At 46.0% G+C, this 57,671-nt stretch carries 54 protein-coding genes, 1 other RNA gene and 1 pseudogene; 17 read left to right on the forward strand and 39 right to left on the reverse strand.

The window, feature by feature from the left end; genetic code table 11:
- Positions 1-105: 105 nt before the first annotated feature.
- From H7708_RS12495 to H7708_RS12550, 12 genes are all read right to left on the reverse strand, one after another.
- Entirely contained in the window at positions 106-660 is a 555-nt protein-coding gene (locus H7708_RS12495) for a hypothetical protein (protein WP_223671199.1), read from the reverse strand.
- Positions 661-749: 89 nt separating this feature from the next.
- Positions 750-1,127 carry a YciI family protein gene (locus tag H7708_RS12500; RefSeq protein ID WP_223671200.1) on the reverse strand — a complete coding sequence of 126 codons (378 nt, stop codon included), beginning with the start codon at positions 1,125-1,127 and terminating at the stop codon, positions 750-752.
- Positions 1,128-1,224: 97 nt separating this feature from the next.
- A complete protein-coding gene (locus H7708_RS12505) occupies positions 1,225-1,863 on the reverse strand; it encodes a glutathione S-transferase family protein (protein WP_223671201.1) in 639 nt (212 codons plus the stop codon).
- Between the two features lie 34 nt (positions 1,864-1,897).
- Positions 1,898-2,335, reverse strand: a complete 438-nt coding sequence (locus H7708_RS12510) for a hypothetical protein (protein ID WP_223671202.1) — start codon at positions 2,333-2,335, stop codon at positions 1,898-1,900.
- A 79-nt stretch (positions 2,336-2,414) separates the two neighbouring features.
- Entirely contained in the window at positions 2,415-3,119 is a 705-nt protein-coding gene (locus H7708_RS12515) for an SMI1/KNR4 family protein (RefSeq protein WP_223671203.1), read from the reverse strand.
- Position 3,120: 1 nt separating this feature from the next.
- Entirely contained in the window at positions 3,121-3,501 is a 381-nt protein-coding gene (locus H7708_RS12520; protein WP_223671204.1) for a VOC family protein, read from the reverse strand.
- Between the two features lie 99 nt (positions 3,502-3,600).
- Complete coding sequence (locus tag H7708_RS12525; RefSeq protein WP_223671205.1) at positions 3,601-4,032, reverse strand: hotdog fold thioesterase; 432 nt, start codon at positions 4,030-4,032, stop codon at positions 3,601-3,603.
- A 299-nt stretch (positions 4,033-4,331) separates the two neighbouring features.
- Positions 4,332-4,814, reverse strand: coding sequence for a DUF1203 domain-containing protein (locus H7708_RS12530; protein ID WP_223671206.1), 483 nt, complete (start codon positions 4,812-4,814; stop codon positions 4,332-4,334).
- A gap of 109 nt (positions 4,815-4,923) precedes the next feature.
- Complete coding sequence (gene folA / locus H7708_RS12535; protein WP_223671207.1) at positions 4,924-5,442, reverse strand: type 3 dihydrofolate reductase; 519 nt, start codon at positions 5,440-5,442, stop codon at positions 4,924-4,926.
- 1 nt (position 5,443) lies between these two features.
- A complete protein-coding gene (locus H7708_RS12540; RefSeq protein ID WP_223671208.1) occupies positions 5,444-6,238 on the reverse strand; it encodes a thymidylate synthase in 795 nt (264 codons plus the stop codon).
- 12 nt (positions 6,239-6,250) lie between these two features.
- Entirely contained in the window at positions 6,251-7,048 is a 798-nt protein-coding gene (lgt, locus tag H7708_RS12545; protein ID WP_235727617.1) for a prolipoprotein diacylglyceryl transferase, read from the reverse strand.
- Positions 7,049-7,085: 37 nt separating this feature from the next.
- On the reverse strand, positions 7,086-7,892 hold the full coding sequence (locus tag H7708_RS12550; RefSeq protein WP_223671209.1) for a sulfite exporter TauE/SafE family protein: 807 nt from the start codon (positions 7,890-7,892) through the stop codon (positions 7,086-7,088).
- Positions 7,893-8,052: 160 nt separating this feature from the next.
- Between H7708_RS12550 and H7708_RS12555 the strand changes: the two genes are divergently transcribed.
- The 3 genes from H7708_RS12555 (at position 8,053) to H7708_RS12565 (ending at position 9,821) form a co-directional block, all read left to right on the forward strand.
- Complete coding sequence (locus H7708_RS12555; RefSeq protein WP_223671210.1) at positions 8,053-8,652, forward strand: DUF938 domain-containing protein; 600 nt, start codon at positions 8,053-8,055, stop codon at positions 8,650-8,652.
- A gap of 117 nt (positions 8,653-8,769) precedes the next feature.
- The gene (locus tag H7708_RS12560) at positions 8,770-9,408 is read left to right on the forward strand and encodes a peptidoglycan recognition protein family protein (RefSeq protein WP_223671211.1); all 639 of its coding nucleotides are present in this window, start codon (positions 8,770-8,772) and stop codon (positions 9,406-9,408) included.
- Positions 9,405-9,821, forward strand: a complete 417-nt coding sequence (locus H7708_RS12565) for a hypothetical protein (RefSeq protein WP_223671212.1) — start codon at positions 9,405-9,407, stop codon at positions 9,819-9,821. The genes H7708_RS12560 and H7708_RS12565 overlap by 4 nt, the downstream gene beginning before the upstream one ends.
- Positions 9,822-10,436: 615 nt before the next feature.
- On the opposite strand, the pseudogene rppH reads toward H7708_RS12565, so the two are convergent.
- Positions 10,437-10,937 (reverse strand): annotated as a pseudogene (gene rppH / locus H7708_RS12570) (RNA pyrophosphohydrolase); the annotation flags it as partial.
- A 67-nt stretch (positions 10,938-11,004) separates the two neighbouring features.
- Here rppH and mutH point away from each other — a divergent pair.
- A complete protein-coding gene (gene mutH, locus H7708_RS12575; protein WP_223671214.1) occupies positions 11,005-11,664 on the forward strand; it encodes a DNA mismatch repair endonuclease MutH in 660 nt (219 codons plus the stop codon).
- Here mutH and H7708_RS12580 read toward each other — a convergent pair.
- The 7 genes from H7708_RS12580 to gcvT form a co-directional block, all read right to left on the reverse strand.
- Positions 11,657-12,754 carry a tetratricopeptide repeat protein gene (locus H7708_RS12580; RefSeq protein ID WP_223671215.1) on the reverse strand — a complete coding sequence of 366 codons (1,098 nt, stop codon included), beginning with the start codon at positions 12,752-12,754 and terminating at the stop codon, positions 11,657-11,659. The two genes, mutH and H7708_RS12580, sit on opposite strands and share 8 nt — an antisense overlap.
- Positions 12,754-13,818, reverse strand: coding sequence for a hypothetical protein (locus tag H7708_RS12585; protein WP_223671216.1), 1,065 nt, complete (start codon positions 13,816-13,818; stop codon positions 12,754-12,756). Before H7708_RS12585 ends, H7708_RS12580 begins: the two co-directional genes overlap by 1 nt.
- A 91-nt stretch (positions 13,819-13,909) precedes the next feature.
- Entirely contained in the window at positions 13,910-14,689 is a 780-nt protein-coding gene (locus H7708_RS12590) for an SAM-dependent methyltransferase (protein WP_223671217.1), read from the reverse strand.
- A gap of 10 nt (positions 14,690-14,699) precedes the next feature.
- On the reverse strand, positions 14,700-14,912 hold the full coding sequence (locus H7708_RS12595; protein ID WP_223671218.1) for a hypothetical protein: 213 nt from the start codon (positions 14,910-14,912) through the stop codon (positions 14,700-14,702).
- 128 nt (positions 14,913-15,040) lie between these two features.
- Positions 15,041-17,902 carry an aminomethyl-transferring glycine dehydrogenase gene (gene gcvP / locus H7708_RS12600; RefSeq protein ID WP_407929747.1) on the reverse strand — a complete coding sequence of 954 codons (2,862 nt, stop codon included), beginning with the start codon at positions 17,900-17,902 and terminating at the stop codon, positions 15,041-15,043.
- Positions 17,903-18,200: 298 nt separating this feature from the next.
- A complete protein-coding gene (gene gcvH / locus H7708_RS12605) occupies positions 18,201-18,590 on the reverse strand; it encodes a glycine cleavage system protein GcvH (protein WP_223671220.1) in 390 nt (129 codons plus the stop codon).
- 142 nt (positions 18,591-18,732) lie between these two features.
- Positions 18,733-19,821, reverse strand: coding sequence for a glycine cleavage system aminomethyltransferase GcvT (gene gcvT, locus H7708_RS12610; RefSeq protein WP_223671221.1), 1,089 nt, complete (start codon positions 19,819-19,821; stop codon positions 18,733-18,735).
- A gap of 217 nt (positions 19,822-20,038) precedes the next feature.
- Between gcvT and H7708_RS12615 the strand changes: the two genes are divergently transcribed.
- Positions 20,039-20,818, forward strand: a complete 780-nt coding sequence (locus H7708_RS12615) for a hypothetical protein (RefSeq protein WP_223671222.1) — start codon at positions 20,039-20,041, stop codon at positions 20,816-20,818.
- Between the two features lie 301 nt (positions 20,819-21,119).
- Here H7708_RS12615 and H7708_RS12620 read toward each other — a convergent pair whose 3' ends face one another.
- The 7 genes from H7708_RS12620 to H7708_RS12650 form a co-directional block, all read right to left on the reverse strand.
- The gene (locus tag H7708_RS12620) at positions 21,120-22,703 is read right to left on the reverse strand and encodes an ABC transporter permease (protein ID WP_407929748.1); all 1,584 of its coding nucleotides are present in this window, start codon (positions 22,701-22,703) and stop codon (positions 21,120-21,122) included.
- 82 nt (positions 22,704-22,785) lie between these two features.
- The gene (locus tag H7708_RS12625; protein ID WP_235727618.1) at positions 22,786-23,889 is read right to left on the reverse strand and encodes a Fe(3+) ABC transporter substrate-binding protein; all 1,104 of its coding nucleotides are present in this window, start codon (positions 23,887-23,889) and stop codon (positions 22,786-22,788) included.
- 102 nt (positions 23,890-23,991) lie between these two features.
- On the reverse strand, positions 23,992-25,200 hold the full coding sequence (locus H7708_RS12630) for a UbiH/UbiF/VisC/COQ6 family ubiquinone biosynthesis hydroxylase (RefSeq protein WP_223671224.1): 1,209 nt from the start codon (positions 25,198-25,200) through the stop codon (positions 23,992-23,994).
- Positions 25,184-26,128, reverse strand: a complete 945-nt coding sequence (locus H7708_RS12635) for a hypothetical protein (protein WP_223671225.1) — start codon at positions 26,126-26,128, stop codon at positions 25,184-25,186. The genes H7708_RS12630 and H7708_RS12635 overlap by 17 nt, the downstream gene beginning before the upstream one ends.
- Positions 26,118-27,329 (reverse strand): 2-octaprenyl-6-methoxyphenyl hydroxylase, encoded by a 1,212-nt coding sequence (ubiH, locus tag H7708_RS12640; RefSeq protein ID WP_223671226.1) that lies wholly within the window; start codon positions 27,327-27,329, stop codon positions 26,118-26,120. Before ubiH ends, H7708_RS12635 begins: the two co-directional genes overlap by 11 nt.
- A 4-nt stretch (positions 27,330-27,333) precedes the next feature.
- Positions 27,334-28,659 (reverse strand): aminopeptidase P N-terminal domain-containing protein, encoded by a 1,326-nt coding sequence (locus H7708_RS12645; RefSeq protein ID WP_223671227.1) that lies wholly within the window; start codon positions 28,657-28,659, stop codon positions 27,334-27,336.
- A 14-nt stretch (positions 28,660-28,673) separates the two neighbouring features.
- Positions 28,674-29,231, reverse strand: a complete 558-nt coding sequence (locus H7708_RS12650) for a UPF0149 family protein (RefSeq protein ID WP_223671228.1) — start codon at positions 29,229-29,231, stop codon at positions 28,674-28,676.
- Between the two features lie 197 nt (positions 29,232-29,428).
- Between H7708_RS12650 and zapB the strand changes: the two genes are divergently transcribed.
- The 7 genes from zapB (at position 29,429) to H7708_RS12685 (ending at position 32,697) form a co-directional block, all read left to right on the forward strand.
- Entirely contained in the window at positions 29,429-29,626 is a 198-nt protein-coding gene (zapB, locus tag H7708_RS12655) for a cell division protein ZapB (RefSeq protein WP_223671229.1), read from the forward strand.
- An 86-nt stretch (positions 29,627-29,712) separates the two neighbouring features.
- Complete coding sequence (locus tag H7708_RS12660; protein ID WP_223671230.1) at positions 29,713-30,042, forward strand: cell division protein ZapA; 330 nt, start codon at positions 29,713-29,715, stop codon at positions 30,040-30,042.
- A gap of 14 nt (positions 30,043-30,056) precedes the next feature.
- Positions 30,057-30,237: non-coding RNA, 6S RNA (gene ssrS, locus H7708_RS12665), on the forward strand.
- Positions 30,237-30,836: a 5-formyltetrahydrofolate cyclo-ligase gene (locus H7708_RS12670; RefSeq protein WP_223671231.1), complete on the forward strand. Its 600-nt coding sequence runs from the start codon at positions 30,237-30,239 to the stop codon at positions 30,834-30,836. The genes ssrS and H7708_RS12670 overlap by 1 nt, the downstream gene beginning before the upstream one ends.
- An 81-nt stretch (positions 30,837-30,917) precedes the next feature.
- Entirely contained in the window at positions 30,918-31,382 is a 465-nt protein-coding gene (locus tag H7708_RS12675; protein WP_223671232.1) for an EVE domain-containing protein, read from the forward strand.
- On the forward strand, positions 31,382-32,041 hold the full coding sequence (rpiA, locus tag H7708_RS12680; protein ID WP_223671233.1) for a ribose-5-phosphate isomerase RpiA: 660 nt from the start codon (positions 31,382-31,384) through the stop codon (positions 32,039-32,041). The genes H7708_RS12675 and rpiA overlap by 1 nt, the downstream gene beginning before the upstream one ends.
- Before the next feature lie 176 nt (positions 32,042-32,217).
- Positions 32,218-32,697, forward strand: coding sequence for a hypothetical protein (locus H7708_RS12685; protein WP_223671234.1), 480 nt, complete (start codon positions 32,218-32,220; stop codon positions 32,695-32,697).
- A gap of 8 nt (positions 32,698-32,705) precedes the next feature.
- Here H7708_RS12685 and prsR read toward each other — a convergent pair whose 3' ends face one another.
- The 3 genes from prsR to H7708_RS12700 all read right to left on the reverse strand — a co-directional run bounded on the left by prsR (position 32,706) and on the right by H7708_RS12700 (position 36,431).
- The gene (gene prsR, locus H7708_RS12690; RefSeq protein ID WP_223671235.1) at positions 32,706-34,058 is read right to left on the reverse strand and encodes a PEP-CTERM-box response regulator transcription factor; all 1,353 of its coding nucleotides are present in this window, start codon (positions 34,056-34,058) and stop codon (positions 32,706-32,708) included.
- Positions 34,039-36,051, reverse strand: coding sequence for an XrtA/PEP-CTERM system histidine kinase PrsK (prsK, locus tag H7708_RS12695; protein ID WP_223671236.1), 2,013 nt, complete (start codon positions 36,049-36,051; stop codon positions 34,039-34,041). Before prsK ends, prsR begins: the two co-directional genes overlap by 20 nt.
- Before the next feature lie 116 nt (positions 36,052-36,167).
- Complete coding sequence (locus H7708_RS12700; RefSeq protein ID WP_223671237.1) at positions 36,168-36,431, reverse strand: acyl carrier protein; 264 nt, start codon at positions 36,429-36,431, stop codon at positions 36,168-36,170.
- A 216-nt stretch (positions 36,432-36,647) separates the two neighbouring features.
- Between H7708_RS12700 and serA the strand changes: the two genes are divergently transcribed.
- On the forward strand, positions 36,648-37,880 hold the full coding sequence (gene serA / locus H7708_RS12705) for a phosphoglycerate dehydrogenase (RefSeq protein WP_223671238.1): 1,233 nt from the start codon (positions 36,648-36,650) through the stop codon (positions 37,878-37,880).
- Between the two features lie 364 nt (positions 37,881-38,244).
- On the opposite strand, the gene fba is transcribed toward serA, so the two are convergent.
- From fba to H7708_RS12730, 5 genes are all read right to left on the reverse strand, one after another.
- The gene (gene fba, locus H7708_RS12710; protein WP_223671239.1) at positions 38,245-39,309 is read right to left on the reverse strand and encodes a class II fructose-bisphosphate aldolase; all 1,065 of its coding nucleotides are present in this window, start codon (positions 39,307-39,309) and stop codon (positions 38,245-38,247) included.
- Positions 39,310-39,389: 80 nt separating this feature from the next.
- The gene (locus H7708_RS12715; RefSeq protein WP_223671240.1) at positions 39,390-40,565 is read right to left on the reverse strand and encodes a phosphoglycerate kinase; all 1,176 of its coding nucleotides are present in this window, start codon (positions 40,563-40,565) and stop codon (positions 39,390-39,392) included.
- A 314-nt stretch (positions 40,566-40,879) separates the two neighbouring features.
- A complete protein-coding gene (gene gap / locus H7708_RS12720) occupies positions 40,880-41,881 on the reverse strand; it encodes a type I glyceraldehyde-3-phosphate dehydrogenase (RefSeq protein ID WP_223671241.1) in 1,002 nt (333 codons plus the stop codon).
- 103 nt (positions 41,882-41,984) lie between these two features.
- Positions 41,985-44,021, reverse strand: a complete 2,037-nt coding sequence (gene tkt / locus H7708_RS12725; protein WP_223671242.1) for a transketolase — start codon at positions 44,019-44,021, stop codon at positions 41,985-41,987.
- Positions 44,022-44,167: 146 nt separating this feature from the next.
- Positions 44,168-48,727, reverse strand: coding sequence for an EAL domain-containing protein (locus H7708_RS12730; protein ID WP_223671243.1), 4,560 nt, complete (start codon positions 48,725-48,727; stop codon positions 44,168-44,170).
- 146 nt (positions 48,728-48,873) lie between these two features.
- Between H7708_RS12730 and elbB the strand changes: the two genes are divergently transcribed.
- The gene (elbB, locus tag H7708_RS12735) at positions 48,874-49,530 is read left to right on the forward strand and encodes an isoprenoid biosynthesis glyoxalase ElbB (RefSeq protein WP_223671244.1); all 657 of its coding nucleotides are present in this window, start codon (positions 48,874-48,876) and stop codon (positions 49,528-49,530) included.
- On the opposite strand, the gene H7708_RS12740 is transcribed toward elbB, so the two are convergent.
- On the reverse strand, positions 49,531-51,597 hold the full coding sequence (locus tag H7708_RS12740) for a thioredoxin domain-containing protein (RefSeq protein ID WP_223671245.1): 2,067 nt from the start codon (positions 51,595-51,597) through the stop codon (positions 49,531-49,533). It lies immediately after the preceding gene.
- Positions 51,598-51,607: 10 nt separating this feature from the next.
- Between H7708_RS12740 and H7708_RS12745 the strand changes: the two genes are divergently transcribed.
- Positions 51,608-52,426, forward strand: a complete 819-nt coding sequence (locus H7708_RS12745) for a DUF599 domain-containing protein (protein ID WP_223671246.1) — start codon at positions 51,608-51,610, stop codon at positions 52,424-52,426.
- A 4-nt stretch (positions 52,427-52,430) separates the two neighbouring features.
- Here H7708_RS12745 and H7708_RS12750 read toward each other — a convergent pair whose 3' ends face one another.
- The gene (locus tag H7708_RS12750; RefSeq protein WP_223671247.1) at positions 52,431-53,012 is read right to left on the reverse strand and encodes a DsbA family protein; all 582 of its coding nucleotides are present in this window, start codon (positions 53,010-53,012) and stop codon (positions 52,431-52,433) included.
- Positions 53,013-53,127: 115 nt separating this feature from the next.
- Positions 53,128-53,745 carry a c-type cytochrome gene (locus H7708_RS12755; protein WP_223671248.1) on the reverse strand — a complete coding sequence of 206 codons (618 nt, stop codon included), beginning with the start codon at positions 53,743-53,745 and terminating at the stop codon, positions 53,128-53,130.
- A gap of 98 nt (positions 53,746-53,843) precedes the next feature.
- Between H7708_RS12755 and yihA the strand changes: the two genes are divergently transcribed.
- Positions 53,844-54,494 (forward strand): ribosome biogenesis GTP-binding protein YihA/YsxC, encoded by a 651-nt coding sequence (yihA, locus tag H7708_RS12760; RefSeq protein ID WP_407929746.1) that lies wholly within the window; start codon positions 53,844-53,846, stop codon positions 54,492-54,494.
- 5 nt (positions 54,495-54,499) lie between these two features.
- A complete protein-coding gene (locus H7708_RS12765) occupies positions 54,500-55,372 on the forward strand; it encodes a tetratricopeptide repeat protein (RefSeq protein ID WP_223671249.1) in 873 nt (290 codons plus the stop codon).
- A gap of 46 nt (positions 55,373-55,418) precedes the next feature.
- On the opposite strand, the gene H7708_RS12770 is transcribed toward H7708_RS12765, so the two are convergent.
- Positions 55,419-57,641, reverse strand: coding sequence for a PKD domain-containing protein (locus H7708_RS12770; RefSeq protein WP_223671250.1), 2,223 nt, complete (start codon positions 57,639-57,641; stop codon positions 55,419-55,421).
- Between the last annotated feature and the right edge of the window lie 30 nt (positions 57,642-57,671).

Here is a 57,671-nt window from a genome sequence, read left to right on the forward strand (position 1 = left end):
CGCTTTCTGTAATGTGCTTGACGGCCTGAATTTTAAATTCTTCGGTATATCGCTTGGATGACATTTCATTCTCCTCTTTAGCTTCATTGTATAGCTAAAAAGTGTCTAGGAATATCGGGGCGATTCAGAGATTACCTTCGTATCGTCGTCACTATCTACCAGCAACAGTAAAAACTCAATCAGTTTTAGTTCGTGTAATGATGAAGGGCTACTGTGTTTCGTGCGATAGGTATCAAATAATAAATCTATATAACGATTTATTTGCTGATTAGAACGCACCTTGCAAAGTTTGCTTTCTTTTTGATTAACGCCGCTTCCTGGAGTATGAAACACTAGAAACTTTTTTATTAGCTCATCATCGACAAAGCATATAAAGGCTTCAAAGTGGTGCTCTTCAGTAACGAAGTCGGAAACTACGTATATGTCCTTGGGAAGGATAACGATTTCATTCTCTGCAACTGTTAAATTAGCACTGTCATAGTTGTGCACCACTTGTTGCCCTTTCTTCACAAGTAATATTGCGATGGATGAAAGGTACATTTTTTTATTGATCAAACTACTAGTCAAAGTTTTATGGAATAGTGAAGACTCCTTGCTTTGCAGAAGCAGTTCACAACTGGATAAGGAGTGGAGAGAAGCAGGCAGGATTTCTAGTGGCATAAGCTATTTTCGACTCTTAACAGTGTGTGGTGACATTATACTTTCACTTATCCATCAAGCGATATCGACGAAATATTCCGACTCATATGCTAAACGCTATATGACTCGTAAGCCTCACACTCTCGAACCTCTACAGCAAAGCCAAGATGTTCGCCATAGTTCGCGGCGGCATGCTTTGATGCTATGGTTTGTGCCTCTTCGACAGAGTCCGCCTCAATAATAAAAAAGCCGCCCGCTAAATCACTGCTCTTAATATACGGCTCATTGACCAGGTTAGGCTCACCGTTCTCGGGGACAAAATGAGTCCATGAATCTGGAGCAGCCAGAGAGCCCTGCGCCAGCACCTTTCCTGTAGCTTTCAAGGCCGAGTCGTGCGGTACACAGGCTTTGCCGACAGCTTCAAGCTCAGAAGGACTCAGGGTAGAAAATGCATCTGTGTTGTAGTAACAAAGGCAAAGATATTTCATTATATTTCCTCTCGGTTTTGAGTCTATGTACTCAATAGTCGAATGGCACCACGGGAATTCGACAGTACACGACCCATCCTTGTCGTCTTTCTTTTGTTCAGTCTGCGGCAGCGAAATGCGCTATCTGATCGGCATGAGCCTTTTTAAAAGCCGGACGAGCGGTAGCTTTTTCGACGTAAGCTTTACAGGCAGGGTATTCTTTTAGTCCTTCAAACCGGTCTACCAGACGCAGGACATCCACCATCGCGATATCGGCGACAGAAAAGTCACCCGCTAACCATTCACCCTCAGACAGTATCAATTCCATATGTTTCAGTCGGTTTTCGAGGAATTGGTCAATGCTCTTGCGACCCGGCGTTTGCTCCGTATCGTCTGTGAAGATGTACAACGACCAGGGCAGGCTCGCCATCTCCACCGAATTCAGCGCGGCGAACAACCATTGAATCACTTCGTTGCGGCCATGGGGATCAGTTGGCATCAGCTTTTCGCTTAGTTCAGCAAGATGCAACAGGATAGCGCCACTTTCAAAAATCGAGAGGTTACCATCCGTTAGCCAGGGCACCTGGCCGAATGGTTGGCTTTTAAAATGCTTGGTACTGCGCTCACGAAAAGGCACGCTTTTAACCTGATACGGTAATCCAGCTTCCTCCAGCGCCCAACGTACCCGCAGGTCACGTACATAGCCCCGCGGCATATCGGGAACCCAGTCAAAAGTCGTTAGAATTAATTCGTTCATGCAACACCTATTTTGTGTTCTGTTCAAACATAAATTAAATAGATTTCTGTAACTTGTCTATTTCTGAATGATACCTTTTACGATGCTTCTTACAAACAACCTTAAGCCACTCCTCTCTATCTTGAATATGGTCGAACGAAGGCTCCGTTATAAAAGGTATGTGATAAAAACGAGCTTTATCTTTTAGTGCCTCTGGCGATTCATTAAGCACTCTTTCCAGTAATTGCTTATATTGTTTTTCGCTCAACGTAAAAGGCTCCCAAGAAGCTCCCGGGCTCATCCCTGCATCACCACCGCCTGACGAGAACGTTATATTTGCGATATGTAGTGGTGGGAAGACACCACAAGCACCAAGGTAAGGGATATCATAAACCAGCGTCAACAAGTCCCCTTGAACTTTCTCAGGTTCATGATGAAACTCATGTCTTGTGTAACTTATGTTATCAATATCTTTTAATACTGGCGCGTCCATAATATCTCCATTACAAGTCGACATAGTAGAAAACAGCAGGATAATAAAGAATCTCATTAGAGGTCTTTCTCTGCTCGCTTTATGTCCACTCAAAAATTCCCGGGTTATGCTTTCGCCAGATTTCCAGCTCAACCTCTGCCGGGAATAAGCCATCTTTCTTGTAATTCTTATGCTGAACCCACTCGATACAGGTTTCTACCATTTTCTCCAGCGAATAGAAGTAGATATCAATTCCTTCAAGTACCGAAATGACGGGCTTTTCTAGCGCTAAGTTTAGGTTATGCCCTTTGGTTGGTATCACGTACCAACCACCGTTAAAAGAAGCGATTGGAAAGGCGTGTTTAAGCATGTGATGATCCTGCTCGATTGTGCCATACGTCTCCATCATACTTTTATACTCACGTTCTGCTCTTTCTAAGCTACAGAAAGAGTTGTCCCTGAACCAGAAAGGGTATTCAGTTTCCCAGGCATCATTTTTCTGCCCACCCCTCCAGCCATATAAGGCAATTATTTCTTCCGTTAGCTCTCCCGGAAACCATGAGCATTGTTTCCTAAGCGCAGATTCAGAGACTGATGGTAATAGTGTGTCGCTAACCTTCATTCCTTTGGACTCGAAGGCTGACAGCAACCTGTCTAATTTTTCATGCAAGTTGGCTTTTGAAAAAGGTGATAATGTTATGTCCATGTGTTTAACGCTTTTCTGGTGTGAAGAATCGTCGCAACCCACTAAATATGCACCAACAAAGGCTCCTAAAGACAACCCCATAAATTTCCTACGGTCCATATCAGCCCCGTTTCTCCACTCTCCATGGCGGGTTTAATCGATTGTCACCCGCCCAGTAGAGTTTGATTTTGTTGCCCGATGGATCTTTTAAAATCGCTTCTTTCCATAAATAACGTTGCTCGGTTGGAAGCTGTTCGAACGCAACACCTTTTGCTTGCAACTCTTTAACCCATTCCTCTAGCGCTTCATGCTCAAAGTAGATGGTCGCACCGTTAGAAAAGTCATTGTCTTCCAGCGACAAAGAAAACGTCGAGTCTCCTTCCGGACATTCAAAGCGAGCATAATGCGGTGAATCGACAATCTGCGTAAAGCCTAGTTTAAGGTAAAACGCTACGGCTTGCTCCATGTCTTTAACAGGTAGTGTTACTTGGTTGAGGTTCATCAAACATCCCTGATGTTTTTGTTTTGATAAAAGAAGACTATCAGAAACAATTCACTATAGAAACCGTATGAGCTCTGGGGTAACAGTATCGACTTACCGTTAGGCATGCCTATTTTTAACGACAGCTAAAGTTAATCGTGAAATACAACTAAGCTTGTCATTGGAGTCATAAAGTCTGATTTCCCACACCTGAGATTTACTGCCACCATGAACCTGCTGCGCTCTACCTCTGACGGTTCCGGAGCGAACGCCTCTTAAGTGATTACCGTTAACTTCCTGACCAACACAAATATATTTATCCGGATCGATGGTCAGCATGCCACCAATCGAACCCAGCGTTTCCGCCAGTACAATATTGGCACCACCATGAACCAGTTTATAAGGCTGGAAGGTTCGATGGTCCGCAGGCATAGTGCCCTCGATATAGTCCTCACCAATTTCGGTTATTTCAATACCAATGTGCTCTAGAATCGTTCCCTGACTCCAGCTATTTACTTCTTCTAAATTTGGCTCTTTAAACCAGATACTCACTATTTGTCCTCCAGCAGATTCTATTGATGCCTAACAGATGCCTGACATCTTCTGCGTGCATTATACGGATACGCGACAATAAGCCCAATCCAGATAGACAATGCCTGATCTTGAAATGTTTTTTGCACGCCTATGAATTTCTGAAGATCTTTTTTAACAAATTTTGGAATAGAACCGTAACTTCCCCGTTAAGCTAATAGAACAATTACTTTGGGGTTACATTATGAAACGTTTATTGCAGTTACTATTATTGGTCTTGATGTTGGTCGGCATTGTTATTTTGCTGTTACGGTAATAGTTTACTGCTGCCGCCTTTCAACTCGAAAGCCATAACAGCCATAGGCCACAAATCGCACGAGGATAAAACTGACTACTTCACGATTAAACAACTGCGATATATCTCTATCGGCATTTTCCGCCTCTACGACTGAGGCATCGACAATTCGCTCATCTTCGGAATAGGCTCTCAATATAAAGGAGTCGGCCAGGTAGCCTGTGCCTTTACCTGCTGGTAGGGGAAGCTCGGTTAAAGCCGGGCTTTCATTCGACTCATTCGCCATGATAAATATCGGCCCGTACTCTTTGTAAGGCCCCGGTTTAGAAAATGGACAATAACTGGCAAGTAGGATTTCCTCGCCCGGCCTGGCTCGACGCAGCAGATCCCGACAAGGTTCCCCTCCTTCGGCAATCATCTTTTGTACGGGTTGATTTTGATCATCTAACCCAGCCTGTCTGGCTTTCTGCAAAAAATCAGCACGAATAGGAACAATTTTAATATTCACCCGACACCTTTCATCTTATATTTGATCAGCTTGAGTCAATCAGGATACAGATAAAGAGAATATCTACTCGCCAAAATCGGATCTCGCAGTTTTATCCTGACAAAGCAGCCTAGTGCACCCGGTGTAACTCTACAAACTGATAATTGTGAGGATTCTTTTCATCCGCCTGGTGTTTTTCGCGCGAGACTTCTTTCCAGTTATGATGCGCCCAGTCGGGGAAGCGGGCGTCACCGCCAACGTCGAGGTCGATAAAGGTCAGGTAGAGTTTATCGGCCTGGTCGAGCATTTGGGCATAGATATTAGCACCGCCGATAATCATGACTTCGTCTTCATTTTTAGTCAGTTCGAGTGCAGCCTCAAGACTGGTCACAACGTCGCAATGTTCGTTATGAAAATCTGAACGATAATCAGGATTGCGGCTAATGATGATATTCTTGCGGCCAGGCAGCACCATGCCAATGGATTCATGGGTTTTACGCCCCATGATCACCGACTTACCTAAAGTTACCGCTTTAAAGTGCTTTAGATCTGCCGGCAGGTGCCAAGGCATCTGATTGTCTTTACCGATCACGCGATCGTTTGCCATGGCTACAATAAGACTAATGACCGGCTTTTGCTGTTCAGACATTTTACACGGCCACCGGTGCTTTAATATGAGGATGAGACTCGTAACCGACGATTTCAAAATCTTCGAATGTATAGTCGAACAATGAACCGGGCTTACGCTTGATGTTCAGCTTCGGTAGCGGCAAAGGCTCACGCGACAGTTGCTCTCTGGCCTGCTCGAAGTGGTTACTGTAAAGATGGGTATCACCGCCTGACCAGATGAATTCCCCAACGTCCAATCCCGCCTGTTCGGCAATCATGTGCGTTAATAAGGCGTATGAAGCAATATTAAATGGTACACCAAGGAAAATATCGGCACTGCGCTGATAGAGCTGGCACGATAGCTTGCCGTTCGCTACATAAAACTGGAACAGCGAGTGACAGGGTGGCAAGGCCATTTCATCAGCCACACCCGGATTATAAGCTACCACCATCAGTCGACGACTGTTCGGATTGGTTTTAATCTGCTCCAGCACATTGCTGATCTGATCGACTGTCGTGCCGTCTGGTCGTTTCCAGGAACGCCACTGTTCGCCATATACCGGCCCTAAATTACCATGCTCGTCGGCCCATTCGTCCCAGATCGACACACCATTTTCTTTCAAGTACTCAATATTGGTATCGCCATTCAGGAACCACAGCAGTTCATAAATAATCGATCGCAGGTGTAATTTCTTCGTCGTTACCAGCGGAAAGCCTTCCTGCAGGTCGAAACGCATCTGGTAGCCGAATACACTACGGGTTCCAGTACCGGTTCTATCACCTTTATCTTCGCCATTTTCAAGGACATGGCGCATCATGTCTAAGTATTGTTTCATAATTCTCTTCGATTATTTCGTTGCTTGCTGTGGCTTGCTATAAGCGCTGTATAACCAATAAATTCCTAACGCGATCATTGGTACACACAGCACTTGGCCCATGGTTAACCATGAAATCACTTTGCCCAAGTGTGCGTCCGGCTCACGGAAGAATTCGACACCAAAGCGGAAGACACCATAACCAGTCAGGAACAAGCCTGACACGGCCTTACGTGGTCTCGGTTTGGCCGAGTAGAACCACACGATTAAGAATAATAATAACCCTTCAAAAGCCGCTTGGTAAAGTTGTGAGGGGTGACGCAATAAACCTAAGGAATCATCCGGAAAGCGCATCGCTAAAGGGAAGCCCTCAGCAGCCTGACGCCCCCACAGCTCTCCGTTAATAAAGTTACCAAGTCGACCAAACATTAAACCTAAAGGTGCCAGCGGTACAATAAAGTCTCCAACTTCAAAGAAGCCCTTCTTGTTTTTCCGCGCAAAATACCAGCCTGCGGCGGCAACGCCTAAAATCCCACCGTGGAAAGCCATGCCACCTTCCCAGATTTTAAACGGATACCAGGGATCGTCTGCCCAGAATTCGAGCCCATAAAATAATACATAGCCGATGCGGCCACCTAAAATCACGCCGATAAAACCATAAAATAAAAAATCGGAAACCTGCTCAGCGGTCCAGCCTGAGTTTGGCTGCTTGGCGCGATAGGTGCCAAGTCCCCAGGCGGCTAAAAAGCCCAGCAAGTACATAAAGCCATACCAGTGTAAGGCAATGGGTCCGATTTCAAAAATGACCGGACTTATTTCAGGAAATTCCATAATTCGCTCTTTATCGTCTCGTTTTAGTTCTTATCGTCTACAGGTGCTCAATAATAATCTTAACCGCTACCACAATCAGCAATACGGCAAAGATACGTTTAATGACCTTAGTTGGTAATTTATGCGCTAAATAGGCCCCAAACGGCGCGGTTATAACCGAACCTAAAGCAATAGCGATCATCGCTGGCCAATAAACGTAGCCCAAATGGTGCGCAGGAAGCTCATCAATCTGCCAGCCCGTGACAATATAACCGACGGTCGCCATGATAGCCAAGGGCAGGCCACAAGCCGCGGCGGTACCAATCGACGTTACTAGTTTTTCCTTATGATACAGCAAATATGGCACCACGACACTACCGCCGCCGATGCCCACCAGCGAAGAAATAGCCCCCATGACAATACCGGCAGGTATACGCTGATGACTCACCGCTTTATCGCCTTTAGCCTGTGGTGTCAGTCCCGTCAGCATTTTGATCCCGACCAGCATCGCGAACACACTAAATATCCAGGCCAGCCATTCGGTATTCATGACTTTGGCGATAACCGCCCCCAGTAATCCGCCGATAGCGATGCCGGGAATTAGCACTTTGAGTAACGGCACACTTACCGAGCCGCGCTTATAATGAGAGCGTGCCGAAGAAATAGCGATGAAGCATATAGTCGCCATGGAGGTGCCAAGCGCCACATGCATCACATAGTCAGACGGCACCCCAAGCTTTGGCGCTAGCCAGATCATGGCAGGAACGATGACCATACCGCCACCAATTCCTAACAGTCCCGCCAACACACCGTTAAACAGACCCAATGCCACAAAAGCCAGCATCCACAACCAATATGTATCCACTATTCTGTATCGTTGCTGTTCGATAACGGGATTATGGCATAAATCTCATTTTCTGTGCGGCATATTTTGCAGATTAATAAAAACAGCGGCGTTGCCCTTTTTTTTATTATGAAAGCTACGCTATGATGGCCGAAAACCATGGTTTCAAGCGAAGGATATTATGAGACAGTACAGCGACGCGTGTGAACGTAATCAGGGACCGATTCTGGACGTTATAAAACCCTATCTCACTCACTGTAGCGAGGTATTGGAAATTGGCTCAGGGACAGGACAGCACGCCGTCTGGTTTGCAGGAGCCATGCCACACATCACCTGGTATACCAGCGACCTGCGCGAGAACCATGGCTCCATCACTGCCTGGGCCGAGGCCAGTGAGCTGCCGAATATCCAGAAACCACGAACGCTCAACGTCGGGCAACGGGTCTGGCCAATCAATCAAGTGGATGCGGTTTTCACCGCTAACACTGCCCATATCATGTCCTGGGAGCGAGTACGCGACATGTTTCATGGCGTTAACCGTATACTAAAACCCGGTGGTTACTTCCTTATTTACGGCCCCTTCAATGTCAACGGTGAATATACTTCCGAATCCAATAAGGAATTTGATAAGAGTCTTAAAGAAAATGACCCTGAACGAGGCCTGCGTGATTATCTGGACATGAACCGCGCCGCCAAACATAACGGTATGCAGCTGGTTGAGCGGCACCAAATGCCAGCCAATAATATGCTGCTGGCTTACCAAAAAAACTCGAGCTTTTAGCACCACAGCAACTGCAAATAAATGAGCAGCTGTTCACAATCTAATCAGCAACAATTGTAATGGAAAAGTTCAAACTGACAAGGTTAAGATTCATCTCATATATAAGGACATTTGATCATGCTATGTGTTTTCAATGGAGTGATTAGCGATCCGAAGATCAAGACGAATATTATTCCAAATATCGAACACTCTAAGCTTGCCAAAGTTAATGCCATTATTTTGCATCGCACTTCTGCCAGCACCGTAGAATCGACACTTAACGCTTGGAAAACTAAAAATACCGGAGCCCATTTTCTGATAGCCAAAGACGGTACAATTTATCAAACCGCGGCAATTAATAAACGATGTTGGCACGTTGGTCTATTACGTTCCCGGTGTCGAATTGAGGATTCTTGCTCTGAAAAAGATACCGAAATAATCAAAAAAGCCCTGCATAGTTCCGGTAGCTGGAAATCCAAATTTAAAAAAGTGTATCAACACGAAAAAACCAAAGACTATCCGGATAGATACCCATTAAATAGTGACTCCATAGGAGTTGAAATTATCGGTGCTTATCTTGGTAAGTCGGGTGACAAGGGACTATTTGAACAAATTCAGAAAGCTCAATCCAAAAGTTTTTTATGGTTAATGACAGAGTTACTAGAACATTTTAGTTTATCATTTAAAGACGATGTTTACGCCCATGACAGCATTGCGAGAAAGAAAGTCAATGAAGGCGTAAAAGCATCTCAACTTTTGCAGGAATATTGCCAATGAGAATACCACCTATTCGTTTACTCCCACTTTTAACGACAGCAATCGCAAGCATTTCACTTATTGCTTGCGCAACGAATACTGCTAGCGAGCAGAAATACACCAATATTCAAATAGCCAATCAGGGGTTGAGTGTTGATAGAGATCCCCTCGTGCAATCTACATGCGAAGATTTCCAACTAACCGAATCACAAATTCAAAGCTTCTTTAATAGGGCCAAAACCATTTCTGAACAAGAACTTCACCACGGCTATGACTTATTGCCTTGCTACTCAGAAGGAACTCTAACCTATCAAACACAAGAGTTTCACTGGCTTATCCGAGCTGGTGGTACTGGCGAGTTAACAAATAGCAATAAAAAAACTAACGTGGTATGTCCTGAAAAAGAATCTGGTGATATACAGGGGCTACACTAGAAAGCACAATTCACCATTATCCTGCCATAAAAACCTCCTCTTTATCGCTTTAAATATAAGCTTTAAAAAGGAGGTACTATGTTTAACAAACTGATTATTTTTATCTGCCTTTCGCTTGCTAGTTTTAATGTATCAGCCTGCGGAGGCTCCCGTTCGTCTACCCTTGAAGACCTTGTATTGATAATCTCTCTGGGACTACTCTTCTCGTGTTTTTTCGTCTTTCCGCTTAGCGTTGTGTTATTTAATACCACTAGCCGTTGGCGCTATATTGCTTATTTCGCTGGATACTTTTTTGGTGCTACCGCTACTCTCATAACAATGCTTTTTGCCGGTAATCACTCGATGCTTTTCTTAAGCATACCATTCTGTTTATTTTGCGCCTTACCCACATTCCACACCTTGTACCTTGCTTATAATGCTAAGTCTCGGCCATAAAAAAGAGCAGCTAAATTAGCTGCTCTCTGATTCTTTATTGTGTGCTCGGTAAGGATGTCGCGGGCGTCGTTTTCGGTTGCCCTGTCGCTGCTGGTTATCACCGTTTGCCTGCGAACCTTTATCGGGTTGCTTCTGTTTCTGCTGACGATGATTATTTTTCTTTTTATGCTTCTTTTCCGGACGGTGGCTGGACTTGCCTTTCATCTGGAAACGAAACATTGAGCCCATCAGCTCGGACAAAGCCGCTCGGTAAACATCCCGCTTGAAATTAACAACGTTCCTTACCGGGTACCAGTAATTGACCCAGATAAAACCATCAAATTCAGGATGGTTCGTTGCTTCAAAATCAATCTTACTTTCATCACTCACCAGTTGTAACAAAAACCACTTCTGTTTTTGGCCAACACACAGTGGTTGGGAGTTCTGGCGGATCAAACGTTGCGGCAACCGGTACTTATACCAGTGCTGCGTACTCCCTAGAATACGGACATCATCTTTTTCCAGGCCGACTTCTTCGTATAATTCTCGGTACATGGTTTGCTCGGGACTTTCGCCAGGGTGCACTCCCCCTTGTGGGAACTGCCATGAGGTTTGTCCATAACGGCGCGTCCAGAGTAACTGGCCTTGGTTGTTACAAATGATGATGCCGACGTTGGCTCTAAAGCCTTCTGCGTCGATCATCTATCCATCCAAATAATTTCTTTGGTATCATTGTTCCACATACCAATGCTTTCGACAATAATAATTTATGCAATACGACAGCCCTGAAGCACTTTTAAATCAAGCGCAAAGCTTTGCCGGCTATAGCCTCGGCGAGCTGGCCGAGCAATATAAAGAGCAAATTCCGCAACAACTGCTGCATAAAAAGGGCTGGATCGGTCAATTTCTCGAATTAATTCTTGGCGCAGAATCGGGTTCACTGGCTCAACCTGACTTCCCCGAGCTCGGGATCGAGCTGAAAACCCTACCAATTGATGAAAATGGCAACCCGCTGGAGTCGACCTATGTCAGCGTGGTTCCGCTGATTAATATTCAGGGGCTATACTGGGATAATTCCGTAGTCCGCCATAAACTGATGCATGTACTGTGGGTTCCGATTGTTGCCAGTAAACACTTAGCGGTTGAAGAGCGACAAATCGCCATGCCATTTCTATGGCGACCAAGTGCCGAAGAGGAACAAACCTTAAAACAGGATTTTGAAGATGTACTGGATCAGGTATCAATGGGGAATATAGAAAACCTTGATGCACGGTATGGTCAAATTCTACAAGTACGCCCGAAGGCCGCTAATGCAAAAGCTCTGACCGATGCTATCGGACCGGAAGGCAAAACGATCCAAACACTGCCCAGAGGATTTTACCTACGACCACAGTTCACTAAAAAGTGTCTGCAACAACAGTTCAGTTAGCTTCTTCCAGTCTAGCTAACTGCTCTGCTCTTAAACGCTGTCGCGCTTGATCATAGGCTAACTTCCGCTGTCGACTCGAAGTATTAAGCTTTTGCTCTAGCTCCATGTATTTCTGATAGTACTTTATGGCTTCTTCTTTTTTTTCTAATTCTGAATAAAGTTTCGCCAATACTTGTGTAGCATTCTTTGAGCGCTTCACATCACTAATCTCTTCTGCTGTCTTTAGCGCTTTAAGAGCTAGCTCTTCAGACTTTTCATAATCTTGTAGTATAAAAAAGACTTCTGCCAAATGAATTTCAGTACTGGCGTTGAGTATTTTCCAACCATACTCTTTAACCTTTGGGTAGTTAGCTTCGAGTAATTCTTTTGCCTTTGTGAGCTGACCTCTTCCCAGAGCTATCTCCGCTTCCATGTTAGGAAGGTGTAATAGTGGAAGAGTACCTTTAGCCTTATGGCAAATATCATAGGTTTTTTCCAACCGACTATCCGCCAGCTCTACTTTATCAGCAGAAAGTTCTATCACCGCCATTTCAAAATATGCCTGACATTGATCGGCCAAATTTTTATCCTCAACGCCGTGCTTTAACAATCTCCGGGCATATTCCATCGCGTAATCCAGCATACCGGAGTCGTTATAAAAACTTAAAGCATTTTGCAAGATATTAGTTTTATAGACCTTATTTTCCATCTTCGGGATGAGCGCTAACGCTCTATCAAGATTCATGAAGGAGTATACATACTTTCCTTGTATTTGCTGAACAGACGCTAAAATCGAGTAAGCACGCCCTTTGTAATCATGCTTGGCATCACTCTTTATGATCTCCTGCAACAACTTTTCAGCCTCAGCGAAATTACTATGCATTACTTCGGAGTGGGCTTTGAGCAGTGTGTACAGATACTTCTCTTCATCGCTAAACTCAGCTTTCTTCTCAGCAATTTCCTCTAACGCCGTTTTAGTTGAAGCAAGGTCATCCAATCTTTGTTCTTCAATAACTTTTAGCTGCTGATAGTAATCAGCTCTGACAAACCAAGCTGTAAGTAACAGAGGAATAAGAATAATGTATGATATTTTTCTTATTGAAAAGTTCATTACAGCTGACCACGCCTAGCGATATCAAAAGCTAACTTTCTTTGCCTTACTCTAACCTTGTTCTCAGTATTTAACTCTCTAAACTCATTATAATATTTTAAGGCCTCTTCCTTTTTATCACTTTCAGAATAAATCTGCGCCAAAATTCCAGCAGCTTGCTCCTGCCTTCTCTTATCTTGCGCTTCAACTGCGGTTTTATACGCTTCTAATGCAAACTTCTCTGCATTAGCAAAATCATCCATACGGATATAGTTTTCAGCAATGACTTTATTAGTTCCTGCTATCAGTATTTTCCAACCAATAGCTTCAACTTTTTCTAGAACTTTCATTAAGCGAGCATTACTCTTCTCCGGTTCTCCTTCTACTCCCTCAATCTCTGCAAGAAAAGACTCGGTTAAGAGGCTAAAGAGTTTGCTATCTGAGTTTTCGCAATGACTCTTTGCTAATAAGAGTCTTTGCTTTGACATTTTAGTCTCACCCACCATTAGCTCTATTGTTCCTAGCTCATAATTCGCTACACATAAAAATGTTTCGTCATCATGTTTCTGAGCTTCGATTTGTAGCCTACGTCCAACTTCTAGAGCATACTCAAATAATTCTGCTTCTTTGTATATTCCAACTGATGTCTGCAAGATACCAATCCTATACCTCGCTCGACTCACCGCAGGTAACGCATTTATTGCTTTATCTAAAGCAACGAACGCCTCAACATTATTTCCGATGATATGTTCAACTCCAGCCAAAGTTATATTAGCCTTCGCTTTAATGTCACTAGATTGAGCTTCTTTCGAAAGGGAGGTTAGAACATTTCGCGCTTCTTTTAATTCCGAATGCATATAATGTTTTTGCGCTACTAAGAGTTGATAAAGATCGCTTTCTTTTTTATTAAACTCCTTTTCTTTTTGTCCTAATTCGTCAACTTTTTTTTTCACAAAGGCGTTACCGTTGAGCATACTTTTCTCAAGCTCTAATAACTCTTCGTAATAGTTGTTGGCGTACGCCTGATTAACCATAATTACTAAAATTATTGTAACGGAGGCTTTAAAATTCCATCTTAGTTTCATATAAACTCCAAAAACACAGGAACACAATTCCTTCTGTAAATTAATGATACCAAAACAACACTAATAAATACATCGCTTACTTAATAGGCTATCAACCCGTAGTAAACCCTAACTTACTTAGTATCGATTCGTTATACTCTAACTCCCTAACTGGAGGTATCACAAGTGTCGTATGAAGGTTTAGTGCTTGATCTGGTAAGTCTTTTATCAATATTTTATCTTTTCTTACTTTGTCCATAGGCAAGAATTGAGCTTCGTATAATATAACCTCATGCTCTAATGGATACCAGTTTGAAAGGTGCTCTACCAATATCTCAATACTCGCCCTATCAGCAGTGAACACTTTAGCCGTATAGTCACCAGCAATAGCTATCTGCCATAACAGGACATAACCTCTATTGTTAAGCTCATGATTAAACATCATAAACTGGGTCGCCTCAAGGCTTTGAACACCATAATCAGCAGGGTCAAAACCCAAATCTGCGTAAAGACACGACTCCGCAGAGATTCCAGGCTCCATATACGCATTAAAGCCCTCTTCTCTCGCTTTCATAATAGTTTTATGTGGCACACAAGAAAATATTCCTGCATGTCCATAAAAGGCACCGCATACCTGTTTGCCAGCTCTGACATCTTGCATCATAGCCTCAACCATCTCATTATAAGTATCCATCCGATGCTTACCTTCTGAATAAAATGGTTGCAGACTAATTAGTTTCGAAGTGCATTGCTGAAGCCAGCTTTCACAAAGCGCGTGAGGCACTAGGCAATAAGTTACGTCTGAGTTTTTCAAGATGCTTTTGCATCTGGTTGTTATGTGTCCTGCTAGTAACATCCCCGTACTAATAGCAGTAAAGCTTCCTTTTGTCATTTTATAGCGATCACTTTTTACAGAATATAACTACATAACAGTTTTGAGGGTTCCCCAAAATATTCTTAATCTCCTTTTGGTCACCATCAACCATAGCTTTTATTTCTCTCTCCTCTAGTCCAAAGTCCTTCATCACGGCTTCCGGGTTATCAACATAAGATTTATTCAACTGAGGGTCTTCAGACAGTTTAATGACAAACTCTTCAAATTTTTTCTTAGACATAATAGTTCCTTAAATTTCCCCTAAATAAATGCTTTTCAAGCCAAAAACGTCTTATTTATACATTACAAATACTTAAAAAGCCAGCAAAGGCTGGCTCTTTAAGTCAAGTATCCAGTTCTCAGAAATAACTATTCAGCATAAGTTTCTGTCGCTGGACAACTGCACATTAGATTTCGATCGCCAAAGACGTCATCGATACGGTTTGTGGTTGGCCAAAACTTACTTACAATCGTTGCTTCCGATGGATAAATCGCTTCGGCGATTGAATAAGGTTTATCCCAATAGCGAAGATCGGCCTGAGTATGCGGCGCGTTAACTAATGGATTATTATCTTTATCCCACTCGCCACTCGCGACTTTTTCCACTTCTTGCTTAATACGAACCATGGCATCAATAAAACGATCCAGCTCGTATTTCGACTCACTTTCCGTCGGCTCGATCATGAAGGTTCCAGCAACCGGGAAGCTCATGGTCGGCGCATGGAAACCGTAGTCCATCAAACGCTTCGCTAAGTCGACTTCGCTGATACCGGTTTCGTTCTTAATATCGCGCAAATCGATAATACATTCGTGTGCGACCTTATCGTTACGACCGGTATACAGCACTGGGTAATGTGCAGAAAGCTTATTTTTCAGATAATTAGCATTTAGCAATGCCACTTCCGTCGACTTACGCAGACCAACCTGGCCGAGCATTTTAATGTAAGCCCAGGAAATTGGTAGGATCATACCACTACCGTAAGGTGCCGCTGATACGGCGTTATCACGCGCTTCGACACTGTGAACCTTGCGTACTGAGTGGCCAGAAACAAACGGTGCTAGATGTGACTTTACACCGATTGGGCCCATACCCGGACCGCCGCCACCGTGCGGGATAGCGAAGGTTTTATGCAGGTTCAAGTGCGAAACGTCTGAGCCGATATCGCCCGGACGCGAGATGCCCACCTGTGCATTCATGTTAGCGCCGTCCATATAAACCTGACCGCCATTATCATGAATGATGTCACAGATATGCTTGATCTCTTCCTCGTAAACGCCGTGCGTCGATGGGTAAGTCACCATCAATGCCGCCAGATTGTCTTTCATTTCAACGGCTTTCGCTTCCAGATCGGCTACATCAACGTTACCGTTATCGTCACATTTTACGATAACCACTTTCATGCCAGCCATCTGTGCTGAGGCTGGGTTAGTACCGTGGGCCGAACTGGGGATCAGGCAGATATTACGATGGCCTTCGTTGTTGCTCTCGTGATATTTCTTAATAGCAATCAAACCAGCGTATTCGCCCTGGGCACCAGAGTTGGGCTGCATAGACACGAAATCATAGCCGGTAATTTTAACTAAATCCGCTTCCAGCTCTTTGATCATTTTCATGTAACCGTAAGTCTGATCTTCTGGCGCAAACGGATGAATATTGGCAAATTTAGGCCAGGTCACTGGAAGCATTTCACTGGTAGCATTCAATTTCATGGTACAGGAGCCCAGTGGGATCATGCCGTGTACCAATGAAAAGTCTTTGCTTTCCAAGCGCTTAATGTAGCGCAGCATATCCGTTTCAGAGTAATAATCCTTAAACGTCGAATGCGTCAGGAAATCCGACTGACGAACGAGGTTAGCAGGGATAGACTCGGCAGCTTCATCATCCAACTCCAGCACATTCGCTTCAGTGCCAGTAATCACTTCGATGAGCTGTTCGATGTCTGCCTGATTTTTTGCTTCGTCAATCGAGAAGCTAATCAAGTCACCATCATAATGCAGGTTCACTAAGGCTTCTTTGGCACGATCCTGAATGGCTTCAACGTCTGAAGCGCGGAAAGTCACGGTATCAAACCAGTGCTCATTAACCACTTCCAGACCAGCATTGACTACTGCTGACGCCACAATTGATGCATAACGGTTAATTCGTTTCGCAATCGTGGTCAGGCCTTTCTTACCGTGATAGACCGCGTAGAAGCTGGCAATATTAGCCAGTAATACTTGTGCGGTACAGATATTCGAAGTCGCTTTTTCACGACGAATGTGTTGTTCACGCGTCTGCATCGCCATTCGTAGCGCATTATTACCACGAGTATCTTTCGAGACCCCAATAATACGGCCTGGCAGTGAACGCTTAAACGATTCACGCGTGCCAAAGAAGGCCGCGTGAGGGCCACCGAATCCCATCGGTACACCGAAACGTTGTGCCGAACCAAAGACCACGTCGGCACCCATCTCACCCGGTGATTTCAATAACACCAGACTCATGATGTCAGAAGCCACACAAGCAATCGCTTTCTTCTCATGCAACTGTTCGATAATAGGTTCAAGATCGGCAATGTCACCGTGCATATTGGTGTAAGACAGCAAAGCACCGAACACATCATGATTTACAGCATCTTCAACCGGTCCAATAATCAAGTCCCAGCCATAATGCTCAGCACGAGTTTTCACAACATCAATCGTCTGTGGGAATGTCTTTTCGTCGATAAAGAAGTTATTGCACTTTTTATTCTTCGACGAGCGCTTGGCCAACGCCATCGCTTCAGCAGCCGCTGTCGCTTCATCAAGTAGCGAAGCGCTGCCTAGCTCCATGCCGGTCAAGTCCATGGTCATTTGCTGGAAGTTCAAAATCGCTTCCAAACGACCCTGTGCAATTTCCGGTTGGTAAGGTGTGTAGGCGGTATACCAGGCTGGATTCTCCAAAACGTTTCGCAAGATAATGGTCGGTGTGACCGTATCATAATAGCCCCTGCCAATGTATGACTTAGCGACGATATTTTCATCGGCCAACGACCCCAGGTAACGCAACGTTTCCTGCTCAGAACGAGAAGCATCAACAGCAATTGGTTCTTCAACTTGAATCTTATGTGGAACTGCTTTTTCCACCAAGTCATCCAATGACGTCAAGCCTAATTCTCCGAGCATTTCCTGAATTTCATTCTCGCGCGGACCTAAGTGACGACGGATAAAATCATCCGACTGTTGTAAATCTTGCAACTTTATATTGTGCAAACCTGTTTTCTCAGTCATAACTGTCACGACCTATCATTTCAGTGATGCCAGAACAGCATCATCACAAACCATCTAAACCGAAAAAGCCTCGAATCATTTCGAGGCCAATCATATTTAGCTAATAGCTTCTTATCGCTACTTTCCCAAAACTTGGTTAGCTTTGGTCATTCCTAATAAAATTCAGAAAAATTACTTTAGGCGAGGCGGAGACTTAAATGAAGAAAAGGAGTTTACAATAAGTAAATGACTTTTCTGAATTAAGGCTTCAACAAAGCATAAAGTAATTTTAATAATTTTATTATTCGTCAGCGATTTCTTCAGCGTACGCTTCTGCCGACAGTAACTTTTCTAAATCACCAGCGTCAGCCAATTTCATTTTAAACATCCAGCCATCACCATAAGGATCGCTGTTGATTAGCTCAGGAGAGTCTTCCAGCTCTTCGTTTATTTCAGTAATCGTACCGGCGACTGGGGCATAGATATCAGAAGCAGCTTTAACTGATTCAACTACTGCGATCTCATCTTCTGCGTCAACGTCTTCGTCCACTTCAGGAACTTCAACAAACACAACATCACCAAGTAACTCTTGCGCGTGCTCAGTAATACCCACTGTTACCACACCATCACCCTCATCACGGATCCACTCGTGGCTCGATACATATTTTAATTCTGCTGGAATTTGGCTCATTCTCTCTTCCTCTATAGCAGCCTGAAATTTTCAGATAACTACCCGTTCAAAAATTAATCGTATTGTATATGAAACTTTTCCTCTGCCCAAGCCTTTATAGCTGGGCAGAATGCTGGTTTAGCCTTTCTGACAGGCTAAAACCTTAAATCAATGACTTACCTTTACGTACGAAGCTTGGCTTGACCACTTTTGCTGGTATTTGCTTCTTACGAACCTGGACTAATACTTCTTCAGCATCGACAGAGCGCTGTACACGTGCCATGGCAATACTTTTACTCGTAGTTGGCGACATCGTGCCTGAAGTTACGACACCGACAACGTCATCATTTACCACAACGTCCTGGCCTTCACGCATGATGCCCTTGCCTTCTAGCACCAGACCAATCAATTTTCGTGGAATACCGTTAGCTTTCTGCTCGACTAGCGCTTTACGACCAACAAAGTCACGCTCTTCCGGTTCCCAGGCGATGGTCCACCCCATATTCGCTTCAAGTGGCGAAACCGTTTCATCCATGTCATGGCCGTATAGATTCATCCCTGCTTCAAGGCGTAACGTATCGCGCGCCGCCAGACCACAAGGTTTAACACCGGCTTCAACTAGCTGAGCCCACAGCTCAGCTGCCTTGTTATCCGGTACTAGAATCTCGTAACCGTCTTCGCCGGTATAACCGGTACGAGCGACAAACAGATCGCCAGCGTAAGCTGCAACAAAAGGCTTTAACTCTGCTACCGCTTGTTTTTGCTCGTCACTGAAAACTGACTGAGTTTTTTCAATCGCCAGTGGTCCCTGAACGGCAATAATGGCCAGATCCGAACGTTCTTCAACAGAAACGTCGAATTGTTGCGCCACATTTTCTAACCAGGCCAGATCCTTCTCGCGAGTGGCGGCATTAACCACTACACGATAATGGGCGTCATTAAGGTAATAAACGATAAGATCGTCGATAACACCACCATCTTCGTTTAACATGCCGGTATAAAGCGCCTTACCCTCTGTCGTTAACTTAGCAACGTCATTCGCCAGCAAATACTGCAGATAAGGCTTTGCATCACTACCTTTGATTTCAACAATGGTCATGTGCGACACGTCAAACATACCCGCAGCTTCGCGAACAGCCTTATGTTCATCAATCTGCGAACCATAATTCAACGGCATATCCCAGCCGCCAAAATCGACAATGCGCGCCTCAGCGTCAACATGAGCTTGGTACAATGGTGTTTTATTACCCATAACGACACCGTTCCTTAATTAAATTCAATGGAAATAATGGCGCAAGATTATACAGGGGATCGGGCGACAAAAGAACCCAAAAGGTGAGTGTCTGACCAGTAGAGTCAGCATAGTTATAACCAAATAGTATTTTGGGCAAATTACTAGCAGAACTCTTGACAGATTTATCTTAGATGGTCATTATATACAGCAAATTAATGGAACAATTTTAATAAAGATGCAAGGACTTTCACTTCCCCCATCAGAAAAACAGCAAGTACAACAGTTTCTTGAGAATATTTCTAAATCCGAATCACCCACTATTCAACATACCCTTAATAGTCTCATGGCAGGTCGTGAGTCTGCATGGATGAGATATTTAAAAGGCGCTTATAACCACCCAATCACATGGTGGATTGGGATAATACAGCTACAAATGCAAATGGGTATTTGGGGACATAAGTGGCAAGGAGTTTCTCAAACAAGAGCAAGCTTGCTCTGGCAAATATCAAAACCCATTCGTAACGAAGCCTTTCAGTTCATCAAAGGAAATGATGAACCAGATCTAATTATGGCAATATTTAAATATAACTTAAAATATCGTAAGGCCGATATTATGGGAAGGCTCTCTGGTGGAGTCTTCACTAACTTTGCTAGCGCAGGAGGTTTGGCTGGCAATCGAATTGCTAAGAAATTTAAGTCTGTCAATAGAACAAGAAAAGTTTTGAACTTTATCATCGCTAGTTACGGCGCTGCTATCAAAGCTATTGTTGAAGGTGAAAAAACCGTAGCTCCAATTATACAATCCATCATTACAGGCAGGGCTGAACAATTACCACCTAACTATGGTAGATTTAAGTCTATGGTATTAAGCCATGAAGAAAAAATTGCCTTAGAAACTGTTGAGTACTCCATTGCAGAAATGTTGTCGTTATCACAAATATCCACTGGACTAGTACCAATTAAAGAATTTTGCACTCGTCCAGAAAATATAGACTTAAAAAGTATTTGTCCATGAGAATGAAATCTTTTATTAACGGAATCAGAACCTTTTTGGCTGAACTGACAGAAGAAGGTTCCAACTACATAGCTTTATTTGTTGGGATATTATTGTGGGCAATTACTCAGTCCGTATGGGTTGGGGTGGTTTCAGGAGTAGCATGCGCTTTCATACTTTTCTTTCTGATCGATAAAACTATAAGGCCCAAAGAGGAATCAGCCAATGAACAACCTAGAAAACAGTATCCATCATGGGTTTTGTTATTGTTTCTTCTAGCAACTATAGCTGTGGGCTCCTTAATTGCCTATTTTGTCGCGAACTAAACTTCGCTTTTCTTAATCAGCAAAATCACGGGGAGAATGCCAACGGCAACCAACAGTATGGCGGGTAATGCGGTCAGTTCCCATTCGCCTTCGGAACTGAGTTCGTAAATTCTAATCGCCAGCGTATCCCAGCCAAAGGTCCTTAGGATCAGAGTTGCTGGCATTTCTTTCATCACTTCGACGAAAACCAGCAGCAATGCAGTCAGCACGCCGGGACGTAGTAGCGGGATATAAACTCGGAACAGGCGTTCGCGTTTACCCGCGCCCAGAATACCGGCAGTTTCGATAATACTTGGCTTAATTTGTCCCATGGAGCTGGATAGAGGGCCGAAGCCAATACGCAAAAAGCGAATCACATAAGCTAACAGCAAAGCAAACAATCCCGTCGCCAACCACTGACCTTTTGCATCAAATATATCGGCGATCCAACCGTCGATGATATTCAGCGCCATCATCAACCCGACCGCTAAAACCGTGCCCGGCATGGCATAACCCAGTTGTGAAAATTCGCCCATGAAAGCTCTCGGTTTCGAGGCTTTATGACGCTGCGCCCAGACGACAACTGCGGCAACCATCAAGGTTAACAAGGCCGCTAACACCGCGAGTATGACTGTGTTCATTAGTAAACTCAGCGTTCCTTCGGTATGGCGTTCAAAACTGGCTACTGACCAGACAACCAATTGAATCACCGGCAATACAAACCCTAAAGCAAACACCAGCCACGCCGATATTTGAGCAAAGATACCCCATACGCCACTCAGTCGTTGTCGGTATTGTTTTAGTGCCGTTCCTGTCTGCTCATATCGGCCCTGCCCACGGCCCCACTTTTCAGCCAGCACTGCCAGCGTGACAAACAACAATAATAAACAGGCTAGCTGCGCGGCGGTATTATGGCTGTAAAATCCGTACCAGGATTTATAGACCGCGGTGGTAAACGTGTTGAAATTAAAAATACTGACCGCACCGAAATCAGCCAATGTTTCCATTAACACCAACGCCAATCCCGCGACCCAGGCCGGTCTGGTTAACGGCAATACCAGCTTCCAGAAAGCGGCAATTTTACCATAACCTAATGTTCGCGCACTTTCGTAACTGGAACGTCCTTTACGTTGTAAGGCACTTCGCATCAACAGATACACATAGGGATATAAAGACAGGGTAAAAACCAGCGAAACGCCGAGCGGGCTACGCATATCGGGTAACCACTCAATACCCAAGCCGACAGCACTTAAGGCATGCTGCATGGGACCGCCAAAATCGGTAAAGCCTAACACCACGAAAGCTAAAATATATGGCGGGATCGCCAGCGGAAGCATCAGCCCCCACTGTAAAATACTGCGTCCGGGGAAATCATACATCACGATCAGCCAGGCCAGGCCAACGCCCAGCAGGAAGCTGGCGGTTCCAACCAAAGCAATTAAGAGTAAGGTATTAGAGAATAATTCGGGAAGTTCTGTTTGCCATAAGTGTTGCCACAAGTCGCCCTCAACGTTACTCCACGAGCCGATCAGCGGTAACAGCGGCAGGACACAAATTGCAAAAACGAAAAATAGGAGAATGGCAGGAAACCAATCATTCAAACGCTGACGCCAGCGATGATCGCTGGCGTCTTTTGCAGGAGATGAATTTGATAATTCAGTAGGTTGCAATGCTTTTAATCTTTTACTTATAACCTGCTCGGTCCATCACTTTCACGGCTTGAGGTTGGAGTTCGCCCGCTTTCGATAAGTTCATATCGTCAGCTTTAAAACTTCCCCAGGCTTCAACTTCTGGCACAGGTTTTATTTCCGGATTAGCTGGATATTCCATATTTAAACCAGCATACATTTGTTGCGCTTCAGCGCTCGACAACCATTCTAACAGCTTTGTCGCATTTTCGACATTGGAAGAATGCTTAGTGATCCCAGCACCAGAGACATTGACGTGAACCCCTGTCGTCTGCTGATTCGGCCAGAATAATGCCAATGGGATCTCTGGATTGTCTTTTTCCAGACGGCCGAAATAATAGGTGTTTACAATGCCCACATCACAGGCTCCCGCCTCAATCGCCTTCATGACCTTAGTATCGTTTGAGAAAGGATCCGTTGCCAAGTTCGCCACCCAGCCTTCAACAATCTGCTGTGCTTTCTCTTCGCCATGACGCGCAATTAGCATCGCCACCAGCGACTGGTTGTAAACTTTCTTCGAGGTTCTCAGGCAGAGACGACCTTGCCATTGCTCATCACCCAGAGCTTCATAAGTGGTTAACTCGTCTGGCTGTACACGTTCTTTGCTATAGACAATAGTTCGTGCACGCACGGTCAACCCAAACCACTCGTTATCCGGATCCTGAAGACTCTCAGGAATATTGGCTTCCAGTACCTCTGACTCGAGCGGTTGCAACACACCTTCCTGGGTGGCCTGCCATAAGTTGCCGGCGTCAACTGTCATCAAAATGTCCGCAGGTGAGCGTTCGCCTTCCGCTTTCAGGCGACTGATTAGCGGCGCTGCAGCGTCAGTAATATAGATAACCGGGATTCCAGTTTCTTTCGTAAACTGTTCGAAGAATGGTTTAATCAAATGCTCTTTGCGTGATGAATAAACCACAATTTCTTGCTGGTTTTCCGCTTTTGCTTCTGCTGTTTCTGAGCCTTTCTTGGCAACAACTTTTTCTTGCTTGCCTGCAGCCTTTGTTACAGCGCTTTGCTCTTCTGAATCGCCACAGGCAGTTACCGATAGCGCCGCGCCTACGGCAAGTGCCACCAGCCATTTATTCATTGATATCATTGGTTCATCCTAAGATTTGTCATTACATGGACAGTGGTTTAAATGATAATTATTATCATTTGTTATTTCAAGCTATGTTTCATGATCTGAATCAATTAACGTTTATATTCCCATCGCCTGCCGGATCAACTTTTGCTTCAGTACCGGATGACGGTTGGTCAGCGCCAATCCATAACTCCGTGCCATCTGTATCATCGGTACTTCCTGTTCAAACAATTGCTTGAAGCCCATCATCGCCAGCTGCATGTTTTTTGTATCAGTTTTTCGCGCGCGCTCGAAAGGTCGTAAGCGGTGTTTCGCACCAATATCGGCGTCACGCTGCAAGGAGTTCTCGATGGCTTTGACCAGCTCTACTGCATCAGCAAAACCCAAATTAACCCCCTGTCCGGCTAACGGGTGGATGGTATGCGCCGCATCACCAATCAACGCCAGACGCTCGGCAACCATCTGCTCAGTGGTGCGCTCAAACAGTGGAAATGCTACCACTTCACTAAGCAGTGAAACCTTGCCTAAGCGCTGCTCGAAGCGCTGAGACAACCGCTCGGTAAATTCCTCTGCCGGTAATTGCAGCAATTCATTCGCGCACTCCTCTTTTACCGACCAGACAATAGAACAGGTATGCTCATCGGCTAAGGGCAGAAACGCTAGTGGACCATCGTGATCGAAACGTTGCCAGGCAGTAGACAGGTGTGACTCTTCTGTTTTAATGGTGCAGACGATGGCTTTGTGGCCGTAAGCCTGCTGTTTCAGGCCAATACCGCTGGCTTTACGCAGCCATGAAAAAGCGCCATCTGCCGCAACCAGCAAACGACTCTTTAAGCGCTCGTCTGAGCCTAATGTCAGCTCAGCATATTCTTCATGATATTCGACCGATTGGCATTTCTGTGGGCACAACCACTCAATGTTGCGCTGCGCTTCCACCGACTGGTACAACGCACGGCGCAACACACGGTTTTCGATAATATGACCAAGATTGGGTTCTGCGATCAGTCCCGCATCAAACTCAATTTCACCGCGGGTAGACTCACCATCCCACACTACCATCCGTTCATAGGCTGACTTTTCACTGTCTTTGATATGCTGCCAGGCACCGACCGACTGAAATAATTCCTGACTGGCACCGGTGATGGCACTGACTCGCTGATCGATATCGTTTTCCGGCCACTGCAGCTGTACCGGTTTAGGTTCCACGATGGCAATCGATAAATCCAGCGGTGCGAGTCGAGCCGCCAGAGCCAAACCCACCATGCCGCCACCCACAATCGTAACGTCATAATCAATGGTATTGCGGCGTTTATTCGAAACAGACATTCAGCGCTTCCTCGGATTCAACCTCATTATTCAACACATGAACCAGTAGCTCAGGCATGGGTGGATGCTCCATCGACCCCAATCCTAGCATTTGTCTTTGTCTCATCACATCCTGTATCAACTTTTGGGTTTGTGCCTGTAGGGTTTCTTCATCAAACTCAAATTCCGTATCGCCCAATATATTCGATGACAACTCCTCCCCCAGCTGATCGCCAAATTCGACAGCGACCCTACGCCAGGCCTGAAAGTCCAGTTCCAGTTGACGCAGGCGCTCCTGATCCTTCTTATCATCTTCTTTTTTGCGTTCATCGTAGATTTGTCGCACCAGATGAGACGACTTGCAGATAATTAACGCCGTATAACCGTCAGCAATGGCGCGATCACAATATGGCTGCGCTCGCTGCATACTCTCCTTGTCTCCTTTCAAGTAGAGGCGGTAGGCAAGGCGCACATTGGCCATCGAATCCCCGGCCTGCGCCATATTTTCCAGCGCATCCATGTCGTAATAATCGTAATCCGATTTCTTTTTGATGCCGACCGCGCCCTGTGCATACTCCGTTTCAAAGTAGCCTCTAGCAAATGCCCAGTTTTTGACGTCCTGCATAAATGTATCGGACTCGTAATGATCGCCCTTTCGGTACCAGTCATCATACTGATGTGCTAACTGACACAACTTGAGTTCGTCTTCATCACCATTCTTATTCTGCGGCTCAGCGTCCAAGGTACTCATTGCCGCGCTCTCGTCTTTCTGTACTTCCTCGGGCTGAGTCGCCTCCAGTGACAGTGCTGGCTGCTCTGGCTTAACCGCTGGCTGAGTCAGCTCGGCTCGCTGTGGTTCAGTCTGGCCCTGCTGTTGCCACAGGTTATAAGCGACGACGGCCAGTACCACTACAGCAGCAGCCAATATCCCTATAATCTTATTCGTCATGTGCCGCTAACTCACTGTTATTGAAATTAAAGCCCATCGCCTGTTCGGCGAAGAGCCCCTTCACCACTGGCAGCGTATCCAGTGCTTTTAACAAAACATTACGTGTCAGGCATAAAGGCGTCCAGGTATTAGAAAATAGCCGCGCCAAAGATTCGGTCACACATAAGGTCTGTTCGCGATCACTATTACGACTCTCCTGATAAGCACTGAGAACCTCATAGGCGCCATAATCGCTTGCCTGACTTAACTGTTGTGACAGCACTGCCACATCACGCAAACCCAGATTAAAGCCCTGCCCGGCGATGGGGTGTAATGACTGCGCCGCATTACCAATTAAGACACAACGCCCTCGGAATAGGGTTTCCGCTTTCTGTTGAATCAAAGGAAAAGATTTTCGCTCTCCGACCTTAGTGATGCGCCCGAGACGTGCGCCAAACGTATCCTCCAGCGCTCGAGCAAACTGTTCATCCGACATTGCCAAGTAATCATCAATTTGTTCCCGTGGTTTCGACCAGACCAGGGCTAAACGTTTCTGCGTTAAAGGCAGCAGCGCCAGGGGACCATCGGCTGTAAAGCGTTCATAAGCACAATTATTATGCGGCAGTTGTGTCGCTAAGTTACACACCAGCGCCGACGTTTTAAAGTCACGAATATCACTGTCGATATGCAGCATCTGACGCAAAGGCGAGCGAGCACCATCGGCCAGCACCACCAACTGTGCGCTAACTTCTGCGCTAGATTCTGTGAGCTCAACGGTCAGCTTGGCCTGCTGCGAATCTTGCTGCAACTGGGTTACAGTGGCTGGCGTCACATAGTCGATCCCCGCCACCGCTTCTATCTTCTGGTGGAGCGCATTTCCTAACTGCCAATTTTCGACCACGGCACCCAACCGTTCCACACCAATTTCTTCTGCACTCAAACGTGCAAAACCAAAGTGGCCTTCATCGGATACATGGATATTATCAATTGGTTCAGACACCTGCTGGATGGGCACCTCCAGGTGGCGCAATATATTCAACGAGGCCGCCGAGAGTGCCACCGTGCGGTCATCAAAGCTGGGCTGTGACTGAGTATTGGGTACAAAGGCTTCAAACACGGCACATTCAATACCCTGCCTGGCTAATGCCAAAGCCAGGCTAGCCCCCGCCATGCCACCACCAACGATGACTACGGGGTAATACTGTTTAACCGATACCGTCATGTGATTATGCACCTGCCATTAACTGCTCAATGGCCGCTCGCTCCTTAGGAACATCTTTCGATAAAATATCATAGCCTTTACTGGTTACCAGTACATCGTCTTCGATGCGAATACCAATGCCGCGCCATTTTTTTGCAACCGTATGCCCTTCAACCCGACTCAGATTCTGTGGAATATAAAGTGCCGGTTCAACCGTTAACACCATGCCCGGCTCCAGCACCCGCGGCTCGCCATGCAGATGATAATCACCCACATCATGCACATCCAGCCCCAACCAGTGACCGGTTTTATGCATATAAAACTGCCGGTACACCCCGCGCTTAATGAGATCGTCCAGCTGCCCTTTTAAGATCCCCAGCTCCAGTAAGCCTCTGGTCAGTTCACGTACAGCAGTGTCATGAATATGATCCCAATGATTGCCCGGCTTGACCATTTCAATGGCTGCCAGCTGTGCGTTTAACACCACGTCGTACAAGGCAGCCTGTGCTTCACTGTACTTACCATTGATGGGAATGGTACGACTGATGTCGGAGGCATACTGCTCATACTCACCGCCGGCATCGACCAGCAATAAATCACCATCAACCATAGTATCTGCATTCTCAATATAATGCAGAATATTGGCGTTATCGCCCGCAGCGATGATTGACGGATACGCCGGATAGCGACAACCGCCCTGAGCAAAGTGGTAGTGTAACTCGGTTTCCATCTCGCGTTCGGTTTTGTCTGGCGTACAGGCCGCCATCAAGGCCTTATGCGCTTTCGCCGAAACTTTGGCCGCATGACGAATGCGCTGTATCTCGGCGGTAGATTTTATCAATCGCATATCGTGTAGATGATGACCAATATCAATCAGTTCACCGGGAGAGTCGGTGCGCTTCGCTGGCGAAGTCATCAATTCGCTGCGCCACTCCATGACCTTATGGTCAAACTCAGAATTCGCTCCCAGTGCGAAATATATTCGATCTCGCCCTTCCATCAGCCCTGGCAGAATATCGTCGATATCTTCTATCGGGAAGGCATCGTCAGCACCTAACTGCTCTATCGCTCCCTGCTGGCCCAGGCGCTTACCGTGCCAGCGCTCCTGCGCCGGATCCTTTTCACGATTAAAAAGGATAAACTCCGCCTGCTCACGCCCCGGGATCAGGACCATGACCGCGTCCGGCTCGTTAAACCCGGTGAGGTACCAGAAATTGTTATCCTGCCGGAAAGGGAAGTTCACATCATGACTGCGAACCTTTTCCTCTGCGGCAGGTAAAATAGCAATCGAGTTGGGACCCATCCATTGCATTAACTTCTTACGCCGTGCGGCAAAATTAATCGCTCTCATACTTTATTCTATCGTTAATGGATATTCTGGTTATCCGCTTCAACATTCGGTTTTGGCTGATTTGCCTGAAATAATAGCAACGCCGACATCTTAATATGCTCACACACCGTCATAAATGCTTTTTCCATTTCCTCGTCAGCCTCGTCCATTTCAAATTCAATCTGTGCGATTTCGCCGATATCCTGCAACGCTTCCTTTGCTTCTCCTTCCAGCTTTTCCCCTTCCTTTGCCTGTACCAGGCCATAACCTGATAAATAACCCTGGCACCATTCACCGATGGCTTTGGCTCGTTGCTCCAGGGGAAAATCGTCTTCCGGTTTGACTAAATCAATCGAAAAAGAGTCAGGCTGATAGTCTTTCTGGGTAAATGCCATTAACTCTTCAAGTCCTTCCAAAGCTGGTTCGGGTAGCGCATCACCAGAAGTCAAAAAATTGCTCATTTGCTGTTGCCAGCGGCCCGTTTCAACCACAAAACCGTGACCAAATAACCCATGAATCATGCCGGCCAATTCCGACGGGCTGAGATCCGGAAAGAAATTTTGACATAATTCACTTACTTGCGTGTAATTCATAACCTAACGTGCTGAAAATTGCTGAATTTTGGCGTTAGTGTAACCCCTGTGAGCAATAAAACCCAGTTTATCCCCCACAACTTCCGGTAAAAGGCGAGAAACAGTTAACTTAGGGTCTGATTATTGATTGACCAGCTTGGCTCAGAACCTTATAGTATACTTTAATAAAATTAGGTAACTTGCTATAACGGCTCATTATGACCAACAGTCAATTTGAACAATTAGAAGAAAAAATTGACGCCTTATTGGCGCGTTTTAACGTGATCGATAGTGAAAACAAACAATTACGCCAACAGGTTAACGAGTTACGCGTGGAACGTGATCGCCTGCAAAGTCGCAACGAATCGGCTCGCAAGCAAATTGATCTGATGATTTCACGTTTAAAATCATTATAACAATCATAATCAAGATTTAACGATTACCAGGGACACCGGTAATGTATTATTGGGTATCAACAATAGCAACAGAGAACGGCTGACATATGGCAAAATCAAATGTCGCTCCAGTGAATATCACAATACTGGGGAAAGAGTTTCAGGTAGCGAGTCCCGAGGACGAGCACCAGACACTGCTCCAAGCAGCGAACTTTCTGGATAAGCGTATGCGTGAAATACGTTCGTCTGGTAAGGTCTTAGGCTTGGAACGGATTGCCGTGATGGCAGCACTTAACTTAAGCTATGAACTGTTAAATGGCCCCAATGTTGATTCAGAACAAGCCTCTGAACTCCAACAGCGTATCGAACTCATACAGAATAAAATTGACGATGCGTTAGAACAAAGCGAACAAATAGGGCTGACGGACAATCCCTGACTTTGTTATACTGGCTCTGCCTGGGCTGTTCGTCAGTAGCGACCGTCCTCGAGCCGATAATTAATACTTAGGGATCCCTCAATGTGGGTGTTGTGCAAGTCCGCTTAGACCGGAAAGCCTGATCCTGCACATGGTTTCCCCCCTTGAAACTCCGGGTTTCAGGGCTATTACCTACAACGGCAGTCTGGGTTTCTATGAACGAGTTTGTTGCGCAAAAGAACTACATTCGTGCACGCATAAAACATGAGCGGCAGGCTCTGACTTCGCCGTTTATGCAGCGTTCTGCCATTGCACTTCTTGGCCATGTCTCACAGGCCCAGCTCATCGAAAAACACGATAATATCGCTTTCTACCTTCCTACTGGCGGTGAAATCAGTTGCTTGCCTATTATTGAATACGCTTTATCCCAAGGCAAAAAGTGCTACGTGCCTAAAATCGTTTCTACACAAAAGCGTGAAATGCTGTTTCTGCCCTATACGGGTCGAGAGTCCGTTGAGAAAGGACGTTACGGTATTCTCGAACCAACCGCCGATGCCAAAGAAGCTATCCCCCCTGAGGACTTAACATTAGTGTTTATGCCATTAGTCGCGTTTGATAATGCTGGCAACCGCCTCGGCATGGGCGGTGGCTACTATGATGCGGCATTTGCTCAACAGTCCCAGGACAAGCGGCCACAGCTCGTCGGTCTCGCCTATAACCTGCAAAAGGTGCCTCAGGTGCCCACTGAAACCTGGGATCTGCAAATGGATGCTGTCATAACGCCCAATAATTATCATCGCTTTGTAAAACAATAATCCTTTCCGCTATTACCCTAACAATTTTCATGCCCATGTTTTATACTGGGCCTCATCAATAACCCAACATAATAAAACACTATGGCCTATTGGTTGATGAAGTCTGAGCCAGATGTTTTTGGCATCGAGCATTTAAAAGCACTACCCAATCAAACCGATCACTGGGACGGCGTCCGTAATTATCAGGCCCGTAACATGATGCGAGATGAGATGAAAGTCGGCGATCAGGTTTTCTTTTACCACTCCAACTGCAAACCACCGGCAATTGTCGGCATTATGGAAGTAACCAGAGAGGGTTACCCGGATCACACTGCCTTCGACCCAGATGAAAAGTATTACGACCCTAAAAGCGATCCGGAGAAGCCGCGCTGGTATATGGTAGACGTTAAACACGTTAGAGATCTAAAGCGCGAAATACCACTGGATGAGCTGAAACAATATCCTGAGCTTTCTGATATGCGTCTGGTACAAAAAGGCAATCGCCTTTCTATCATGCCGGTTGATAAGAAAGAGTGGGACTTTATTTTAAGTATTGAGGATGAATAATGACTCAGGATGAATTAAAAGCATTAGTAGGCAAAGCTGCCATCGATTACGTTGAAGACGGCTCCATCGTTGGTGTTGGTACCGGCTCCACCGTTAATTACTTCATTGATGAGCTGGCCACAATCAAACACACCATCAAAGGTGCGGTCTCCAGTTCTGAGGCTTCAACCGAACGACTGAAGCAACATGGTATTGAGGTATTCGAGCTTAACGACGTCGATCGCATCCCGGTGTATGTTGATGGTGCCGACGAGTCTAACCATTTATTGGAACTGATCAAAGGTGGTGGCGGGGCTTTAACCCGCGAAAAGATTATCGCTGCCGTTGCCGAAAAGTTTGTGTGTATCGCCGACGAATCCAAACTGGTACGTCGCCTGGGCGAATTTCCGTTGCCGGTCGAGGTTATTCCGATGGCGCGCAGTTATGTTGCCCGTCAAATCGTCAAACTTGGCGGTAATCCTGTGTACCGTAACGGCTTTGTGACGGATAACGGCAACGTTATTCTGGATGTACATAGCCTGGAAATCAATGAACCGATCAAACTCGAGCGTATTCTGAACAATATCGTTGGTGTCGTTACCAATGGCCTCTTCGCTGAACGCGCTGCTGACGTTCTATTGTTAGGAAAACAGGATAAGGTTGAAACCATCACCCGCTAATTCCGCACCAGCCCTATTCTCTTGCTTCCATTTTTGACAGAAATGGAAGCAAGGCCTCATACCTTTTTAGCTTATGGGTGAAGCGTGAAAGTATGATTCTGTCGGCAGTCCACTTGCCCCAAGTCCGCTATAATTTTGCGCTTAAATAAAAGAATGTCCCATAGCGCAATAATCCCATGTCACAAACAATCGATTCACCACCTAGTCCATTAAGCAAAGGGAAGCTTGCGTTGTATCACCTGGTTCTGTTTTATCTCGCCAGCTTAGGGGTATGCTGGTGGCTTATTGAGTCGAATCATATGGATTGGGGTTTTCTGCTGCAACACAGCACCCTGAATTTAGCCGGAACCATGCATATCATCCTGGCCTGCATGCTATTGGCCTGGCAGGCCCTGCGCCTAAAGGCCGGTTACGCCAAATTACGGGAATGCTCCGAGTACGAAAATTACTTAGATAAACTGTTCGATACACGGGAACGCCATCGCCCTGCCCAAAACGCATCAAGACTCGAGGTAGTCAGGAAGATGCGGCAGCAGAACAGTCAGGCTCGAGGAACCATCGAGCATTACCAGCAAGCCAACTACGGTATTACCCAGTTCGGCGTGCTGATACTATTCTTCGGTAGCCTGTTACAGCTGGGCGGACAGTTCTCTTAACCGCCCATCTAGCTATGAATGCTGTATTTATCCATCAGGCTATAGAGGGTCGGCCGCGTTAACCCCAGCAGTTTCGCCGCCTGGGAAATATTGCCATCGGCCAGCACAATAGCTCGTTGAATGGCCCGGGTTTCGGCGGCCTCACGAACCTGCCTGAGATTCAGCGGCATCTCCCGTAGTTGCGACTCTTCGATCTGCAACTCCTCCGCGCTGATCTGACTATTCTCCGACATCACCACGGCACTTTTAACCTTGTTCTCAAGTTCTCGCACATTACCCGGCCATGAATAGGCTTCCATCGCCTGTACGGCATCTTTGGTAAAGCCTCGAATGTTGCGACCAAATTGCTTATTAAACTTATTCAGCATGGTTCTTGCTATCAACACAACGTCACCATCACGTTCAGCCAATGGTGGGATTTTGATGGTAATTTCATCCAGCTTATAAAACAGGTCTTCTCTGAACTTCCCCTGTTGCACCTGCTGTGCCAGGTCGTCGTGAGCAGAGCAGATCACGCGCAAGTTAACGGTTTTCTCTTCGCGACTACCAACACGAGCAGTCACACCCTCATTCAGTACCCGCATTAATTTTGCCTGTACTGACATCGGCATTTTTCCGATCTCGTCGAGGAATAATACCCCTTGGTTGGCTTCTTCGATCTTGCCGTGGCTGGTCGACTTATTGTCACTGAAGCCGGAAGCGTCATAACCAAACAGTTCAGTCTCTAACAGGTTTTCAGGTATTGCAGCACAGTTGAGGTGGACAAAAGGTTTATCTTGTCGAGAACTCAAGTTATGCACGGCCCGGGCCAAGACTTCTTTACCAGTGCCACTATCCCCTACTAACAACACATTCAATTCTGTCGGCGCAACTTTTTCGATTTTTTGGCACACGCTTAACATCTTTGGGCTGGTGGCGACGATGCCGTGAAAGCGCATATTCTCATTACGATGATAAACGCGACTTTCCTCTTCCAGATTCGCCAACTCCAGTGCCCGCTTAATAATCAGCTTCAACTCTTCCGGCTGTATCGGCTTCTGATAATAGTCGTAAGCACCCAACTCCACGGATCTCATGGCAACTTCACGCTGGTCATTACCGGTCACAACAATAATTTTACTGGATGGTGATAACTTTAAGATATCTTCCAACAGCTCCAGCCCGATCGTTGCATTGGCCGGATCGGGTGGCAGTCCCAGATCCAGCGTGATGACTTTTGGCTGAAATCGTCGTAACTCGACTAATGAAGACTCTTTATCTTCCGCTAGCACTACATGGTACTCATCCAGCGACCACTTAAGCTGCTTTTGCAAACCCTTGTCATCCTCGATGACCAATATTTCAGGTTTGTTCTGTGTCATATTCCTTACTCCTTTCCCCCTCAGGAGACCTTAAAATCGCGATACAGTGCGTACCCTGACCAACCTCACTATGAATAATTAAATCACCACCAAAGCTTTGTAGCAAATAGCGGCATTGATAAACACCAATACCAATACCCGCATTCCCCTTAGTAGTAGCAAACGGCTTGAACAATTGTTTGCGCATAAAGTCACTGTCCATGCCACTGCCTTTATCATGTATATGCCAGTGGACCTGTCCATCATTCAGCTCAATTCGATGGGTCACGACACTGTCATCATCACTCGCTTCCAGCCCATTTTGATGCAAATGTTGAATTATATTCAACAAAGCGTCCTTATCACCACTCACTTTCACCGCCGGTACCTTACCGATCAGTCGAGCTCGCTCCGCATCTTCCATAAAGGTATCGACGATTAACTTCAAATCGCACAATTTTTTCAGCTCGGAGCCCGAACGCCCTCGCTTTAACTGTCCCAGCATTTTATTGAGCCGACGCGTTGCACTACCCACTGTTTCAAAGGCATCATCGACAAACTCCTGATTGTCCCTGAAACGCTCGGCATTGTGTGTAATGAGCTCCAACTGGGCAGTAACGTTCTTAATATCATGCACCACAAAAGCCGATAAGCGGTTAAAGGCATCAAAGTGGCGCTGTTCATAAATCTGCGTCGTGGCCTCAAACATGGCTAAGTAACTTGCCATCTGCAACCCTGCTGCTTTTAATAAGTCATGATCTTCCCAGTTTAAAATGGGTTTACTGTAACTGGCTGCCAGCCCAACAATGCCGATCAGTTCATCATTGCGTCGTAACGGTATAAAAATCCGATGATGACGGAATAATGGTTCACTCAAATCAATATCCAGGCCATGATAGATGCTGCGATCCTTTTGATACTCCTGTGTATCAATCACCCAGTTCGTGTTTTCGATAAACTGAACCAAAGCCTCCGGCAGTTGATAGCTCATGTCATCCGACAGAGGCGACTCCCAGTGATCCACAAACGCAAATTTGTCGTTGCGTAAGCTCCACAACTTGCCCGCCGGGCTATCAATAATGTTAGCAATGGCTTTTATTGATAATTGATAATAATTACCAGTGACATTCGCTTCATCCAGCGCTCGATTAAAGCGAATCCAACTTTCCCGGTAGTCATACTTATAGGCAGAAAACAGCTTCCGGTAGAGAATCTTCAGTTGCCCAAAGAAGCGTTTTTTATAAGCCAGAACCACAAAGCCCACACCCGTCGTCAGTAGAAATGCCAACGCCAACTCCGAGTTCTTAATGGTAATCTCAATCAGAATATAGCCAACGACCGCAATCCAGCAATAAATCGCAAAAATATTCAGACCGCTTTCTGGTCGGTAACGCGGCAGGGCTTCGTTCAGTTGAAGACGATTATGCTCAATACCCTGCAAATGAATAATACTGAATGTTATGGCTAAGGCAGTAACGATTGAGCGAGAAATATCCAAAGCCTCTGGTGTGCGCGACTCATCCAGCATAAAAATCAGCATACACAACAAATCCCATACCAGAATAAAGCCGATGGAGCCTGCCAGGCTGGCAATTTCTTTGCGGTAGGTTTCGGCGAACTGATTCCCTGCAATTTCAACAATGTGCAATAGCAATAATAGCACCAGGCCGGCAAAACCCGGGTTGATCAGGTTTCCAAGCTGTCCTAAGTCATACCATTGCAGTGCCAACCAGGCTGACATTACAGCAGCAACGGCCACATTCAGCCAGATATTTGGCCTGGCGAACTTCCACATAAAAAGGGCCAGAGTGACATAAAAGCCAAACAGCCGAATCCATTCCACTAACCAGAAAGAGAGCTCATGCGAGTCGTCGAGTAATTTGGCACCACTCCACATGGCTAACGTGGTCGCGATCACCAGCAACGGCCAGAATAGCGCAATACGCCGCCAGCGTACTAACGTTAAGACCAGTAAGTAAATAGCCAGAACGATACTGGCAATGAAACCTGCCATGGCATATTCATTGTTTTGGGTGAGTCTTTGTTATAAAAGAATTAGCGTGAAAGATCCACTACTAACGCCTTAGAAATCAATACTATAGTTGCTAGTAAAAAGATAATGCTCGAAAGTTAAATTGCGGTTGCTGCTTGCTGAATCTCAACAAACTCAGTCAGAGACTGGACTGTTTCGAAGACTTCCCCTGAAAGTTCATCATCAGGAATTTCAATACCGAAGTTTTCCTCAATCTGCATTAAAATTGAGACAATAGCCATGGAGTCGAACTCTGGCAAATTACCAATAAGCTGAGTATCGGCCGATAGATCATCCGGCGACAACGATAAGGTATCGCTCAGTAGCTCGATCATTTTATTGATGTTAACTTCGTATGCCATACGGCACTCTCCTCAAAAAAGGACTCAAAAACAACAAAACCCAGCATTCACAGGCTGGGAGGCGGCAAATTGTAGCAAAATCCATCGCTACAAACACCTTTTTTGTCATTCAATTACAATAATTTCATGAAACCCTTCCACTGGCTTTTTGCTTTTGCTTAAATAGACTTCTTTACTGGTAAAACTACAACATCAAAGGTGCAATAGCGGACGGCCATGCAGACCAATACTTCTTTTGACAAACAAAATCTCAAAGTGTTACTTCTCGAGGGTGTACATCCAGTAGCGGAAAAGATCTTTCATCAAGACGGCTATGAGAATGTCACTTACCATAAAACTGCCCTTTCACAAGACGAATTGCTTGCCACCATCGGCGACTACCATTTTATTGGTATTCGCTCCCGTAGCCAACTCACTGACGAGGTTTTCGCTCAGGCAAAGAAGCTGTTCGCCGTCGGCTGCTTCTGTATTGGAACCAATCAGGTCAACCTTAATGCCGCGCAAAATAAGGGCATCCCGGTCTTCAATGCGCCCTACTCCAATACCCGTAGCGTGGCCGAGCTGGTTTTAGGCGAAATGATCATGTTACTGCGCGGTATCCCCGCAAAGAATGCGGCTGCGCACCGAGGCGAGTGGCAAAAAAGCGCAGCCCATTCTAACGAAGCAAGGGGTAAAACCTTAGGTATTATTGGCTATGGCCATATCGGTACACAGCTAGGGATCCTCGCTGAAGGTATTGGCATGAAAGTCCGCTTCTACGATATCGAAAATAAGTTGACTCTGGGCAATGCCGAACAGGTCGCCGAGCTTAACGAGCTTCTTGCCAGTTCCGATGTAGTCAGTCTGCATGTGCCGGAAACCCCACAAACTAAAGGTATGATGGGTGCCGAACAAATTGCTCAAATGAAACAGGACAGTATTCTCATCAATGCCTCACGCGGCACGGTTGTTGATATAGCGGCATTGGCACAGGCGCTGGAAGAGAAGCGTCTGGCAGGCGCCGCTATCGATGTTTTCCCGGCCGAGCCCAAGTCCAACAGTGAAGAATTCGTATCACCATTACGGGCATTTGATAATGTGATATTAACGCCTCATATTGGCGGCAGCACGCAGGAAGCACAGGAAAACATTGCCATCGAAGTCGCCGACAAACTGATAAAGTACAGTAATAACGGCTCCACCATGTCGGCTGTTAACTTCCCACAAGTATCGCTTCCCGAGCATGACAACCGTCACCGCATTCTTCATATTCACCAAAACCGCCCAGGTATATTAACCCAGATAAACCAAATCCTATCCGAAAATGACGTTAATATTTCCGGACAATATTTACAGACCCAGGGCGAACTTGGTTATGTGGTGACCGATATTGAAGAAGGATCAAGCCAGACAGCGTTGAAAAAGATGCGCCAGATTGAAGGGACTATCCGAACCAGGATTTTGTATTAAGTGGATGTCTGCACGTGACATCTTCTCCCCCTTATATTGAGATAAACGAATCAAAAAATATAGCAAGCAAAATCTTGGATGATTTTGCTAAGAGTTTTCAGCATAAGGATGTGATGTAAACTCTGGTGCGTTAAATATTTTATTATTCGTTTAGGTAGTCATGTTTTCATGACCTCAATATCTGGGGTGTCTTTTCTTTTGGTTCGTTTTCTTTGGACAAGCAAAGAAAATGAACAAAATAACCAGCGCATATAGTTAGTTCCAAGGACTTTATGTATGTGTCATACCACTTTTAAAACTAACTTTTCTAAATTATATAAAAAAGGCCAGCGAATTGCTGGCCTTTAAAAGATAGCAAAAATGATTACTTGACGCGAGGATCGAGTTTACCCGCTTTGTAATCCACTGCCATTTGTTCCATATTGATTGGCTTGATCTTGCCAGCATTACCTGCAGTACCAAAGGCTTCGTAGCGTGCTTTACAGATTGCCTGCATCGCATCCTGTGCGGCACGGTTATATTTACGTGGATCAAACTCTTTGGGATTGTGCTTCAAGAATTTACGCACCGCACCAGTCGCTGCCAAACGTAGATCAGTATCAATATTAACCTTACGCACACCGTGCTTGATACCTTCCTGAATTTCTTCAACCGGCACACCGTAAGTTTCGCCCAGGTCACCGCCGTACTCGTTGATCACTGACAACCAGTCTTGCGGTACTGATGAAGAGCCATGCATCACAAGGTGTGTATCAGGAATACGCTCGTGGATTTCTTTAATGCGCTTAATAGAAAGCACGTCACCCGTTGGTGGACGCGTAAATTTATAAGCACCATGAGACGTGCCGATGGCGATCGCTAAGGCGTCTACATGCGTATCTTTAACAAATTGCGCCGCTTCTTCTGGATCCGTTAGCAACTGATCCATACTTAACTGGCCTTCGGCGCCAGAACCGTCTTCTTCACCTGCCATACCGGTTTCCAATGAGCCTAAACAACCCAACTCACCTTCTACAGAAACACCACAGGCATGCGCCATATCGACTGCTAATTTAGTTACGCGAGAGTTGTACTCGTAACTCGCAGGCGTTTTCATATCTTCCTCAAGAGAACCATCCATCATGACCGATGAAAAGCCCAGTTGAATCGACTGCTGACAAACTGCAGGTGATGCACCGTGGTCCTGGTGCATACAGACTGGGATATGCGGGAATTCTTCCGTCGCCGCCAAGATCAGGTGACGTAAGAAGTTTGAACCTGCATATTTACGCGCACCTGCTGATGCTTGAACGATAACAGGACTATCAGTTTCATCCGCAGCCTGCATCACCGCACGCATTTGCTCCAGGTTATTCACGTTAAATGCCGGAATACCGTAATCATTTTCTGCTGCATGATCCAGTAATTGGCGTAATGTAATTAATGCCATCTTGTTATCCTCTTAAACTCTATAACTGTTTAATATTTAAATTCTTCACGCTAGGTTAATTAGCTGATTTTTTGAAGAAGCTACTTCGCACGCTCTTCTAAAATTGCTACTGCTGGTAACTCTTTCCCTTCCAAAAACTCAAGGAAGGCTCCGCCACCCGTCGAAATATACGAGACTTTATCTTTAATACCGTATTTATCTACTGCTGCAAGGGTATCACCGCCACCAGCAATAGAAAAAGCATCACTTTCTGCAATCGCTTTTGAAATCGCCTCGGTACCCGCGCCAAACTGATCGAACTCAAACACGCCGACTGGACCATTCCAGACGATGGTTTTGGCTTCTTTTAATATTTCCGCTAAGTGCTCAGCTGACTTAGGGCCAATATCAAAGATCATATCATCCTCAGCAACCTCATCGACCGATTTGGTCTCAGCCACTGCGCTTTCCGAAAACTCTTTACCCGTAACCACATCAACTGGAACCGGAATCTCGCCACCTTTGGCCTGCGCCTGTTCGATTAAACGCTTAGCTTCAGGAATCAAGTCCTCTTCGCACAATGACTTACCCACAGGCTTGCCCGTTGCTGCAATAAACGTATTGGCAATACCACCACCGACGATTAACTGATCGACCACAGTTGACAAAGAATCCAAAACGGTCAGCTTGGTGGAGACTTTAGAGCCACCGACAATCGCCACCATCGGACGGGCCGGGTTATCTAACGCTTTACCTAAAGCCTCTAACTCTCCAGCCAATAAAGGCCCTGCACATGCCACTGGTGCAAACTTTGCGACACCATGAGTCGACGCCTGAGCTCGATGTGCCGTACCGAAAGCATCATTCACAAACACATCGCACAGATCCGCATACATTTTTGACAGACGCTCATCATTAGCTTTCTCACCAACGTTACAACGAACGTTTTCAAAAATGACCACCTCACCCTGTTCAGCCTCAACACCATCAAGATACTCGCTGATCAGACGCACAGGCGCGTCCAACAGATTATCCAAATACTCTGCGATCAGTTTCATCGAGTCTTTTTCGGTCAAAACACCTTCGGCTGGACGACCACGGTGAGACATCACCATTACTTTAGCGCCTTTCTCCAACGCTAATTTAATGGTCGGCAGCGATGCCTGGATGCGTGCATCACTGGTAATCTTGCCGTCTTTCACCGGCACATTCAGATCTTCACGAATAAGGACTCGCTTACCTTCTAGATCCAAATCAGACATTCTTAAAACGTTCATGTTTTAGAACCTTTATTCAATAAATTATTAAATCTTCAAATAACAAAAAAGACTTTCCGCAAAAGCCTTTTTTATTACAACGCAGCCTGCAACTCTTAAGTACAAAGTAAGCAGATTCCCGCTCAACCCAGGCTGCTTTATCTCACATTGCGATTCACCTTGTCCGCGGGAATGACGCTTAAATTAACCCATATCTCTAGCGAGAATTTCTTTTGTTAGACAAGGCGCTTAGTGTTTTTAACGAATGACGTGTATGACTAATACACCAATGAGTTAAAAACACTAAGCAACACCGTATAACGGAAGAAAGGCCGCTAGACGGACATCATTTTTATTGCAACATCTAACATACGGTTCGAGAAACCCCACTCGTTATCATACCAGGTCACTACTTTTACTAAGTTGCCACCCATAACACGAGTCTGGCCTTCATCGAACGTTGACGATGCTGGGCTATGATTAAAGTCGATTGAAACCAGTGGTTCGTCGTTATAGCACAGGACGTGACCATCTGCTGCTTTCTTAACGATTTCGTTAATTTCTTCTACGCTGGTATCGCGCCCCGCCTTGAACGTCAGATCAACGCACGATACGTTAATGGTTGGTACGCGCATAGCGAAACCGTCCATCTTACCGTTCAATTCTGGAAGTACTAAACCAACGGCTTTTGCAGCACCTGTTTTTGTTGGGATAATGCTTTGCGCTGCTGCACGAGCACGACGCAGGTCTTTGTGCTGGTTATCGATTAACTTCTGATCGTTAGTATAGGCATGAATGGTGTTAACCAAGCCTGACTCGATACCAACGCTATCGTTTAATACTTTCGCCAGTGGAGCCAAGCAGTTTGTTGTGCATGATGCATTTGAAACTACGCGATGCTCTGGCTTTAAGATGTCATCGTTAACACCGAATACTACAGTTGCATCAACATCGGCTGCGCCTGGTGCTGAAATAAGTACTTTTTTAGCGCCGCCTTTGAAGTGCTTTGAGGCTCCGGCCTGATCTTTAAACACACCAGTACACTCAAATACGACGTCCACATCCTGATCGCCCCAAGGAATTAACTCTGGGTTACGTTCTGCGTACAACTTAATTTTATCGCCGTTGACGATAAGGTATTCGCCGTCGGTTGAAACGTCAGCGTTAAAACGACCGTGAGTGGTATCGTATTTCGTTAAGTGCTTTGTAGTTTCCGCTGGGTGTGAAGAGTTGATGGCAACTACTTCAATACGATCACGGTAACCGTGTTCATAAATTGCACGTAACGCTGTACGACCAATACGACCATAACCATTAATTGCTACTTTAACTGTCATTTGCTTCTCCAAAATTTGCAGTCTTTAGGGCTTATTTTGTAACCACATTAAGCAGGTCAGCTCCATAACAGGGTCGTCATGGGTGCTTCCCTACTCGTTATGATTAATCCAGTAAGCCACCTTCGTCTAACATGTCTTCCGCTACAGCAGTTACGTTTTCTACTGTAAAACCGAAATGCTCAAATAAATCACCTGCCGGCGCTGACTCACCAAAGCTTGTCATGCCAACAATTTGCCCTTCCAGGCCAACATATTTGTACCAGTAATCAGCGATAGCCGCTTCAATCGCGATACGGGCAGGCACATCAGCAGGCAATACACTTTCTTTATATGCTGCTTCCTGTACATCGAATGTATCTGTCGATGGCATAGAAACGACGCGAACCTGTTTACCTTTCGCTTTTAAGCTAGCAGCGACTTCTACCGCTAACGCTACCTCAGAACCGGTTGCGATCAGAATCAACTCAGGCTTTTCTTCGCTATCCACTAAAACATAACCACCCTTCGCAACGTCAGTTAACTGCTGCTGATCACGCTCCTGATGCGGTAACCCCTGGCGACTTAAGCTTAGCGCTGTCGGACCATCGCGACGTACAATCGCCGCTTTCCACGCGACGGCAGTTTCGACTGCATCGCACGGACGCCATACCGAACAATTTGGTGTAGTCCGTAAATTAGCTAGCTGCTCGATCGGCTGATGAGTCGGGCCGTCTTCACCCAAACCGATAGAATCGTGAGTGAAAACATAAATGGCCTGCTGCTTCATCAGGGCTGCCATGCGAACCGCGTTACGGGCGTACTCCATGAAAATCAGGAAGGTACCACCGTACGGCATTAAACCACCATGTAACGCCATACCATTCATGATGGCACACATACCAAATTCACGGACCCCATAATACAGGTAGTTTCCGCTGGCATCTTTCGCCGTAATGGCTTTTGACTGTTCATTAATGGTCAGATTAGAGCCCGCCAAGTCGGCCGAGCCACCCAGCATTTCCGGTAACAATGGCGCATAAGCATTAAGTGCCATTTGTGAAGCTTTACGGCTCGCGACCGTAGGGCCTTCAGCCTGTAGTTGTTTAATGTATTTCTGTGCTTCTTCAGTAAAGTTGTTCGGTAAACGCTTATCCAAACGACGCTTAAGCTCATCGGCCAGCTCGGGGTGCGCTTCACGGTAAGCAATAAATTTCTGATCCCAGTCGCTCTGCAACTTTTGTCCGGCATCTCTCTTGTCCCAGGCATCGGCAATATCTTGTGGCACTTCAAAAGCCGCGTGAGGCCAGTTCAATTCTTTACGAGCCAACTCGATCTCGTCATCACCTAATGGCGCGCCATGACACGATTCTTTACCTTGCTTATTCGGTGAACCAAAGCCAATCACGGTTTTACAGCAGATTAATGTCGGACGCTCACTATCCCCGCGAGCCTCTTCAATAGCATTCTTAATCGCTTCAGGATCGTGGCCATCAACATCGGAAATCACCTGCCAGCCATACGACTCAAAGCGCTTAGGGGTATCGTCGGAGAACCAGCCATCGACGTCACCATCGATCGAGATGCCGTTGTCGTCCCAGAATGCAATCAATTTACCCAGGCCAAGCGTACCGGCCAACGAGCAGACTTCATGAGAGATACCTTCCATCATGCAACCATCACCCATAAAAACATAAGTGAAGTGATCGACGATATCGTGCCCAGGGCGGTTAAATTGCGCTGCTAAGGTTTTCTCAGCAATAGCGAAGCCCACAGCATTGGCAATACCCTGTCCCAGTGGACCTGTCGTGGTTTCAACGCCAGGCGTATAGCCGTACTCAGGATGGCCCGGAGTTTTCGAGTGTAACTGTCTGAAATTCTTAATATCATCAAGGCTGACATTGTAACCTGATAAATGCAGCAGTGAGTAAACCAGCATGGAACCATGACCGTTCGACATTACAAAACGATCACGATTAACCCAGTCTGGGTTGGTTGGATTGTGTTTTAAATAGTCGCCCCAAAGAACTTGAGCGATATCAGCCATCCCCATGGGAGCGCCAGGATGTCCTGACTTGGCTTTTTGGACCGCGTCCATGCTTAAAGCACGGATTGCGTTAGCTAATTGAAAACGACTTGGCGTGTCATTACCAGAAGTGGACATCGAATCTCCTAATGATGTGAGTAGGGCCAGCAATTTTTAGGGCGCTTATTGTCTCAAACCGCGCACAGCCAATCAAATAAATTGGCTGTTTTTTATTCAAATTCACGATTTTTTACTGGCGTTCGCTGCAGAAGCTTCGTTTTTCCCTATTCCTCTTCTTGCAGCTCACACAAAACGGTATCTAAATTGACATCGGGATCGGTCAGCATGGCTTCCATTTCCCACGGTGGAACCGGTTTACTGAAGATGAAACCCTGGATTTCTTCGCAGTTCATCGCTCGTAATGATTCCACCTGAACGACGGTTTCGACACCTTCTGCCACCACTTTAATCCCCAGGTTATGAGCCAAGGTCACAATGGAAGCGACTAACTTCTGGTCTCGATCGGAGTCCTCCAGATCCCAGACAAAGGAACGATCAATTTTCAGCGTATCGATCGGAAAATCTTTGAGGTTACCCAGCGACGAGTAACCCACACCGAAATCATCCAGTGCCAGACTGATCCCCATCTCCTTTAGCGTTCTCATCTGCTGGATCGAGTGTGATAAGTCCTGCATAACCATTCCCTCGGTAATTTCAAATTCGAGCGCCGAGGCATCCACTTTGGCAATATGCAGTGCGTTCTTAACCGTTTCCCATAGATTCTCGTGATAAAACTGTACTGCTGACAGATTAACCGCGACCTTTCCGTCATAAATGCCACGATTCTTCCAGTCCTTCAGCTGCAGGCAGGCCTTTTCGATAACTTTCTGACTGATAGGAATAATAAATCCAGCCTCTTCTGCTAAAGGAATGAACTCTCCCGGCATGACCAGACCACGATTTGGGTTACGCCAGCGGACCAGCGCTTCCATACTGGTGATCTTCCCAGTTTTCAAACTCACTTTCGGCTGGTAGAAAACAACAAACTCATCTTTTTCAATGGCCTGTCGCAACTCATTTTCCAGATTAATGCGTAACTGTGCCTGCTCATTCATTTGCCGGGTATAGAACTGATAGGTGTTCTTGCCTTTTTTCTTGGCGTAATACATTGCCATGTCGGCATTTTTCAACAACTCTTCAGCACTCTCACCATTTTCCGGGTACATGACGATACCGATACTGGGAGAGACCACCACTTCAGCGTTTGACAGTTTAAGCGGCCTCGAGAAATATTCCAGAATGGCCTGCGCATACTTGGCCGGCTGGCTCCAGGTATCAACATCGGTTAGCACTACTGTAAACTCATCCCCGCCAAGGCGCGCTACGATACCCTGATTATCCGATGTGATTTCGAGTAATGCCTTGGCTACCGATGTTAACAATTCGTCACCAACCCCGTGCCCCAGCGAGTCATTAATTCGCTTAAAGTTATCCAGATCAATAAACAACAGAGCATGCTGATTGTTTTCCGAAGATAAGGCCAGAATTTCTTCGAAACGCTGTTTAAAGCTGTTTCGATTACGTAGGCCGGTTAGCTGATCCACCGTAGCTAACCGTCGCAACTCTTTTTCTGCCTTTTTACGGAAGGTAATGTCTGAGAACACGCCAACATAATTGATAATATTGCCATCGCTGTCGCGCACAACGTCAATATTAATCTCGATCGGGTAGGCCTGCCCATTTTTTCGAACAGCTTCCAGCTCCCCGCTCCAACTGCCTTCCTTAGCCAGGATATCTCTTAAGTCCTCAATAAAATTATCCGGCGCATTCACAATTGCAGAGTCTCGGATTGGTCTCCCGATAACCTCTACCGACTCGTAACCCGTAATCTTGGTGTAAGCCTTATTCACCGCGATATAATTATAGTCTTCATCCAAAATCCAGACACCGTCTGAAATATTATCGAACGACTTCACTACCATACTCAATTGCTGCTCAGTATCTTTAAGATCACTGATGTTTTTGAGCGTACCGGCCATACGCAGTGGTTTGTTTTCACTGTCCCGCGACACCACCTTGCCGCGATCGAGCACCCAGATCCAGCTTCCTTGCTCATTACTGATACGATAGGTGCTTTCAAAGTGCAGTGACTTACCAGCCAGATGCGCATTAAGCGCCTGCTTCACATACGGCAAATCATTAGGGTGGATATTTGAGTTAGCCATCGAGTAGCCACTGCGAATGCCGTCTCGAGGGAAGTCATAAGGCCACTCATTAGATAGATGCAGAGCGCCTGTGTTGATCTGCCAATCCCACAGTTCATCGCCGCTGCCCCATAAGGATAATTTCAACCGCTCTTCACTTTCAGCCAGTTGTTGCGCGGCAAATTGACGCTCACGCATTCGAGACCAAATCAGATAAGAAAAGGCCAGAATAATCAGTCCCAGTATGAAGCCATAAATAGTGTAAGCCAGAGGTGACAACCAGGCCAGATTTTTGACTTCCACCATGATCTCTGCAGGCTGCTCACTCCACAAACCACCTTTATTCGCCGCATTGACCTTAAACTGATAGGTGCCCGGTTTCAGATTGGTGTACGTCACCCGGCGGCTTTGTGCATCCGTTTCTGTCCAATTTGTGTCATAGCCTTCAAGTTTATAACGAAAGCGGTTACTCCAGGGATCGGTATAATTAAACCCTGAAAAATCGAAGCTTACTGCCGTGTCTTCTGGATATATCACCACCTTCTCGGCGATATTAGCTGGCTTTTGTAGTCGTTTACGATATTCTTCGCCGACCACAATCGAGTTATTGTTCACTAATATATCCGTGATAACAGGTGCGGGAGCTTTACTGTCTTTAGTATAAGCCTGTGGGTTGAAATAAATCACCCCATTCATGCCACCAAAATAGAGGTTACCCAACCGATCTTTCGAGGTGGCGCCCGTATTAAATTCTATAATGGGCTGATCTTCGGTAATGGAAAAGTGAGACAAGCCGAAATCGGTTGGATCGATACGGTAAAGCCCACCGCCCGTCCCTGCCCAAATACTTCCGGAAGAGTCTTTCAGTAACGAATAGACGGTTTCATGCAAATTGCTGATGGCGTTATTAATTATGGTCGCTTCCTGACTAATTAAGTCAACCACCACCAAACCGCTGCCATAGGTTCCGATCCACAAACGCGATGCATCATCAATAACTAAACTAAAAATAGGATCATGAGCTTCCGCTGGCAAATCAGTAAAAAGGTTATCCAATGAGATAAAGGCTTCATTCTCCTTACTGAAACGATAAACGCCGCTCGCTGAACCAAGCCAAAAGTAATCCGAGTTTTTGTCGTCAGGGATCAGCACATTGATGCGATTATCCCGGTGGTAATCAATATCAACCAGCTGGTATTTTTTTAATGAGTTATCGGCATTCAGTCGCCGCAGCCCCGTGGTCGTTCCCAGCCATAAGTATTGCCCATCGTAATGGGCCGTGAGAAAGCGTTCACGCGGTTCATTCGACTGGTAGGCCAATTCAAAACTGAGTTTTAATTCATCAAAAATCCAAACTGACTGTTCAGCGATGAGCCAATGTCGGCCTGCGCCAATTGACAGTAATCGATTGATATTCTTACCTTTCAGCCTGTCAGGTAACGTCACATCCACGACCTCAGCACCGTCAGCTTTTCGCTTCAACACTGTCAAGCCGCTGGTGTCACTGCCGACGAGCAGATGATCGTAGTCGGTAGCCAGCAACGAGTAGGTCACATCGCCTGCTAAAGCCCCCTGCTCGCTGGGAGTGTGATCAATGTGATTAAATTTAATGGCATTGGGGTTGATCTTGTTTAAATAAGAAGAGGAACCTATCCATAAAATATCGCTACTATCCTGATAGAGCACGTTGATATTATTACTGCCCACGGCGCCCGGCTTGCCGTAGATATGTTGGTCAATCACCTTGCCGTTCTGCAGCGTATACAAGCCATGGGACTCGGTCCCCACCCACAGGCGCTGCTTACGATCGAAATACAAGCTATTTAACGTTAAATCGTTGCTACTTAATCCAATATCCGTAAGCTTCTTGGTTTTGTAGGTTTGTTCCTCGGGATCAAATTCGACCAGGCCCATGGTCGATGACAGTAGCCACAGCTTGCCCTCGGAGTTTTCTACAATGGAGTCAACCCTTCCCAGACCCGACAAAAAGTTATTTTCGATAACGTCAAAATGTTCCAGGTTTGGGTTATAGCGTGCGATATGTCCAGCTGTCGTCACCAGCCATACTCGCTCCTGACTATCAACCAGCATGTCACTCACTTCAATCAACGAAGCTGGCACGCGTCGACTTTTCATTATAGGCAAGGTTTTAAACCCTTTAATGTCCGGGTCATAGTAGGATGGCCCACTGTAGGTTCCGACCCAAACCCCACCATCATTATCCACCGCCAGACTGGTAACGAAATTGTCGGCTATGGAAAAAGGCTCTTGCGCATTGTGGTAGAAGTTAATGATCTTGCCAGTGTTTTGCTCGAACAGTGCCAGCCCATTCTGCGTGGCTATCCACAGGTCACCCTTCTGGTCGATAGCCAAATCTCGAATACTGGTATTAGGTAACTGACTGTTTTGTTTGTTAAAAATCTTAACGCTATAGCCATCAAAACGGTTCAGACCATCGGCCGTACCGATCCATAAAAAGCCGTACTCATCCTCTACGATCGAGGTCACTGTACTTTGCGACAACTCTCCCTCAAGCAGTGCGTTGGCGGCAAATTGCATGCGCGCTGATGCAGCACCGATCACACACAGTGAGATGCAGATAGTGACTGAAAATAATAGTCGGCCTAGCTTCGCTAGCATTAAATATCCTAGAGCGTGGTTAGCTACCACTTTATTGTGGCCATTAGTTTCAACTAAATAGCGTTAAAAATCAAAATCCTGAACCTTAATTTATTCCCATAACTATATTATCATCGATAATAACATTCATGTTACGGAGTTCCTCCATGAAAAAAATTGCAGTGGTTTTATCCGGAAGCGGCGTCTTTGATGGCGCTGAAATCCATGAGAGTGTGTTAACTTTGCTCGCTCTCGAACGACATCACTTTGATTACCAATGCTTTGCGCCTGACATCGAACAAATGCACGTCATAAACCACCTGACGGGAGAAGTTGCCGAAGGAGAAAATCGTAATGTCTTAGTCGAAGCGGCCCGGATAGCCCGCGGCGACATTAAAGATTTGGCCAAAGCCAACGCCGACGACTTTGACGGCGCGATCTTACCGGGTGGTTTTGGTGCCGCCAAAAATCTATCGGACTTTGCGGTAAAAGGCAACGACTGCTCGGTCAACCCGGATCTGGTGCGCTTTATTCGAGGCTTCGCCGAGTCGAAAAAGCCGGTGGGGTTTATCTGTATCGCTCCAGCGATGCTGCCCTTAATCTACGGCAGGGGCACCAAGCTCACTATTGGCACAGATCAGGATACGGCTGACGCTATCGAAGCAATGGGCGGTATCCATGTTGCATGTCCCGTCGAAGATATTGTGGTCGATGAAGACAAGAAACTGGTGACGACCCCGGCTTATATGCTGGCGTCCAGCGTTTCTGAAGCCGCCACCGGCATCAACAAGCTGGTGGATAAGATGGCCGATATGCTGGCTTAATCAGCTTTCATCGTTGACCAGATCTTTCAGTGATTCGAAGTCCGTTATCGGCGGGAAGCACTGATGTTCCCGGCAGCAATAAGCGGTTAGCTCCTGTGTTGCCGGGAACTTAACTTCGAGCGCCTTATCATTAGCCCCAGCCTCGATAGCAAACACCTGCCGCTGTGGGTTCAGTCCAGTCTGCAGGTACTGCTGCCATGGCAACATCTCCACCGTATCTCCACGCAGAACCCATAATTCCAGCCCTTGCTGCCACTGCTCAAGCAAACTGATCACCGATGGATATTGCAGTGGGGCTTCTTTTGCTTCACTTGCAGCTAGCTGTAAACTTTTCTCGACAAAAGTTATCCATTCCGTGCGGTTGGTCATCTCAGCGACCACCCATAACGCTTGCAACGCCTGACAGGCACTGCTTGGCATGGCATCATCACTCCAACTTTTATGCCGGGTAATAACCGCTTGGTGTTCTTTCGATGTGAAATAGAACCCGCCGTCGTTCTGATCGGCAAATTGTTGCCACAGAACCTCACAGACTTGCTTTAACCAGCTCCAGTCAGACTGTGAAAACTGCTCCGATAGCGACAAAAGCAAGGCCTTAGCCAGATAGCCATAATCGTCAAGGAATCCTTCCTGGTAATACTGACCGTCTTTATAACAGGCATATAACTGATTACCGTGCCAGACATTATCACGCAGATGCTGCTTTAACGGTTCTATCATCGCCTCGATGCCCGATTTGCTCCCTGCTTTCTTTGCCTGTAGCAGCCCCTGCAAAACCAAAGCATTCCAACTGGTCAAAAGCTTGTCGTCCCGAAACGGTAACGGTCGCTTATCACGTAACAGTTTCAGTTGTTGTCTGGCCGACTCCATCAATATTGGCGCCTGCTTATCATGAACACCTTTTTCTTGTGCTACCTGACGCCAGTGCTGCCGCGTGACCAGGTGCCATTGCCCTTCAAAATTGGCCGCTTCATCTAACCCATAATATGCTCGAGCGAAGTCCTGCTCTTCAGCTCCCAGCGGCTCAAGCTCCTGCTGCTGCCAGCAATAATATGCTCCTTCCCGACTTCGTCCCTCATCATCCTGACTATCAGCATCCAACGCCGAATAGAAACCGCCTTCAGGTGCCTGCATCTGTTCCAGCAACCAGGTCAGCGTCAGTTCGACACTTTGCATCAGGTCGCCATTAGCAAAATGATGCCCAGCCTGTGAGATCAAGCTCAGCAACTGACCATTGTCATACAGCATTTTTTCAAAGTGTGGTATCTCCCAGCGCTCATCTACGCAGTATCGGAAAAAGCCACCTCCGAGGTGATCGAATAAGCCGTAACGCGTTATCCCATCTAGAGTTCTCTGCAAAGCAGCTTCTGCCGCTTGCCTTTGCTCCGAGCCTAATGAGCGACTGGGCAGCAGTGTGAGCAGGCCCTCCCAAATTGCCACCTGAGGAAACTTTGGTGCGCCTTCCATACCTCCATAACGTTTATCCGCTCGTTGCATTATGCTCTCCAGCAACGCTGATGCTAACGACTCAACCGGCCCATCACTCTTACTTGAGCCTCCTGCAATGGTTTGCAGGGCCTGGGTCAGTCGCTCGTTCTGCTCTTCGATATCACCCCGTCGCTGTTCAAAGATTTCACTGATTTTCTGCAACAGCTCGGTAAAGGGCGGCAGGCCAAACTTAGCCTCTTTCGGGAAATAGGTACCGCTGAAAAAAGGTACCAGAGTTTGCGGATCCAGTACGGCGGTCAGGGGCCAACCTCCAGCCTGCCGGTTCAGAAGCTGGTGCGCCAGCTGGTAGGTTTTATCCAGATCCGGACGCTCCTCACGGTCCACCTTAATATTAATGAAGTGCTCGTTCATAACACTGGCCACGTCATTATCTTCAAACGATTCGTGCGCCATGACGTGACACCAGTGACATGACGAATATCCGACTGAGAGTAGTATCGGCTTGTCCTGCTCCTTCGCCAAAGCCAATACATTGTCGCTCCATTGCTGCCAATGGACCGGATTATCCTGGTGCTGTAATAAATAGGGACTACTGGCCTGACTCAGCTTGTTTTGCATACTTACCCTTATGAACTTGATAAATAAGATTCGCTTGTATTACAACCCAAAGCATGGCACTTTTAACCCAAGGAATGCAACCGCAAGGTTCGATAATATCGCTATGACACTGTCCTTCATGCCACTTCTCGACTGGATCGCTTTTATCTGGTTTCTTGCCAGCTGGATCGGTTATACCTATTTTGCTCGCTATAAACAAAAAAGTACCTCAACCATCGCCAATCAGCTCGAAGGCAATCGGGTGGAATGGCTCGAGCGTATGTTGAAACGTGAAATGCGTATGCCGGATATCAGCAGCATTGGGATCTTGCAGCGTAATGTCACTTTCTTCGCCTCGACCACGATCTTTATTATCGCCGGCCTGTTAACGGTTCTAGGCTCCACCGACAAGGCGATTCCACTGCTGGAGGCGCTGCCGTGGATTGAGATTGATTCCAGAGCAGCCTGGGAGCTGAAGATTCTGATTCTGGTAATAAGCTTTGCCTATGCATTCTTTAAATTTACCTGGTCCATGCGGCAATACAATTTTGCTATCGTGCTATTTGGCTCGGCCCCAGATCTGGACGACCCTCTAAAAGACCGGGAGAACTATATCAAACAAACCAACTGGCTATTAGGTCGCGCCTCCCATTCCTTTAACTATGGTCTAAGAGCCTATACCTTCGCTTTAGCAACCCTCGGCTGGTTCTTTAACCCCATCGTTTTTATTATCGCATCCACTATTGTCGTTGCCGTGCTTTACCGTCGCGAATTTCATTCGGCGACCTTGGCCGCCTTGTACAATGCCAGCCATCATTCCAATGAAAAGCAGCTAAGCGATAACGGGTAATGGGTTATAATGAACGTAGGTGATCGAGGACTTGACCAAACTTTTTGATAGTCATGGTATGACGTGCATCGGTGGCGTAGCGTCCTTTAACCACAACCGTCGGCGCATATTGAATACCGTAATGTTCGGCCAGGGCTTCTGCCTGCTCGATCCGCTCATATAATGCACTGTCTTCCAACAGCTCGCTGACCGCCTCTTTGTCGTAGCCCAGCTCAATAACGGCTTCAAACAGCGCCTGTTGATCCCGCGGATCCAAGGTTCCTGCATCCACCAGCTGCTTTAACTTCAGCTCGGCATTCGGCTCCCCCTCCAACATACGCATCACGTAAAATACTTTAGCCGCCGGACGCCAATCCTGTCTTGCAATTAAAGGAACAACTTCAAAGCCTTCCAACTGCTGTGATAGTTCTGCTTCTATTTGACGGCACGAATCACAGCCAAGCCAGGTAAAAAATAAATTCTCATCTTCAGCTATAGGGACACCTTCTACCTGCTTGATTTCCCAATAATCCTTACCCTGCTGATACTCGGCAGAGTGCACCATCGATACCCAAGTAAACATCAGAACCATTAATAACTTATACATTGACCTAATTCCTATAAAATCGAGCTGAACCTGCTAAAAGTGCCAACTACTGACACAAAAAAGGCGACCCTTAAGTCGCCTTTTTACCCTGAACCTTGCGTCAGTTGCAAGTCAATTAGTGTAAACCCAACACAAAGTGGGCTACTGCTTCGATTTGCTGATCCGACATACGGATAGCAATATCACGCATGATAGCGTTAGCGTCATTATTACGCTCACCGTGTGAGAAGGCTTTTAACTGTTTGATAGTATAGTCAGGATGCTGACCAGAGAGGCTAGGGTAGCCCGCCAAGTTCAACCCTTGACCAGTGGCACCGTGGCATGCACTACAAGCTGGAACCTTACGCTCGGCATCGCCCTGGAAATAAACTTTCTTACCCAACTCCAGGAACTCTTTATTGACTGCACCCAGTTGAGTTTCCTGTGAGGCAAAGTACGCCGACAGATCAGCAATGTCTTCATCACTCAAATTTTGAACCATAGGAGCCATTGAAGGATCGAAACGGCCCTGACTTTGATCTTTCGCACCCGCTCTAAAGTCGGAAATTTGTTTCTCAAGGTACTTTTCACTTTGTCCAGCCAGTTTCGGCCACATTGGATTACCACTGTTGCCGTCCTGACCATGACACGCTGCACAAGTTGATGCTAATTCAGCACCTTTAGCAGCATCACCTGCTACTCCAGGAGCACTCCACGCCATAAAAACAAAAGCAAAAATAGCTAACTTTCTCATTCGGTTACCTACTAAAATATAAAAAATATCTGCGACTCATCAGCCGCTGACAAAATAAATCGAAAAGCTCGGTGAATTATAGGGAACTAACCGTTAAAATGCCAATATCCAAAGGCAAAAAATCCATTTTTATGCATTATCAACAGGCTAAATATTTACTTGGGGCAGCAAAACTGGCTCAGTTACCCACAGACGAAGGCATCGAAGTTGCTTTCGCTGGTCGTTCCAACGCTGGTAAATCCAGCGCCCTTAATGCTCTGACCCAGCAAAAAAGCTTGGCCCGAACCAGTAAGACGCCAGGGAGAACACAGCTGATTAACGTTTTTACCCTGACCGATAGTGCGCGCCTGATCGATCTTCCTGGCTACGGCTACGCCAAAGTCTCAGAATCCACCAAGCAATTATGGCAGGAAGAACTGTCCCGTTACCTACAAGAGCGCCGGTGTTTGCAGGGCCTCATTTTACTGATGGATATTCGCCACTTTCTTAAAGAAACCGATCAGCAAATCCTCGCCTGGGCACATGAAGTCGGACTCCCCGTGCATTGTTTATTGAGTAAAGCGGATAAACTTAAACAGGGCGCCAAGTCCAAAGCTCTGATGCAGTGCAAAAAGCAGTTAGAGACCATTCACCCGGAAGCGACGGTTCAGGCCTTCTCAGCCACCAAAAAGCATGGCCTTGACCAACTTTTAGCCAAACTGGATGCGTGGTACGCTAGTGCTGAGCCAAGCATCGAGCAAGAGGACTGAACTCAATGATAAAACAATTTCTACAAACTGTACTGACAGTATTTGTGATCTTTTTTAGCGCAGCCTCTTATGCCGCTGAACAAGAGCAGCCAAAGCAACAAGAACCCGCTTTACAAAAAACCAGTAATTATCAACCGCTCATCGAGCGCTATATACTGGATGAGTTAAAGTCCGTGCGTCAGGATCAACAGGCTTTACGTGCCGATATTGAAGAAAAGGTCGCGCACGCCCGTCTCGATGCGACCGATCGCGCCGTTCGCTATACCGCCGATACACTGAACAATATGTTCATTATCATCACCACCGCTGCGTCTATTCTGGTGATTATGGGTTGGCGCTCCATGCGTGACGTCAAGAGCAAACTCAATGAAGTCGTGGAAACCAAAATCAATGAACTAACCAGCGAGTACGAAGACAGGTTGCTCGAGCTTGAAAATAAAGTGAAGCGTCGCTCGCAGGAAATTATCGATGCTCAGGAAGACATATCCAAAGCCAACGAAATCCACTCGATCTGGATGCGGGCGGGTCTCGAAACCAACATGCACCAGAAAATAAAACTATACGACGAAATTCTGGCCATCAACCCCGAAGATATTGAAGCGCTGATCTATAAAGCCGATGCCGCTTATGAACTGGGTGATTACGAATGGGCCTTCAGCCTTGCCAATCGTGCGATTGAACAGGATGAAGAGTATGGTTTGGCCTACTGGCAACGCGCCTGTGCCAATGCTGCCAACGGTGCTGTGCAGGAAGCGATCAGCGATATCAAAATTGCCATAGAAAAGGCGCCCAAACTAGCCGACGAATTAGAACGAGAGCCTGCTTTCGAAGACCTACATAAACTGGAAGAGTTCGAAGCACTCATGCCTCAGGTTTGATTCTAATATCTAATAAAAAAGCCAGCTAAATGCTGGCTTTTTTATTTTACAAATCGAGTTCCAAAGGGAATTCAGAGTACTTATTCCAGTACCTGGTTGATAACATCTCAAAACTCCATACCTCTTTGAGCTCCTCGCTAACTTCACCCTCAAATAATGGATGATAGTTAAATTTGTGATTATTTGTCACATAGACTCTATCTTCTTCAATTTTAAATAAGTCGATCTCTCTGCGATTTAGTAAGAAACAGTCAGGGTTTCCTGCATCCGGTAAACATCCGTTAAAGCTTAAGTCTGTGTATCGCTCAACAATTAGCAATCCATCCTCAAGATGCCATAAAAGCGGATCCTTCTTATACTCATCCGCTTCAGCAATCCCATTGCCGTTATTGTCGTGCCCTCTGATCCAGTCTCCTGCACCACCAGCTTTTAAATGCAAGACAAATGAAAGTTCATCTCTTGTTATCTCGTAAGGAAGATCATAGAATCCGATAACTTCTTCCTCGGTCCAAAGTGTAGATTGGTTTCTTTTACCTGTATACCCAGTTATGAAACCAAGAAAATCACCGCCTATAGCATTTATTGTTACACCGACAAAATCGTCACGGTACTTTTCAATAGTAATGACTGCATTTGCTAAATTCAGTACCAAATTAGAGTTATTATTAATTCCCCAGCTCCCACTACCTAACTCTGAATGAGTATCTGTAACCGTGCCATTCTCGTTCAGTGTAAAGCTACCAGCTTCCTTTGTAATATCATTATACAAGTCACCATAAGATGTATTGTAAGTAACTAACTCATGTAGCATTTCCGCATTAAGTGGAAGCATCATCGTGCCAGGCGTCTCACTCAACTCCGCAGGTTTCAATGTTTTTGCCATTAAAGCCAATCCTGAAGTATCAAATGGCTCATCTGGATAGTAATTTGGATACAATGAACTTTCGTAGTGGTAGTATCCGATCGTACGAACTATAACCAAGTCGAAAGTAGCAAAAGATTGGACCAGATCATACTCCTTGCTGCTATAGACTTTATGCTTTATAAACTGAGCATCAAAGCCACCGACATCTTTCATTACCGCTGATTCAGTAATGGTCTTTTCTTCAAGCTCGGCATTTATCTTCCCATCCACTATGGTTGCATAAGCTCCCTGAACAACAGTTTCATCCAGATATTGGTTATTATCAAAATCTATTTTTTGAGCAGCGTAGTTCAAAGCACCGGTCAAGGGTGCATAAAAAGATGGTTGCTCTGAGTAGGTGTTACGATTTCTTAACTGCTCAATAATTGTTGAACTCGCAGTGTTAAAGTCTGATCCATATGAGTCTTTTATCTCTGCTAAAAACTCTCTGGCCATAAACTCACTAGAAGCCAACTCCCATGTCGTAGCAGTGCCCGCTGGCAACTCAAACTCTGGGTTGGTATCTGACTGTTCAACAATCAACTTAATTCCTGCTGCTAAGCTTACAATGTCATAACCAGAATAATTTTTTAGGCTGGCTTGGTAAGTTGCTCTATCAGCTGGCAATTGATTACCGTTATTGATGGTCGCTAATGCAAGCATCGCTGTCGCTGTTTCCGAAATCTCAAGTGGCAGGTACTCATCACTGGTTACAACACTATCGCTACCAGCACTATCCACTAGAGCTGAAACACTACCAATTGCCGACTTGAGGCTAACAAAGCCCTGTGCTCCCACTCCTTTAGCAGAAAGAATAGCGAACTCATTATCTGTATCAGCATCTTCATCAAACTCAATAGTAAGTTCATACTGACCATCGGAGCCTGCGGTAGTTGAGAAGTCTTGGCCGAAAACTGTGATGCTAATTTCTGCATTTGCTATCGGTTCCTCCGTAGCAAATCCCCGCATGGTAAGCTTCTCTTCATTAACCGGTGATACAACAACTTGCACTGTATCTTTAGCCGTTGCACCTTCGTTATCTTCAACAATTAATTCGAATTCTAAGGTTAGTTCAGTCTTAGCCACAGGAGCAGTGAACGTTAAATTTGCAGTATCCGCTGCAGCAAGCTCTACAGCCTCACCAGAAGTCTGAGCCCAGCTGTAGCTTGAGACAGAACCATCGCTGTCTGAACCAGAGCCCTCTACTGTAACTTCTGTTTGTTCATCAACGGTCAGATCTTGACCAGCATCGGCTGTTGGTTTCTGGTTGGTCGGCTCAGAATCGTCAGAGCCCCCACCCGAGCAGGCTGCCACAGTTAGCGCTAAAAAAGATAATGATAGAAAACGCGAAATGCCTTTATTCATTATTTTGTCCTTTATGATTTGTCGTTAATA

The organism is Kangiella shandongensis (assembly GCF_020005365.1).
GTDB classification, from domain to species: Bacteria; Pseudomonadota; Gammaproteobacteria; order Enterobacterales; family Kangiellaceae; genus Kangiella; species Kangiella shandongensis.

What these genes read in the sequence shown, in the direction of transcription:
- H7708_RS12495 (WP_223671199.1), bottom strand. Translation starts at nt 660, where the DNA reads ATGCCACTAGAAATCCTGCCTGCTTCTCTCCACTCCTTATCCAGTTGT.
- H7708_RS12500 (WP_223671200.1), bottom strand. Translation starts at nt 1,127, where the DNA reads ATGAAATATCTTTGCCTTTGTTACTACAACACAGATGCATTTTCTACC.
- H7708_RS12505 (WP_223671201.1), bottom strand. Translation starts at nt 1,863, where the DNA reads ATGAACGAATTAATTCTAACGACTTTTGACTGGGTTCCCGATATGCCG.
- H7708_RS12510 (WP_223671202.1), bottom strand. Translation starts at nt 2,335, where the DNA reads ATGGACGCGCCAGTATTAAAAGATATTGATAACATAAGTTACACAAGA.
- H7708_RS12515 (WP_223671203.1), bottom strand. Translation starts at nt 3,119, where the DNA reads ATGGACCGTAGGAAATTTATGGGGTTGTCTTTAGGAGCCTTTGTTGGT.
- H7708_RS12520 (WP_223671204.1), bottom strand. Translation starts at nt 3,501, where the DNA reads ATGAACCTCAACCAAGTAACACTACCTGTTAAAGACATGGAGCAAGCC.
- folA (WP_223671207.1), bottom strand. Translation starts at nt 5,442, where the DNA reads ATGTCTGAACAGCAAAAGCCGGTCATTAGTCTTATTGTAGCCATGGCA.
- H7708_RS12540 (WP_223671208.1), bottom strand. Translation starts at nt 6,238, where the DNA reads ATGAAACAATACTTAGACATGATGCGCCATGTCCTTGAAAATGGCGAA.
- lgt (WP_235727617.1), bottom strand. Translation starts at nt 7,048, where the DNA reads ATGGAATTTCCTGAAATAAGTCCGGTCATTTTTGAAATCGGACCCATT.
- H7708_RS12555 (WP_223671210.1), top strand. Translation starts at nt 8,053, where the DNA reads ATGAGACAGTACAGCGACGCGTGTGAACGTAATCAGGGACCGATTCTG.
- H7708_RS12560 (WP_223671211.1), top strand. Translation starts at nt 8,770, where the DNA reads ATGCTATGTGTTTTCAATGGAGTGATTAGCGATCCGAAGATCAAGACG.
- H7708_RS12565 (WP_223671212.1), top strand. Translation starts at nt 9,405, where the DNA reads ATGAGAATACCACCTATTCGTTTACTCCCACTTTTAACGACAGCAATC.
- mutH (WP_223671214.1), top strand. Translation starts at nt 11,005, where the DNA reads ATGCAATACGACAGCCCTGAAGCACTTTTAAATCAAGCGCAAAGCTTT.
- H7708_RS12580 (WP_223671215.1), bottom strand. Translation starts at nt 12,754, where the DNA reads ATGAACTTTTCAATAAGAAAAATATCATACATTATTCTTATTCCTCTG.
- H7708_RS12585 (WP_223671216.1), bottom strand. Translation starts at nt 13,818, where the DNA reads ATGAAACTAAGATGGAATTTTAAAGCCTCCGTTACAATAATTTTAGTA.
- H7708_RS12590 (WP_223671217.1), bottom strand. Translation starts at nt 14,689, where the DNA reads ATGACAAAAGGAAGCTTTACTGCTATTAGTACGGGGATGTTACTAGCA.
- H7708_RS12595 (WP_223671218.1), bottom strand. Translation starts at nt 14,912, where the DNA reads ATGTCTAAGAAAAAATTTGAAGAGTTTGTCATTAAACTGTCTGAAGAC.
- gcvH (WP_223671220.1), bottom strand. Translation starts at nt 18,590, where the DNA reads ATGAGCCAAATTCCAGCAGAATTAAAATATGTATCGAGCCACGAGTGG.
- gcvT (WP_223671221.1), bottom strand. Translation starts at nt 19,821, where the DNA reads ATGGGTAATAAAACACCATTGTACCAAGCTCATGTTGACGCTGAGGCG.
- H7708_RS12615 (WP_223671222.1), top strand. Translation starts at nt 20,039, where the DNA reads ATGCAAGGACTTTCACTTCCCCCATCAGAAAAACAGCAAGTACAACAG.
- H7708_RS12625 (WP_235727618.1), bottom strand. Translation starts at nt 23,889, where the DNA reads ATGATATCAATGAATAAATGGCTGGTGGCACTTGCCGTAGGCGCGGCG.
- H7708_RS12630 (WP_223671224.1), bottom strand. Translation starts at nt 25,200, where the DNA reads ATGTCTGTTTCGAATAAACGCCGCAATACCATTGATTATGACGTTACG.
- H7708_RS12635 (WP_223671225.1), bottom strand. Translation starts at nt 26,128, where the DNA reads ATGACGAATAAGATTATAGGGATATTGGCTGCTGCTGTAGTGGTACTG.
- ubiH (WP_223671226.1), bottom strand. Translation starts at nt 27,329, where the DNA reads ATGACGGTATCGGTTAAACAGTATTACCCCGTAGTCATCGTTGGTGGT.
- H7708_RS12645 (WP_223671227.1), bottom strand. Translation starts at nt 28,659, where the DNA reads ATGAGAGCGATTAATTTTGCCGCACGGCGTAAGAAGTTAATGCAATGG.
- H7708_RS12650 (WP_223671228.1), bottom strand. Translation starts at nt 29,231, where the DNA reads ATGAATTACACGCAAGTAAGTGAATTATGTCAAAATTTCTTTCCGGAT.
- zapB (WP_223671229.1), top strand. Translation starts at nt 29,429, where the DNA reads ATGACCAACAGTCAATTTGAACAATTAGAAGAAAAAATTGACGCCTTA.
- H7708_RS12660 (WP_223671230.1), top strand. Translation starts at nt 29,713, where the DNA reads ATGGCAAAATCAAATGTCGCTCCAGTGAATATCACAATACTGGGGAAA.
- H7708_RS12670 (WP_223671231.1), top strand. Translation starts at nt 30,237, where the DNA reads ATGAACGAGTTTGTTGCGCAAAAGAACTACATTCGTGCACGCATAAAA.
- H7708_RS12675 (WP_223671232.1), top strand. Translation starts at nt 30,918, where the DNA reads ATGGCCTATTGGTTGATGAAGTCTGAGCCAGATGTTTTTGGCATCGAG.
- rpiA (WP_223671233.1), top strand. Translation starts at nt 31,382, where the DNA reads ATGACTCAGGATGAATTAAAAGCATTAGTAGGCAAAGCTGCCATCGAT.
- H7708_RS12685 (WP_223671234.1), top strand. Translation starts at nt 32,218, where the DNA reads ATGTCACAAACAATCGATTCACCACCTAGTCCATTAAGCAAAGGGAAG.
- prsR (WP_223671235.1), bottom strand. Translation starts at nt 34,058, where the DNA reads ATGACACAGAACAAACCTGAAATATTGGTCATCGAGGATGACAAGGGT.
- prsK (WP_223671236.1), bottom strand. Translation starts at nt 36,051, where the DNA reads ATGGCAGGTTTCATTGCCAGTATCGTTCTGGCTATTTACTTACTGGTC.
- H7708_RS12700 (WP_223671237.1), bottom strand. Translation starts at nt 36,431, where the DNA reads ATGGCATACGAAGTTAACATCAATAAAATGATCGAGCTACTGAGCGAT.
- serA (WP_223671238.1), top strand. Translation starts at nt 36,648, where the DNA reads ATGCAGACCAATACTTCTTTTGACAAACAAAATCTCAAAGTGTTACTT.
- fba (WP_223671239.1), bottom strand. Translation starts at nt 39,309, where the DNA reads ATGGCATTAATTACATTACGCCAATTACTGGATCATGCAGCAGAAAAT.
- H7708_RS12715 (WP_223671240.1), bottom strand. Translation starts at nt 40,565, where the DNA reads ATGAACGTTTTAAGAATGTCTGATTTGGATCTAGAAGGTAAGCGAGTC.
- gap (WP_223671241.1), bottom strand. Translation starts at nt 41,881, where the DNA reads ATGACAGTTAAAGTAGCAATTAATGGTTATGGTCGTATTGGTCGTACA.
- tkt (WP_223671242.1), bottom strand. Translation starts at nt 44,021, where the DNA reads ATGTCCACTTCTGGTAATGACACGCCAAGTCGTTTTCAATTAGCTAAC.
- H7708_RS12730 (WP_223671243.1), bottom strand. Translation starts at nt 48,727, where the DNA reads ATGCTAGCGAAGCTAGGCCGACTATTATTTTCAGTCACTATCTGCATC.
- elbB (WP_223671244.1), top strand. Translation starts at nt 48,874, where the DNA reads ATGAAAAAAATTGCAGTGGTTTTATCCGGAAGCGGCGTCTTTGATGGC.
- H7708_RS12740 (WP_223671245.1), bottom strand. Translation starts at nt 51,597, where the DNA reads ATGCAAAACAAGCTGAGTCAGGCCAGTAGTCCCTATTTATTACAGCAC.
- H7708_RS12745 (WP_223671246.1), top strand. Translation starts at nt 51,608, where the DNA reads ATGAACTTGATAAATAAGATTCGCTTGTATTACAACCCAAAGCATGGC.
- H7708_RS12750 (WP_223671247.1), bottom strand. Translation starts at nt 53,012, where the DNA reads ATGTATAAGTTATTAATGGTTCTGATGTTTACTTGGGTATCGATGGTG.
- H7708_RS12755 (WP_223671248.1), bottom strand. Translation starts at nt 53,745, where the DNA reads ATGAGAAAGTTAGCTATTTTTGCTTTTGTTTTTATGGCGTGGAGTGCT.
- yihA (WP_407929746.1), top strand. Translation starts at nt 53,844, where the DNA reads ATGCCAATATCCAAAGGCAAAAAATCCATTTTTATGCATTATCAACAG.
- H7708_RS12765 (WP_223671249.1), top strand. Translation starts at nt 54,500, where the DNA reads ATGATAAAACAATTTCTACAAACTGTACTGACAGTATTTGTGATCTTT.
- H7708_RS12770 (WP_223671250.1), bottom strand. Translation starts at nt 57,641, where the DNA reads ATGAATAAAGGCATTTCGCGTTTTCTATCATTATCTTTTTTAGCGCTA.